The 40,529-nt window shown below is 66.7% G+C and carries 41 protein-coding genes and 1 pseudogene; 19 read left to right on the top strand and 23 right to left on the bottom strand.

Annotated elements, in window-relative coordinates; genetic code table 11:
- Positions 1 to 389 precede the first annotated feature (389 nt).
- Positions 390 to 776 (top strand): annotated as a pseudogene (locus AC5592_RS25975) (acyl-CoA dehydrogenase C-terminal domain-containing protein); the annotation flags it as partial.
- A gap of 48 nt (positions 777 to 824) precedes the next feature.
- On the opposite strand, the gene AC5592_RS25970 reads toward AC5592_RS25975, so the two are convergent.
- Entirely contained in the window at positions 825 to 1,187 is a 363-nt protein-coding gene (locus AC5592_RS25970; RefSeq protein WP_036499003.1) for a nuclear transport factor 2 family protein, read from the bottom strand.
- On the opposite strand from AC5592_RS25970, the gene AC5592_RS25965 reads away from it, so the two are divergent.
- Both AC5592_RS25965 and AC5592_RS25960 read left to right on the top strand, forming a co-directional pair.
- Positions 1,113 to 1,526, top strand: coding sequence for a DUF1214 domain-containing protein (locus tag AC5592_RS25965; protein ID WP_084507152.1), 414 nt, complete (start codon positions 1,113 to 1,115; stop codon positions 1,524 to 1,526). The genes AC5592_RS25970 and AC5592_RS25965 overlap by 75 nt on opposite strands.
- Before the next feature lie 212 nt (positions 1,527 to 1,738).
- Complete coding sequence (locus AC5592_RS25960) at positions 1,739 to 2,077, top strand: hypothetical protein (protein WP_036498921.1); 339 nt, start codon at positions 1,739 to 1,741, stop codon at positions 2,075 to 2,077.
- On the opposite strand, the gene AC5592_RS25955 is transcribed toward AC5592_RS25960, so the two are convergent.
- Genes AC5592_RS25955 through AC5592_RS25935 form a run of 5 tightly spaced genes read right to left on the bottom strand, consistent with a single transcriptional unit; the run spans position 2,022 to position 7,596 of the window.
- Entirely contained in the window at positions 2,022 to 3,464 is a 1,443-nt protein-coding gene (locus AC5592_RS25955) for a flavin monoamine oxidase family protein (protein ID WP_063065702.1), read from the bottom strand. The two genes, AC5592_RS25960 and AC5592_RS25955, sit on opposite strands and share 56 nt — an antisense overlap.
- Before the next feature lie 44 nt (positions 3,465 to 3,508).
- Positions 3,509 to 4,210, bottom strand: a complete 702-nt coding sequence (locus AC5592_RS25950) for a hypothetical protein (protein ID WP_063065701.1) — start codon at positions 4,208 to 4,210, stop codon at positions 3,509 to 3,511.
- A 49-nt stretch (positions 4,211 to 4,259) separates the two neighbouring features.
- Positions 4,260 to 5,558, bottom strand: coding sequence for an NAD(P)/FAD-dependent oxidoreductase (locus AC5592_RS25945; RefSeq protein WP_063065708.1), 1,299 nt, complete (start codon positions 5,556 to 5,558; stop codon positions 4,260 to 4,262).
- 5 nt (positions 5,559 to 5,563) lie between these two features.
- Positions 5,564 to 5,938: a hotdog domain-containing protein gene (locus tag AC5592_RS25940; RefSeq protein ID WP_036498913.1), complete on the bottom strand. Its 375-nt coding sequence runs from the start codon at positions 5,936 to 5,938 to the stop codon at positions 5,564 to 5,566.
- Complete coding sequence (locus AC5592_RS25935) at positions 5,935 to 7,596, bottom strand: flavin-containing monooxygenase (RefSeq protein WP_063065700.1); 1,662 nt, start codon at positions 7,594 to 7,596, stop codon at positions 5,935 to 5,937. The genes AC5592_RS25940 and AC5592_RS25935 overlap by 4 nt, the downstream gene beginning before the upstream one ends.
- 1,007 nt (positions 7,597 to 8,603) lie before the next feature.
- On the opposite strand from AC5592_RS25935, the gene AC5592_RS25930 reads away from it, so the two are divergent.
- Entirely contained in the window at positions 8,604 to 9,344 is a 741-nt protein-coding gene (locus AC5592_RS25930; RefSeq protein WP_063065698.1) for a DUF8020 domain-containing protein, read from the top strand.
- Positions 9,345 to 9,448: 104 nt separating this feature from the next.
- On the opposite strand, the gene AC5592_RS25925 is transcribed toward AC5592_RS25930, so the two are convergent.
- From AC5592_RS25925 to AC5592_RS25900, 6 genes are all read right to left on the bottom strand, one after another.
- On the bottom strand, positions 9,449 to 11,026 hold the full coding sequence (locus AC5592_RS25925) for a long-chain fatty acid--CoA ligase (RefSeq protein ID WP_232329555.1): 1,578 nt from the start codon (positions 11,024 to 11,026) through the stop codon (positions 9,449 to 9,451).
- A gap of 134 nt (positions 11,027 to 11,160) precedes the next feature.
- Positions 11,161 to 11,862 carry a TetR/AcrR family transcriptional regulator gene (locus AC5592_RS25920; protein ID WP_157122201.1) on the bottom strand — a complete coding sequence of 234 codons (702 nt, stop codon included), beginning with the start codon at positions 11,860 to 11,862 and terminating at the stop codon, positions 11,161 to 11,163.
- A gap of 57 nt (positions 11,863 to 11,919) precedes the next feature.
- Positions 11,920 to 13,383, bottom strand: a complete 1,464-nt coding sequence (locus tag AC5592_RS25915) for an aldehyde dehydrogenase family protein (protein WP_063065695.1) — start codon at positions 13,381 to 13,383, stop codon at positions 11,920 to 11,922.
- Between the two features lie 56 nt (positions 13,384 to 13,439).
- Complete coding sequence (locus AC5592_RS25910) at positions 13,440 to 14,537, bottom strand: Zn-dependent alcohol dehydrogenase (protein WP_036498899.1); 1,098 nt, start codon at positions 14,535 to 14,537, stop codon at positions 13,440 to 13,442.
- Complete coding sequence (locus AC5592_RS25905) at positions 14,534 to 15,352, bottom strand: enoyl-CoA hydratase/isomerase family protein (RefSeq protein WP_036498896.1); 819 nt, start codon at positions 15,350 to 15,352, stop codon at positions 14,534 to 14,536. The genes AC5592_RS25910 and AC5592_RS25905 overlap by 4 nt, the downstream gene beginning before the upstream one ends.
- Entirely contained in the window at positions 15,349 to 16,971 is a 1,623-nt protein-coding gene (locus AC5592_RS25900; RefSeq protein ID WP_232329554.1) for a class I adenylate-forming enzyme family protein, read from the bottom strand. Before AC5592_RS25900 ends, AC5592_RS25905 begins: the two co-directional genes overlap by 4 nt.
- Before the next feature lie 177 nt (positions 16,972 to 17,148).
- Here AC5592_RS25900 and AC5592_RS25895 point away from each other — a divergent pair, with 177 nt between their 5' ends.
- Positions 17,149 to 17,829 (top strand): TetR/AcrR family transcriptional regulator, encoded by a 681-nt coding sequence (locus AC5592_RS25895; RefSeq protein ID WP_063065694.1) that lies wholly within the window; start codon positions 17,149 to 17,151, stop codon positions 17,827 to 17,829.
- A gap of 151 nt (positions 17,830 to 17,980) precedes the next feature.
- On the opposite strand, the gene AC5592_RS25890 is transcribed toward AC5592_RS25895, so the two are convergent.
- From AC5592_RS25890 to AC5592_RS25880, 3 genes are read right to left on the bottom strand one after another with little or no spacing between them, the layout of a single operon-like run.
- A complete protein-coding gene (locus AC5592_RS25890; protein WP_036498886.1) occupies positions 17,981 to 18,772 on the bottom strand; it encodes a gamma-glutamyl-gamma-aminobutyrate hydrolase family protein in 792 nt (263 codons plus the stop codon).
- Positions 18,769 to 20,136, bottom strand: coding sequence for a glutamine synthetase family protein (locus AC5592_RS25885; protein WP_036498884.1), 1,368 nt, complete (start codon positions 20,134 to 20,136; stop codon positions 18,769 to 18,771). The genes AC5592_RS25890 and AC5592_RS25885 overlap by 4 nt, the downstream gene beginning before the upstream one ends.
- Positions 20,129 to 20,794: a hypothetical protein gene (locus AC5592_RS25880; RefSeq protein WP_063065693.1), complete on the bottom strand. Its 666-nt coding sequence runs from the start codon at positions 20,792 to 20,794 to the stop codon at positions 20,129 to 20,131. Before AC5592_RS25880 ends, AC5592_RS25885 begins: the two co-directional genes overlap by 8 nt.
- Positions 20,795 to 20,950: 156 nt before the next feature.
- On the opposite strand from AC5592_RS25880, the gene AC5592_RS25875 reads away from it, so the two are divergent.
- From AC5592_RS25875 to AC5592_RS25860, 4 genes are all read left to right on the top strand, one after another.
- Positions 20,951 to 21,910, top strand: coding sequence for an alpha/beta hydrolase (locus AC5592_RS25875; RefSeq protein ID WP_063065692.1), 960 nt, complete (start codon positions 20,951 to 20,953; stop codon positions 21,908 to 21,910).
- Positions 21,911 to 22,395: 485 nt separating this feature from the next.
- Positions 22,396 to 23,865: an MFS transporter gene (locus AC5592_RS25870; RefSeq protein WP_063065691.1), complete on the top strand. Its 1,470-nt coding sequence runs from the start codon at positions 22,396 to 22,398 to the stop codon at positions 23,863 to 23,865.
- 34 nt (positions 23,866 to 23,899) lie between these two features.
- Positions 23,900 to 24,598 carry a hypothetical protein gene (locus AC5592_RS25865; RefSeq protein WP_063065690.1) on the top strand — a complete coding sequence of 233 codons (699 nt, stop codon included), beginning with the start codon at positions 23,900 to 23,902 and terminating at the stop codon, positions 24,596 to 24,598.
- Positions 24,599 to 24,688: 90 nt separating this feature from the next.
- Positions 24,689 to 26,035 (top strand): NAD(P)/FAD-dependent oxidoreductase, encoded by a 1,347-nt coding sequence (locus AC5592_RS25860; protein WP_036498872.1) that lies wholly within the window; start codon positions 24,689 to 24,691, stop codon positions 26,033 to 26,035.
- 144 nt (positions 26,036 to 26,179) lie between these two features.
- On the opposite strand, the gene AC5592_RS25855 is transcribed toward AC5592_RS25860, so the two are convergent.
- Entirely contained in the window at positions 26,180 to 27,307 is a 1,128-nt protein-coding gene (locus AC5592_RS25855; protein WP_063065689.1) for an NADH:flavin oxidoreductase, read from the bottom strand.
- Positions 27,308 to 27,419: 112 nt separating this feature from the next.
- Between AC5592_RS25855 and AC5592_RS25850 the strand changes: the two genes are divergently transcribed.
- Positions 27,420 to 27,845 carry a MarR family winged helix-turn-helix transcriptional regulator gene (locus AC5592_RS25850; RefSeq protein ID WP_063065688.1) on the top strand — a complete coding sequence of 142 codons (426 nt, stop codon included), beginning with the start codon at positions 27,420 to 27,422 and terminating at the stop codon, positions 27,843 to 27,845.
- Between the two features lie 367 nt (positions 27,846 to 28,212).
- Positions 28,213 to 28,704 (top strand): helix-turn-helix domain-containing protein, encoded by a 492-nt coding sequence (locus tag AC5592_RS25845; RefSeq protein ID WP_063065687.1) that lies wholly within the window; start codon positions 28,213 to 28,215, stop codon positions 28,702 to 28,704.
- 57 nt (positions 28,705 to 28,761) lie between these two features.
- On the opposite strand, the gene AC5592_RS25840 is transcribed toward AC5592_RS25845, so the two are convergent.
- Positions 28,762 to 29,079 (bottom strand): hypothetical protein, encoded by a 318-nt coding sequence (locus AC5592_RS25840; protein WP_036498860.1) that lies wholly within the window; start codon positions 29,077 to 29,079, stop codon positions 28,762 to 28,764.
- Positions 29,080 to 29,359: 280 nt separating this feature from the next.
- Here AC5592_RS25840 and tsaA point away from each other — a divergent pair, with 280 nt between their 5' ends.
- Positions 29,360 to 29,773, top strand: a complete 414-nt coding sequence (gene tsaA / locus AC5592_RS25835; RefSeq protein ID WP_063065686.1) for a tRNA (N6-threonylcarbamoyladenosine(37)-N6)-methyltransferase TrmO — start codon at positions 29,360 to 29,362, stop codon at positions 29,771 to 29,773.
- A gap of 42 nt (positions 29,774 to 29,815) precedes the next feature.
- Here tsaA and AC5592_RS25830 read toward each other — a convergent pair whose 3' ends face one another.
- The 3 genes from AC5592_RS25830 to AC5592_RS25820 all read right to left on the bottom strand — a co-directional run bounded on the left by AC5592_RS25830 (position 29,816) and on the right by AC5592_RS25820 (position 33,053).
- A complete protein-coding gene (locus AC5592_RS25830; RefSeq protein WP_063065685.1) occupies positions 29,816 to 31,177 on the bottom strand; it encodes an NAD(P)/FAD-dependent oxidoreductase in 1,362 nt (453 codons plus the stop codon).
- Positions 31,178 to 31,312: 135 nt separating this feature from the next.
- Complete coding sequence (locus AC5592_RS25825; RefSeq protein WP_063065684.1) at positions 31,313 to 31,951, bottom strand: TetR/AcrR family transcriptional regulator; 639 nt, start codon at positions 31,949 to 31,951, stop codon at positions 31,313 to 31,315.
- A gap of 139 nt (positions 31,952 to 32,090) precedes the next feature.
- Positions 32,091 to 33,053, bottom strand: a complete 963-nt coding sequence (locus tag AC5592_RS25820; RefSeq protein WP_063065683.1) for a zinc-binding dehydrogenase — start codon at positions 33,051 to 33,053, stop codon at positions 32,091 to 32,093.
- Positions 33,054 to 33,152: 99 nt separating this feature from the next.
- Between AC5592_RS25820 and AC5592_RS25815 the strand changes: the two genes are divergently transcribed.
- The gene (locus AC5592_RS25815) at positions 33,153 to 33,776 is read left to right on the top strand and encodes a TetR/AcrR family transcriptional regulator (RefSeq protein WP_232329553.1); all 624 of its coding nucleotides are present in this window, start codon (positions 33,153 to 33,155) and stop codon (positions 33,774 to 33,776) included.
- A 155-nt stretch (positions 33,777 to 33,931) separates the two neighbouring features.
- The gene (locus AC5592_RS25810; RefSeq protein ID WP_369801531.1) at positions 33,932 to 34,006 is read left to right on the top strand and encodes a 50S ribosomal protein bL37; all 75 of its coding nucleotides are present in this window, start codon (positions 33,932 to 33,934) and stop codon (positions 34,004 to 34,006) included.
- Between the two features lie 105 nt (positions 34,007 to 34,111).
- Here AC5592_RS25810 and rsrA read toward each other — a convergent pair whose 3' ends face one another.
- Together rsrA and AC5592_RS25800 are read right to left on the bottom strand one after the other, a co-directional pair.
- Positions 34,112 to 34,378, bottom strand: a complete 267-nt coding sequence (rsrA, locus tag AC5592_RS25805) for a mycothiol system anti-sigma-R factor (protein WP_036504643.1) — start codon at positions 34,376 to 34,378, stop codon at positions 34,112 to 34,114.
- 44 nt (positions 34,379 to 34,422) lie between these two features.
- Positions 34,423 to 35,055: a sigma-70 family RNA polymerase sigma factor gene (locus AC5592_RS25800; RefSeq protein ID WP_051024905.1), complete on the bottom strand. Its 633-nt coding sequence runs from the start codon at positions 35,053 to 35,055 to the stop codon at positions 34,423 to 34,425.
- Between the two features lie 464 nt (positions 35,056 to 35,519).
- Between AC5592_RS25800 and ybaK the strand changes: the two genes are divergently transcribed.
- The 4 genes from ybaK (at position 35,520) to AC5592_RS25780 (ending at position 38,831) form a co-directional block, all read left to right on the top strand.
- Positions 35,520 to 36,008, top strand: a complete 489-nt coding sequence (gene ybaK, locus AC5592_RS25795) for a Cys-tRNA(Pro) deacylase (RefSeq protein ID WP_063065705.1) — start codon at positions 35,520 to 35,522, stop codon at positions 36,006 to 36,008.
- A gap of 142 nt (positions 36,009 to 36,150) precedes the next feature.
- The gene (locus AC5592_RS25790; protein ID WP_036504507.1) at positions 36,151 to 36,651 is read left to right on the top strand and encodes a MarR family winged helix-turn-helix transcriptional regulator; all 501 of its coding nucleotides are present in this window, start codon (positions 36,151 to 36,153) and stop codon (positions 36,649 to 36,651) included.
- A gap of 77 nt (positions 36,652 to 36,728) precedes the next feature.
- A complete protein-coding gene (locus AC5592_RS25785) occupies positions 36,729 to 38,342 on the top strand; it encodes an MDR family MFS transporter (RefSeq protein WP_084507158.1) in 1,614 nt (537 codons plus the stop codon).
- 147 nt (positions 38,343 to 38,489) lie between these two features.
- On the top strand, positions 38,490 to 38,831 hold the full coding sequence (locus tag AC5592_RS25780; RefSeq protein WP_063065681.1) for a hypothetical protein: 342 nt from the start codon (positions 38,490 to 38,492) through the stop codon (positions 38,829 to 38,831).
- A 27-nt stretch (positions 38,832 to 38,858) separates the two neighbouring features.
- On the opposite strand, the gene AC5592_RS25775 is transcribed toward AC5592_RS25780, so the two are convergent.
- A complete protein-coding gene (locus tag AC5592_RS25775; protein WP_063065680.1) occupies positions 38,859 to 39,710 on the bottom strand; it encodes an SOS response-associated peptidase in 852 nt (283 codons plus the stop codon).
- 146 nt (positions 39,711 to 39,856) lie between these two features.
- Between AC5592_RS25775 and AC5592_RS25770 the strand changes: the two genes are divergently transcribed.
- Positions 39,857 to 40,529 (top strand): aldehyde dehydrogenase family protein (locus tag AC5592_RS25770; RefSeq protein ID WP_157122195.1); only part of this gene is annotated, 673 nt, incomplete at its 3' end.

Here is a 40,529-nt window from a genome sequence, read left to right as displayed (position 1 = left end):
AACGGGGACAAACGTTGGCCGCCTGCGGGGACGAACTACTGGCCGTTGACACGTGTTCTCACCGGTGATCCCGCACCAAGGCCCGCTACAAGAACTCGTCCATGGCCCGGCCCTGCGACCCGCTACCCGCCTGACAGCCGATCCCGACCTGCGCTTCCGATCTCGACCGTCGGCGAAGGAGGCCGAGTCGTGAGCCGGCACCTGTTCACCGCACTGGAATGGCAGCCCGCGCAACGCCTGCGGCTGCAGGTCGACGAATCCGGGTCCCTGGTCGTCATACCTGATTCGGGCGGTCCTGTCGCCTACAGGGACGGATACCTCTGCGCGCCCTGCCGCTGGCGCCGACGAATGAATCTCACGACCGGCGGCCGAGTCATCATGGTCGCGTGGTTATCGAAGAGGCCCGGATAATGGTCGGCACCAAAGCCATCGCGACACTGTCCACCGGATACCTCAATGCGCACGAGGTGTACAAAATCGGCCTGAACGCTGTGCGGTTCCTGCTCGCCGTCGGCGATTTACTGATGGCCTGGCGCCTCATCGTCGCCGCCGAAATCGCACTCACCGCAATCAAAGCTGGGCAGAACACCACCTTCTACGCTGGCAAGATCGCCGTAGCCTCGTTCTTCGCCAACGTCGTACTCCCCCACGTCACCGCCGAACTCGCGGTGGTATCCGGAACGGACACGACAGTGATGGACCTCGACGAACCGCCTTCTGCCCCACGGCGATTCGTGCGCTCGCCGGAACCGGGAGCGCACGAATCCGCCGACTGACCCGAGCAAGCCCCAATCGCCGATGACGATATCGTCTGCGGTGGCGGATTACTCGACCGCGGAGGCGTGAGCGGCAACGACCCGCCAACCACGCGAGTCGTCGTGCGCCCAGGTGCGGGTGTATCGCATCCTGGCCGCGAATGGTGACCCGTGCACGCTTCCCTCGACGAGGCCGAGGAACCACGTGACCCCGGTTGTCCCTTCCACCAGCACAGTCAGCTGTTCTTCCTCGAGCTTGGTCACAATCTGAGTCTTGGTGCGGTGCAGCTCGAGATCATCGGTCTTGGTGAACGTGTCGGCACCGAGCGTGAAGATCAACCGATCATCGAGTAACTCATCCAGCGCCTGGACATCCCCAGCCAGCTGCGCGTTCTGAAGTCGCCGTTCGGCATCCCGCAAATCCTTCTCCATGGTTCTCATCCTGCCAGCGGGGACGAAGACACCACCCGAAGCCGGTCACGCACGGCCGATAGTGGTCCACCAGTCGGTCACGCCGGACAATTCCTGACTCCCGATCCGATCACCCGCTACGCCATCGCCGGCGATACCCCGGACATGGTCCCCAACTCCGACCGCAGCATCGATGTCTCGATCCAGTCGCAGGAACCGCAGGACGGCAAACAGAAAGCCAACTGGCTGCCCGCTCCCGCGAATGGCAAGGCCTTCATCCTGTTCGGCCGCGCCTACCATCCCGGGCCCGCGGTGATCTCCGGCGACTTCACAATGCCGCCGGTCACCCGTAACGGATAGTGAGCAGCGGGACCGTCGACTCCGCGGTTCACGGAACGGGAGCGAAGAAGTCGATCGCAGCACCGTATGAGGTCGGCGTGTCGCGGTTGGCGCAACCCGTAATCCCATTGGAAAGATATGGGGAAGATTTGTAACTCCGTGGCGGCACGACCGGATCGGTACGACACCCCTGGAGGTCGGAAATGCGTGTTTCTCGTTCTGCCAGAACCCGTGTGCCCACAGCCTTCCTCGCCGCCACGGCGGCGGCGACCGTATGGGCGCCGACGGCCTCGGCCGAGCAGCCCGGTCCGCTGCCGGTCTACACCTGCGACATCGGCGAGCAAGGGCCCGGTATGACGGGACCCGACGGAACCAGGGCCATCACGGGGCTGAACTGCCAGCCCGACCCGGGCGCGCCCACCAGCGGGAGGATCGAGGAAGCGACGGTCATCCAGCCCAGAGACAGCGAGCTTGCCTACATCTGCAACGGCACGGTGTTCGTCCACCAGAACATCCTCAACGGTCAGTTGGAACTGACGACCGATCGTTGCCGCATCCCGGGTTCGCGGTAGCATTCGCCGAATTTCGGGCGGAGGCGCCCGGCACATGCCCAGCACAACTCGCCGCTACCGCTTTCGCCGCGCTTTCGCCGGATGTAGCCGCGTCCGCGAGCGATGGTAGGTCGAGCTGGTAGTCGCCGGCGAAATAGATGTTTCCGAAGGGCTCGCGCAACGTCGGGAGGGTGGTGCGCCGGCCCGGCGCCCAGAACGGCACGACCCGGCGGTGCCGGCGCAGAATGCCTTCTCCCAGTTTCCCTTCCAGCTCGGGCAACACGGTGAGCAGATCGTCGGTGAATCGGGAGACGATCTCCTCGTCGGGCAGATCGAGCAATGCGTCGGCCTTGCCGCCACCCGCGAAACACGCGAGCGCGCCGCCCGGTTTGCGGTCGCTGCCGGTGCGCAGCGCCGCGGCGTGGTTGAACACCGCCTGGAACGACAGCTGTGGCGTGGAGATGCCGAAGTACTTGTCCCAGCGCTGCGGACCGACCTCGTCGGTGAAGAAGCCGACGACCACGTACCGCCCGTAGGTGATGTCGTTGAACGAATTCCGATACCGCTGCGGGAGTTCCGGGATGATCCGCTCGCTGACATCGGCGGGTGCGGTCACGATCGCACGCCGGGCCCGCAGCCGGGCCGGGCGATCGCCGTCGAGGTAGTCGACGACGACGCCGTCACCGTCGTTGCGCACCGACTGCACCACCGAGTTCAGCCTGATCCGGGCACCGAGATCCTCGGTCAGCACGTCGGTCAGGGTCTGGTTGCCACCGGCGGGCAGCGAGAAGTTCGGAATCTTCTCGGGATCGGCCAGTGCCATGCCGACCGAGGTCACGAATTGGGTGGCGGCCGTCTCGTGCAGGTCGCATCCCATCCACTGCGCCGACCACGACCGGACGACGGTGTGGGCCAGCTCCGAGCGCACACCCTTCAGCAGATACGACGCCAGCTTGGCGTCGAGCCGTGTGCGGACACGTTGCGCGACACGGCTTTCCGATTCGAGGAACGGTGTGACCGCGAGGATGCGCGAACCGACGAGGGCCAGGCCGAACCGGTCCAGCATGGTCATCTTGGTGCGGAACATCAGCGCGAAGGGATTCGAGGTGTCGACCGTCCCCCCGTTGAGGTGCAGCGCGATGCTCTTACCCGCGAGCGAGCCCATCTCGATTCCGTGCCGGTCGAGGGCCTCGATCAATGTGCCTGTGCCCTCGGTGAATTGGGTGCCGACGTTGATCCAGTAGTCGCCCTGCCGGACGGTGTCGACTCGCCCGCCGGTGCGGTCGGTGGACTCGAGGACGACCATGTCGGTGTCCCGTCCGAGCGTGGTCGCGGCGGTCAATCCCGCCATCCCGGCGCCGATGACAACGACTTCCGTGGTCTCTTCCACGACATTGTGGGTCTGCATGGTGACTCCTTGTTCTGAGCTTTCGAGGGAAGATCCGAATTCGGTCAGGGTCGAGCGGTGACCGAGGCGCCGGCACCGACGGCCTGGGCATCGACGCGCTTGTTGTGCGCGTCGAAGGCGCGGTAGGCGCGGAAGTACGTGAACATCTGCAGGCCCCATGTGGACAGCGCGAAGATATAGAAGATGGTGTGCTCGGAGTCGTCGCCGGGGATGTGGACGAAGTCGTAGATCGCGGCGATCACGAACCCACAGGCCGTGGCGATCCCGGCCCACACGGCGTGACCGCGCTCGCCGATGTTCCACAGGCGCGCCACGAAGTAGATCAGGAAGATCGTGGTGAGTACGTTGACCACGATGTAGAAGATCTTGCCCGGCGTGCCGATCTGCTCGGCGAAGCTGCTGAGGACGAAGCCCACCACGGCGGCGAGGGCGAAGGCGCCGATGTCCACCGCCACCGACGGCTTGTACCGGTGGGTGACCTTCATCAGTCCCAGGACCAGGATCAGCGTGATACCGACCGACCTCGAGAAGGCGTCGAGGAAGTAGGCGAAGTGGTACATCGGGCTGTCGTGTCCGGCCTTGATGAGACCGTAGATCAGGAAGTTCGTCCCCGATGTGGCGACGATCATCCACTCGATACCGAGCAGATAGTTCTTGTGGTTGCGGATGAACTTGATCCCGCAGGTGTATCCCACGGCGATCATCCAGATGTCCGCCACCGCGAACAACAATTCTCTGATGGACATGATTTCCTCCTCGGAAGCTGACCTCGACCGACCGGCGGCGATGGCCGTTTCATTTCGTGAGCGCCGCCAGGCGGTCGGCAGCGCGATCGGCGAGCCAGGCCGCATACAGCGCGGGTCCGCTGACCAAGTTGGGCGGGAAGCGTTTACGGCCGTGCCAGATCGCGCCCAGGTCCTCGTGGATCGGCGCGCCGCAGATGTGGTCTGCCAGCAGGTGGCCCACGTATTGCGCCTGCGCGAAACCGTGCCCGTTGCAGGCCAGCGAATAGAGCACGTTGCCGGAGGCCTCCCCCGCGGCGGGAAGCCAGGTGGAGCTCATGCCGATCCAGCCGCCCCACGCGCGTTGCGGCTCGACATCACGCAGACCGGGGAACCGCTCGCGGAAGCCGCGGACGAGGTCGTCCGCAACCTTCGGGGCCGGAGTGCGCTCCGGCAGCGGGTTTCGCCCGACCTGGACGCGACGCGTGCCGAATACGATGGTGCCCCTCGGTGTTACGCGGTAGTTCTCGATGATCATGTGCAACGTGACCATCGGTGCGCGGCTGGTCCAGCCGATGGCGTCGAGCCGCTCGGGTGCGACGGGTTCGGTTTCGACCAGCGAGGTCCACACCGGGGCGGCGAGATGCTTGGGCGCGATGGACAAGCCGTTGCTGTAGGCGTTGGTGGTCAGCAGCGCCTTGCGTGCCCTGACCTTTCCCCTCGGCGTTGCGACAGTGACCCCGTCGCCGGTGTCGTCGATGTCGCGTGCCGGGGTGCGCTCGTACACGCGCACGCCCGCCGCGATCGTCGCGGCCCGCAGGCCGAGGGCGAACTTGCCCGGATTGAGCGTGCCGCCGACGCCCTCGCGGATACCGCCGAGGAAGCCCTCCGGCAGACCGGCGTCGGGGCCCTCGACGAATTCGCCGGAGGAACCGGCCGCGGCGAGCACCTTCGCGTTGCGGCGCGCATGGCGCAGCTGCCCCTTGGACACCGCGGCCATCACGATTCCGGCCTGCTGATAGTCGCAGTCGATCCGGTGGTGGTCGATCGCGTTCTCGGCGAAATGCACCGCCCGCTCGGCGTACCGGTACAGCTCGCGCAGCCGTTCCCGCTTCAACAGGAAGCCCAGCATCTCCGGGTCGGCGGCCACCGAGTTGGTGATGTACCCGGCGTTGCGGGAGGTGGCGCCCCACCCGAGGGTCTTCGCCTCGAGCAACACCACGTCGACGCCCTTCTCGGCCAGGCGCAGAGCGGCCGACATGCCGCCGCCCCCGCCGCCGATGACGACCACGTCGCACCGGATGTCACCGGTCAGCGGCCGATCGGCGGTGTCGGGTTGTTCGGCCCACCCGGTGTCGTGGATCAGCTTCATCGTCGTCACCTCGATTCGTCCGCGGGGATGACCGCGGTGCCGCGAGCGCGCACCGCGACCAGGGGTGGGTCGAGCACCTCCGCACGGCCGGTGTCATCGCAGCCGCGACAGATCACGCGCAGCTCGAAGTCGACTGTGCGACTGCGATTTCCCTTTCGCACCAAACTCGCTTCGGCCTCGACGACGTCGCCGCCCCGGACCGGGGCGAGGAACTCGACGGACGAGTAGCCGGCGAACAGCCCCTCGTGGCCGTCCAGCTCGATCGACAGATTCGTGCCGACGTCGCCGAACAGCTTCAAGGCGTAGGCGCCGTCGACGAGGTTGCCGGCGTAGTGCGCGTCGGAGAAGGCGACGTAGCGCCGATGGATTGCGCTGCTCATGCGATCTTCAGGTGGATCGGGCCGATGGTGCGGGACGGCGTTTCACCGTCGATCTCGACACCCGGGTAACCGCGCTTGGCGATCTCGGTGCACATCCGGCGGTACTTGCCCACGCCACCCACGTAGCCCATGAAGGTGTTGGGCTTGCCGTCGATGTTGGACCCGCGATACCAGGAGTCCGTGGTGGCGTACAGCGTCTGAGCGACGGTCCACTCGGTGATGTCCACCCATTCGCGCTCGGCCTCGGCGGTGGCTTCGATCGTCGTGGCCTTGGTGTCGCGGGCGTGCTCGAGGAGGTCGGCGATCCAGTCGACGGCTTGCTCGATGCTCACCACCACGTTGCTCGCCAACGCGGGGCTCAGCGGGCCGGCGACCATGAAGAAATTCGGGAAGTCGGCGGCCATGATCCCGAGATAGGAGCGGATGCCGTCGTGCCAGACGTCCTGGAGCTTCCGGCCGGAGGCTCCGGTGAGGTTGAGCCCGTACAGCGGGCCGGTGAAGGCGTCGAACCCGATGGCCAGCACGATCGCGTCCACTTCGTAGCTGCCGGCCGAGGTGACGATCGCGTTCTCGGTCATCGTCTCGATCGACTCGTCGCGCAGCGACACCAACGACACGTTCTGCCGGTTGTAGGTCTCGTAGTAGTCGGTACCGAAAACACTGCGCTTGGCGCCCAGCGGATGGTATTTCGGCACCAGCAGCTCGGCCGTGGCCGGATCCTTCACGATCTCGCGGATCTTGTCGTGGATGAACTCGGACGCGGTCCGGTTGGCCTCGGCGTCGGTGAGCAGGTCGACGAATTCGGCGCCGACGCCCAGGAAGCCACTGCGCTCATACGCCTGCTCGTAGCGCCGTCGGCGCTCCTCGTCCGAGACATCGAAGGCCCGGTCGAAGACGGGGCGATCGGGGATGCCGCCCGGCGAATGCCGGCACTCCTCACGGATCGCGGCGTAGTCCTGCTTGATGGCGGCTACCCGCTCGGGGGGCAGTTCGGCGTTGCGGGCGGGCATCACATAGTTCGGGGTGCGCTGGAACACCGTGAGGTGCTCCGCGACCTCCGCGATCAGCGGAATAGCTTGCACCCCGGACGATCCCGTGCCGATCACGGCGACACGCTTGCCGGCGAGGTCGTCGAGCGAGATATTCCATCGGCTGGTCGACACCCGCAGGCCGGTGAAGTTCTCGAGTCCCGGCACATCGAAGTCCTTCGGGGTGGACAGGCCACCCGCGCCCGAGATCAGGTATCGACTGCGGCGCGTCTCGCCGTTGTCCAGGCGCACTTCCCACAGCCGGTCGCCCTCGTTCCACGTCGCGCCGATCACGCGGGTGTTGAAGGTGAAGTATTTGCGCAGGTCGAAACGGTCGGCGACATGCTCCAGGTAGCTGAGGATCTCCGCCTGTGGCGCGAACCGCTGGCTCCACGTCCATTCCTGCTGGAGCGCCTCGTCGAACGAGTACGAGTAGTAGATGCTCTCGACGTCGCAGCGGGCACCGGGGTAGGTGTTCCAGAACCAGGTGCCGCCGACGCTGGGACCCGCCTCGAAGCCCGCGAAGGTCCACCCGGCGTTGGCGAGCCGGTAGGAGAGGTAGAGGCCGGTGAAGCCGGCACCGACGCCGATGACGTCGACGACCCCGGCATCCGAGGTGGTGGAGTTCATGGAAATTGCCGCTTTCGTCCGTAATAGTCGAATGACTCGATCAGATGACTCAGTAGCTGCCAGTAGACCAGTGGTCCCAGTCACAGTCAAGAGGCGGGCGGAAAGTAAACACTTTCGGCGCACCAGCAGGTCCGCTGGTCGAGCGACCGATAGCCAGTGTTGACCTGCGATGTTCCGTTCTCTACCCTGAAATCAATCGACCCAGTCATATGACTGAGATGTTGCTAATTCGAGGCGGGCGCCGACCGACGCAAGCTTCCGAGGTATCCGAACGCCGGCCGCCACGATCACCCGAACGGGGCCGCGGTGCGCCGCCCCGAGGCGAGGTGAACGCCCATGCATTCTGCGGCTCCTCCGCAGCGCGACCGCGATGTGCAGCTTCGAATCTGGTTGGGCGGTATGGCTTTCGACTTTCGCGCCGCCCCCACGGCTGCCGTCGCCTTCTTCACGGAATGGCGCCGGAAGCGTTGCGAGGCAATAGAGATGGTCTCCACAGCACGCTGCGATGTGAGTCTTCTGCCGCGCCTTCCCTGCGAGCAGTTGTTCCACGATCCCGCTACATGAGAGGTTTCGCGATGGGCAATCACGGTCGGATGGGCGGCACCGCGTCGTCGGTCGTCCAGCAACAGACGCGAGAAGTGCTCGACCATTTCGGAACGTGCCCCGAATGCGGTTACGCCGCACAGGCATTCATCACCGCCACGTACTACGCCGATGGCAGCGCAACTGTCGGGACACTCGGTAGATGCGGGCTTCCGTGTGGATGGTCCGGTCCCACCGAAGTACTGAAGATGACCGAACACTGGCGGTAGCGGGATTCTTCCCGATCCCTTGACACGGAATGTTACGGCCGTCACACTTCATTCACCTTAACGAATGTTCGTTAAGGTTCCGCAGGATTCATCGCACTCGTCAGGCCCTTCCTGCGGCTCCTCCTTCGACCGGCATCCCGCCATCGCGGGGCATCGAGCCGTCGTCGAAGCCATTCCCGGAGAAAGCGAAATCGCATGAAGTACACACGAATTGCCGCGTCGATCGCGAGCGGGACCGCGGTCGTCGGACTCGCGTGCGGAACGGCCCACGCCGGCTCGGATCAGCCCGGTGCCGTGCAGCCGGCCGAGCCCGGCACATCGCTGCACACCACCCTCGCACCGGGCGTCGACTACAGTGGGAACGCCGGCGACAGTTCGGTTTTCGTCACTACGCCGTTCGGATCACTGACCACCAGGGGCACCGAATTTCAGGTACTCGACCAGCAGGGCGACGTCGTCGCCGGTCAGCCACTGACCCAGGGGACGGATCCGGCGCAGTGGCCGATGGCAGCCCGGCCGCAACAGAGCGTGACGGCGAGTGACCCTGCGCCGCAACCGAACACCGACACCAATCCGGGTGCCGCGTCCGCGACGGTGACCTCCACGCCGAATCGGCAGATCGACGCGGGCGCCGACTTCAACGCGGCGTTGGGCCAAGCCGCGGTTCAATTCGGTCTCGCCACCGGTGTCGGAACGCTCGCGGGCGGTGTGGTCGGCATGGGCCTCGGATGCGTGGGCGGCGCGCTGACCGGCGGCTTCCTCGCCATTCCGACGGGGCCGATCGCGGCCCCGGCGGCGGCGCTCGGCTGCGTCATGGGCGCCTCCCTGGGCGCCGGCATCGGAGGCGTGACCGGCGCGGCGCTGCTGGGAATTCCGGTCGGCGTCGCCAGCGCGGTCCAGATGTACAACTCGCTGCACGCGGCCGGTGATATCTGAGGCCCAGCCGGCACCGACGAGCCCTGGGACACAGGGGCAGTGTCCCAGGGCTCGTCCAGAATCCGGTGTGGGTCGTATCGGGCGCGCACACGGCAGAGATGTCGCTACATAAAACGTTGCCGTAGTTCGGCTTTGCGGAATTTTCCGGTAGCGGTACGGGGAATTTCCGCCAGGAACTCGAACCTGTCAGGTATCTGCCATGTGGCGTAATGAGCCGAAAGATGGAGTCTCAGCTCGCCAGGGTCCACGGACATCCCCTCCCGGACCACGACGGCCGCCAAGGGGCGTTCTCCCCACCGTTCATCGGGTACGGCGATCACGGCGGCCTCGGCGACTGCCGGGTGGCCCATCAACAGGTTTTCCAGGTCCACGGACGAAATCCACTCACCGCCGGACTTGACCAGGTCCTTCGCGCGGTCACAGATGCGGATACACCCCTGTTCGTCGATCCGCACGATGTCCCCGGTTCGGAACCAGCTGTCGGCGGTGAAACTCTCACCGCCCCTGCCGTTGTAGTAGGCCGACGCTACCCACGGGCCGCGAATTTCCAACTCCCCCATCGCAACGTCGTCCCATTCGATCGGACGCCCTGCGTCGTCGACCGCGCGGATCTCGACCAGCGGAACGGCCGTGCCTTGCCGGGTCCGGTACTCGTACTGCGCATCCGAGCCCTGGTCATCGAGGGCGACCGGCAGGCGGCTCACCGTCCCCAGCGGCGCTGTTTCGGTCATACCCCATGCCTGGATGACACGGAGGCCGTGCCGGTCGTAGCCCTCCAGCAGCGCCCGCGACACCGCCGCCCCGCCGACAATCAGCCGATCCAAGCGGGTCAGGTCCCACCGCTGCGGTTCGGCGTCGAGGGCCGCCAGCATGCCCATCCACACGGTCGGCACTCCGGCGGTCATCGTGACTCGTTCTCCGACCAGCAGATCGAGGATGCTGTGCGGGTCCAGTTGTGCCCCCGGGAGGACCAAGCGAGCACCGATCATCGCCGCGGCGTACGGCAACCCCCACGCGTTGGCGTGAAACATGGGCACCACCGGAAGCAGCGTGTCACGGGCGGATACCCCGAGCGCGTCCGGGAGCGCGGCGGCCAGCGAGTGCAGCACCAACGCGCGATGCGAGTAGACCACCCCTTTGGGGCGTCCTGTCGTTCCGGAGGTGTAGCACATCGCGGCCGCGCTCTTCTCGTCGAGAACCGGCCAAGTCATCGGTTCCGCCCCCTCCGCCAGGCCGTGGTAGTCCCACATCCCTTGCGGCGCATCGTCATTGTGAGTCATTACGACCACATTCGTGAACCGATGCGCGTGCCGGAAACTCTCGAAGACACCCAAGAGTGTTTCGTCGACCACGAGCACCGAATCGCCGGCGTCCGCGGCGATGAAAGCGAGTTCGTCGGCATGCAGTCGCGGATTGAGGGTATGGACCACCGCGCCCATGGCCGGCACCGCCAGGTAGATCTCCAGATGCTCGACCTGGTTCCACAGCAGCGTGGCCACTCGGTCACCGGCTACGACGCCCAAGCCGGCCAGAGCTGTGGCCACCCGCCGGGCCTTCTGGGCACACGCCTGCATCGTCGTCCGGGTGAGACTGCCGTCGGGACATCGCGAGATGACATCCACGTCATGGAAGAGCTGCGCGCGCTCCACGACAGAGGTCGATGTCAGAGGGTAATCGTCCATCGTCAAGGCATTGAACATTGTTGCTTCTCAGTTCTTTTCAGGTCACAGATCGTCTTCGGCAATCCGCGGAGCAACTGCTCGGGGCACTCCGTTTATCTCGAGGCCTTCTTTCGAGCAGCGATCGAGGCTGCTCGTCAGCCGATTCGCAGCATTCCGCGGACCAGATGCCAGTAGTGCTCGGCGACATCGTCTACGGTCAGCGCGCCGTCGGGCCGGTACCAGTTCAGCACGCCGTCACAGAGTGTGGTCACCGCGAATGTGGTTGTGGTCAAGGTGGTTTCGCTCTCGATCCCGCTCACCGCTGCGATGCGGCCCCGCACCAGCTCGTAGTACGCCCGCCGGGCATCGTGCAGCAGCCGGCGCTCTTCTTCGGGGAGGAATCGCTCGGTGGCCCGCGAATTCAGCAGCAGGTCGTGGGCACGCGCCAGTTGCGCATGTTCGAGCTGGTGGGCGACGTGGCGGCCGATGGTCTCGCCGAGGCGGGCTTCGGCGTCGCCCGCCTGCCCATCAGCCGATATCCGAGCGAGGAACCCGCGCAGTGCGCGCAGCATCGCCTCGGAGAGAATGGCCTCTTTCGATCGGAAATGGCTGTAGAGTCCCGGCGGTTTGATCCCGACCGCGTCCGCGAGATCCCGCACCGTGCAGGCCTCGAAGCCGCGCTGCGCGAACAACTCCATCGCCACCTCGAGGATGCGTTCGCGAGTGCCGGATCGGCCGGGCGACGGTGTCGCGTCCGCGATACGGCGATCCATCTGTTCGACCAACGCCCCGATGCGGGCCAGGGCAGCGGCGTCTTCCGCCTCGACGGCGGCCACTGTGCCTGCTGCCGTGGCCAATTCGGGATCCCTTCGAAGCGAACGACCATTCGTTCGCTCGACTCTACCGCGCGTGGCTCAGAGCGGAAGATCCGGTGAATCGACGCCGACCACCCGGTCACCGCAGAAGACCCGCACCGACTCGGCGGGCCCGTGACCACCGATGCCCGCCGATTCCCAGAAGCTCTGTGCGGAGTCGTCGCCGAGGTCGGCGACCTTTGCGCCGTTGACCCGTACCTCGCCGGACAGAATTCGCGCGCCGACGTCGATGGCGCGATCGGTGTCGGCGCCGAAGACGTAGGCGTCCAATCCGGACGGATTCGCGTTCGCCACCCGCAACGCCTCGTCGTCGGAATCGACGGCATGCACCGACACGACGGGGCCGAACAGTTCCGCAGTGGCTTCCGATCCGTCGATACCGGTGGCGATGGTCGGAGAAAGGAAGAACCCGCCGAGTTCGGGCAGCCGAGCCGGCTGGTGAATGTGCGCGCCCTTGGCCCGGAGCTCTTCGATCCGCTGCTGCAGGGTCGCGAAGTGCGGCGCGTTCGAGATCGGGCCCAGCCCGACGCTGTCGTCCAGCGAATGACCGACCGCGATTTTCGCGATCCGCTCGGTCAGTGCTTCGACGAGGGGTTGAACCAGGCTGCGATGCGCCAGCACCTTGCCCGGTCCTTCACACCACTGCCCGTTCAGCTTGGTCATCCCCTCGAAGATGCCGTCGGCCGCGACGTCGATGTCCGCGTCGTCGAGGACCAGCGCCGGGTTGTTGCCGCCGAGCTCCAATTGGAGGACCTTGAAATCCTCGGCCGCGGCGCGCGCGATCGCCCGGCCGGCGACGGGACCGCCGGTGAAGGCCACGATCTTGACGCGCCGATCTCCGGTGATCGCGGCGCCGACATCGCCCCGGCCGTGCACGAGTTGCAATGCCCCGCTGGGCAATCCGGCTTCGACGAAGCATTCGACGATGAGCTGGGCGCTGCTCGGCGCGTGTTCCGACGGCTTCAGAATCACCGGGCATCCGGCCGCCACCGCACTCACCACCTTGGCCGCGGGAATGAAGCTGGGCCCGTTCCACGGCGTGAGGATCGCCGCGGGGCCCCACGGAACCTTGTACAGGCGGACGTCGCGGCCGCCCGCGGCAAGGGCCCGCACCCGGGGAATGGTCCGCAGATCCGAGGCTGTCGCCCTGATCCGGGCGGGCAGGAAAGCCGCCGACTTCCGGGTGTCGCGGATCGGGACTCCGCTGGTCATGGCATCGGTGCGCGCGATGTCCTCGACCCGCCCCTCGATGAGATCGGCAACGCGCTCCAGGATTTCCGCGCGCTCCTGCCCGGCAGCATCGTCCCAGCGTCCGATGCTGTAGGAACGCTCGGCATACGCGAGAGCCCGTTCGACATCACGGTCGCTGGTCGTCACGGCTCGGTGCAGCTGCTCACGCGTATTGGGGTCGACGTTCCATTCGCCCGCGATCGTGTCGCACTCGACCCAGCTGTCGGCGATGTAGTTGACCGGTTCCGGGATCGCCACGGTCGGATTCGTCATTCGATAACACCTCTACCTTCGGGATTCGGCCTGACGCAACGGCGTCCAGGCCGTCGTCACTGCTCCAGATCGACCACGACGCGGGTCACGTCGCCGGACCGCATCGCCTCGAAACCCTTGTTGATCTCGCCGAACGGGATCACCTGCGTCACCATCTCGTCGAGCAGCAACCGCCCCTGCAGATACAGCTGCGCGAGCTGCGTGATGTCGTGACGCACCTGCCCGGAGCCCATGTACGACCCGATCAGACGCTTCTCGCCGAAGAAGAAGTCCGACGCGGGCACGCTCAGTTCGGTGCCGTCCGGCGCGATGCCCACCAGGCATGCGGTACCGGTCGGCCGCAGCACCGCCAGCGCCGTGGCGGCGGTGCGGGCCGACCCCACGGCCTCGAAGGAGTAGTCGACACCGTCACCCAGCACCTTCCGGATCTCGGCGGCCACATCGTCGACGCCGCCGTTGACCACATGCGTCGCGCCGTAACCGCGCGCTGCCGCCAGCCGGGCATCGTCGAGATCGATGGCGACGACGGCGGACGCGCCGGCGAGCCTGGCGCCCTGGATGATGGCCGATCCGACTCCGCCGCATCCGACTACCGCGACCGTGCTTCCCGGCCGCACCTGCGCCCCGCGGAACACCGCCCCGACGCCGGTGATGACGCAGCACGACAGCAGGCATCCCACCTGCAGCGACACCTCGTCGGGCATCTTCACCAGCGCGTTCTCACGCATCAGGATGTGCCGCGAGAATGCGCCGATATCCCCGAGCCGCTCGACCGGCCGTCCGTCGGGCAGCCGGTAGGCGGGCCGGGGGCGGCGACGGATCTCGTCGACACGCTGACACTGTGTCGACCGGCCCGCTTCGCAATTGACGCAGCGTCCGCACGACGGCGTGAGGGCGGCCACGACCCGGTCACCCGGCCGCAGTCCGGTCACGGCCGAACCGACGGCCTCGACCACGCCCGCCACCTCATGGCCCACGACCACCGGGAGATCGGTCGGCACCGTTCCGGTCATGTAGTGCAGATCGCTGTGACACAAACCGACGTTCGAGACCGCCACCCGGACCTCGTTCGGCTCCGGATCGTCCACCTGAATCGTGGTGATCTCGAGCGGTTCGCCGATCGCGGTGAGCACCGCGGCTTCTGTGTTGATCATGACCTGTCCAATCCGTTGTGCTGATGCGCATGAGGGTGTGCGTCGTCGCGGCCCCGATCTCGCTGCCCGGACCGGAAATTCGCGACACCTGAGCTGAAAATGCCGCTCTCCCAAGACTTTCGAGCAGCGACGTCCTCGCGGGCGAAGGCCGACTCGATCTCCTCGAGCGCCGGTCGCAACAGGGCGAGATGGAGCGCGGTCGTGTTGTGTTCCGGCGTCCACTGCACCACCACATCGATCGCACGGTCGAGCAGTCGGCCGGGCGCGACGATCTCGTCGAGGAGCCCGATCCGCAACGCCTCGTCGGCGCCGATCCGCGGCGATCCGAGAACCATGCGCATCGCGTGGTTGCGCACCAGGCGGGTGAGCAGCACGCTCGACGCGTTCGAGATGGTGATCCCGCGGCCGTTCTCCGGCTGGAAGTACTCGGTCGCGGGGGTCCCGATCCGGGCATCGCAGCACAGGGTGATCTCGGAAGCGCCGCCGACGGCGATGCCGTTCACCGCCGCGAGCACGGGAACTCGGGTTTCCACGATCGCCCGGGTGATGTCGTGGAACGTCTCGAAGGCCGCCCGGAACTCCGCGTACGACGCGGGGGGTGTCTGCAGATCTTCCCCGGCGGAGAACGCACGCCCCTCCCCGGTCAGGACGATTCCGCGCACGCGGTCGCCCGTCCCGAATTCCCGGATCGCACTCGCCAGCCGCAGCCGGGTGGCGACGTTCATCGCGTTCAGCTTCTCCGGGCGGCGCAGAGTCAGGACCGCGACATTCCGTTCGATCCGGGTGTCGAGGTGATGGGTCGCGGGGGCGCTCATCCGCGCTGCCCGTTCTCGCGCAGGTCGTAGGTGATCCCGGGGTTGTCGGCGGCGCGCGCCGCGAGAGCCGGCTTCGACACTCGCTCGGACGGCGTCCGCGGAAAGTCGTCGACGAATTCGACATAGCGCGGAACTTTGAAGCGCGCCAGCTCATTACGCGCTCGCTGGATGATCCGCTCGGCGGTCGAGCGCTCGGCCGGAACGCCGGCGGTGAGCCGAATGTAGGCCTTGACCTCTTCACCGAATGTCTCGTCGGGTACGCCGAGGACCGCCGCGGAGACCACCGACCCGTCCTTTTCCAGGACGGCCTCGACTTCGGCGCTCGCGATGTTCTCCCCGCCCCGCCGAACCATGTCCTTGATCCGGCCGACGAGCTGATAGCGGCCATCGGGCCGGCGCACGGCCACATCGCCGGTGTGCAACCAGCCGTCGCGCAGCGTGCGTCCGGTGGCCTCGGCACGGTTCCAGTAGCCGACCATCATCGGCTTGCCCGAAAGGACCAGCTCGCCGGGCTCGCCATCCGGAAGGTCGGCGCCCTCCGCGTTCACCACGCGGGCCCGCTTCGTCGGTACCGGCTGTCCGAGGTTTCCGCTTCCCACATCGCCGGTGTCTTCCGGATAGCTCACCAGGTCGGCGCCCGACTCGGTCATCCCGTAGATCTCCCGCCAAGGCGCGCCCCAACGCTTTTCCAGCTGCCGATGCAGTCCCGCCGGAATTCCCGAGCACATGATCAGCCGCAGGTCGTTGTCCAGGTCGTCGGGGCTGGGCGGCTGTTTGAGCAGCAGGGTGGGCATGGCGCCGAGGACATAGGTGAAGGTGGCGCGATGACGCCGGACGTCGGCGAAGAACCCCGACGCCGAGAATCGCGGCAATACGACCAGCGGCGCGCCGATCGTCAGCGCCACAGCGGTGTTCCACTGCGGATCGATGTAGGAGAACGGCTGCGCGGTGAGCAGCACGTCGTCGGCGTGCAGACCGGCGGCCGCCGCGCAGATCCAGCCCAGCCGGACCCAGTAGTCGTGGGTCAGCATGCATGCCTTGGGAAACCCGGTTGTTCCGGAGGTGTATTGCAGGTTCGCGAGGGTGTCGCCGGCAAGCCGGACATCGGGCGCACGGTCGGGAAAATCCTCGGAGCCGTCCGCGGCGATATCGACGATGCGGACGCCGGACAGATCGTCCTCGTCCTGCGTCACTTCGCCGAGCAGGCTCAGCTTTTCGCCTTCCGAGAAGACGACGCGAGCACCCGAATCACGCAGTACGAAGGTCAGGTCGGCCCTGCGGTACGAGGAGTTCACCGGGACCGCCACCGCGCCTGCCTTCAATGTCGCCAGCCAGACCACCGGCCAGTGCACGACATTGGGCAGCATGATCGCTACGCGGTCACCGGGCGCGATGCCGTCGACCTCGATGAGCCGATGCGCCAGGCGCGACGTCCACGCGTCGATCCGGCCGAACGTCCACGACTCGTCCCCGAAGCGGAGGAACTCTCGATCCGGCGACGTCCGAGCACACGTCGACAAGAGGTCGATCAACGTGGCCGACGCCGGATCGTCCCCTATGTGGTCGCGGGCGACCGCCGGCCGACGGACCACGTCCCGGGTCGATTCGATTGCGTTCACGGTTTCTCCTTGCGATGTGATGCCGGCCATAACGTTAGCGCGATCATAGTCATTTGATCAAGCCAAATGACTCACTTCTCGCCGCACAGCCCTTTCCGAGCCACCGGAGAGCGATCATGATCGGTGATATTGTCGAGTTAGACTTGATCATTCGCCCAACTATTTCAGGAGGCAGCAGTGGCACGGATCCCTGCGGCTGAACGACGTACCGACCTCGTCAACGCGGCCATTCAGGTGATCGCGACCCACGGTGTCGACGGCGCGACCACCCGCCGCATCGCCGAACAGGCCGGCGCTCCGCTGGCGACGCTGCACTATTGCTTCGCCTCGAAGGAGCTCCTGTTCGCGGCCGTCTTCGAGCGAGTGGCCGCCGAGTACCAGGAGGTCATCGCTCGTAGCGATGTCCACGGCGACGTACCGACCACCGCCCGGGAACTCCTGCGCGGCGTGATGAGCTGGTATCTCGAGGCGGCGGCCTTCGCGGCCGCGACCATCGAGCTCATCAGCTGGGCACAACGCCAGGACGGAAACCCGGCGGGCATCGTCTACAAGCAAGCCTTCGCCGTCCTGCGTTCCATTCTCGACAAGGCGAACAGCGACGGGATGCTGCCGACCGAAGCGATCGATGAAGTCAGCTACATCGTCGCCGCGCTGTCCGACGGGTTCGCGCTGAACTGGCTCACCTTCGGCGACCGCGAGGAGGCTGCCCGGCAGGTGGCCATGAGCATCGCCGTGCTCGACGCGTGGCTGGCCACGAAACTGGTATCACCGGTCTCGGCCGCGCAGCCGACACCCGGACCCACGGTCCAGCCGAAGACCGGAATGAGCTCGTTGGTCTCCTGGGTGAATGTCGGCTGAGCGAACCGAGATTCGTCGTATCGCTCGACAACCGCCGAACCCGCATCGTTCCCGGGCAATGGATCGGGCCGGTACCGCGAGAGGCGGCACCGGCCAGAATTCCCTTGCCGCAGAACAGATCTCATCCGGCCGTGGACATACGGGCGCCTTCTTACAGGCCGTGGCCGGCGCACAGACGTTCCGCCGCTTCGTCGACGACCCAACTCAAAGCTCGGTCGTCGCGTTCCATCCACTCCGGATGCCACTGGACCCCCAGCACGGGAGCACCGGGAAGCTCGATCGCCTCGACCACGCCGTCCGCGGTCCGGCCCGTGACGACCAGACCCTCGCCACACACGTCGACAGCCTGATGATGCCACGAGTTGGTCACCGCGCGGTCCCCGAACAGCGTCTGCGCAACGGATCCGGGCGCGAACGACACCACATGATCAGGTGTACCGTCGGTGAGCGCGGCCCGCTCCGACAGATGCCGCACCGGGCCCGCCGGGAGATCCGCGATCAGCGTGCCGCCCCGCGCGACATTCAGAACCTGCAGGCCGCGGCACACTCCGAGCACCGGCGTATCGGTGTCGATGGCCGCGCGCACGAGCGCGATCTCGTACGCGTCCCGCTCCCGGTCGTGCACCATCGGATCCGATCGCGCATCGATCGCACGCACCACAGTCGGATCACCACCCCAGCAACCGGGATGAACGTCCTGACCGCCGGTGATGACCACCCCGCTCAACCACTGGCACACTGCGGCCGGGTCCGCGTCGTAGGGCAGCATCACCGGAATCCCGCCGGCCCGCGCGATCCGGTCCGAGAAGTCGGACATGAAAGCGTCGGTGAGGCGGTCCGCGTACCGGTGGTCCAACCCGTCCACCAGTCCCAGCCGGAACCGCCTGCCCGTGATGCCGATCAGCGGCCGTGCGGCGGTCGAGAAGTCACGCACCGCGGTCACGGGAACTCGAAGTAGCGTGCGGACTCCCATTCCGAGAGTTCGGCGAACGGGTCACCTCCGCCGGTGTGGAACTGCATCCACTCCCACCGGCGGGTGCCGATCCAGTAGTCGACGAACTCGTCGCCCAGCAGCTCCCGCAGAAGGGGGTCGGCGTCGAGCGCTTCGGCCGCCTTGGTGATGGTGTCGGGCAGTCGCTTGATGCCGGGCGGCATGCACCAGGCCATATCCGACACCGGATCCGGCGGCTCGATCTCGCGTTCGAGGCCGGCGATCACACCGGCCAGCACGCCCGCGGTAGCGAGATAGAGGTTCGCGTCCGCACCCGGGAGGCGGTACTCGAGCCGAGAGTAGGACGGGTGCCCGCACACCGCCCGGACGGCGGTGGTCTTGTTGCTGATGCCCCAGCTGACGGTGACCGGCGGACCACTGAGATCCACCAGCCGGCGGTAGGAAGTGATCTGCGGCAACACGATCGAGGTGTTGCCCTCCAGCGTCGCGATCAGACCACCGATGGCGTGGCGCATCGTCTCCGAAGGCCCGTCTTCGGCGTAGAACGCGTTCACGCCGTCGCGCTGCAGCGAGAGATTGATGTGCGACGCCTGCCCGTAGCCCGCGGTCGGCTTGGCCATGAACGTGACCGAGCGCCCCTGCTCGAACGCGACCTCGCGCATCACCTGACGGGTGCGCGCCCACGCATCACAGACCCCGATCGGATCGCCCGGTACCAGGTTGAGCTCCACCTGCCCGGCCGCGTCCTCGTCGCTCCAGGCCTCCCACTCGATGCCCAGCTCGTCGAGGCGCCGCGACACCGCCGTCATGTAGTCGATCCAGTCTTTCGACTTCGCGAGATGGTATGCGGTGCCGGCGGATCCGCCGAGCGGAGTGAGGTCGCGGTAGCCACGCGCCCGAGCCTCGTCGATCGACTCCGAGAACAGGGTCGTTTCGATCTCGACCGCGATGGTCGCGGTGTACCCGAGGGTCGCCAGCCGATCGACCATCTTTCGTACCAGGTTGCGCGGGCAGATCGGAACCGGTGTGCCGTCCTTCAGCCAGTAGTCGCCGATCACCGACTGCAGTCCCGGTTCCCACTCGACCAGCGTCGACATATCCGGTTTGAAGCTGACGTCGTCGAGGTGCCCACGCCAGCCCGGATAGGCGAAGCCCATGCTGGGAGCGTTGCCGAGGTCGAGTCCGAACAGCAGGTCGGCGAAATTGAATCCCGACGCCGCGCTCGCGTCGAACTTCTTCGGCGAGACATTCTTGCCGAGGAAACACCCCTCGTGATTGGTGGCCTCCAGCCGCACGGCGCGGACGTCGGAGCCGCGGACGCCGAATTCCGAAGTGGCGATGGTGATTTCAGACATCGAAACGAGCCTTCCAGGATGCGCCGATCATGACCGACAGTTGAGAGAGGGTGCCTTGAATTCCGAGGGCACCGGTGGCCAAGGTCGCGAACAGATCGTCCACACCGGAGAACACGCCGGCCAGCGTCTCCGGCGCACCGGCGATCACGTAGTGGGTCTCCCCCTCGCCGCAGACGATCTGCTCCACTCCCTCGGGCCCCTCGGTGACAGCGATGAGCATGTCCGGAACGCCCGGCACCGAGCGCGATACCGTCCAGAAGTGCTCGGCGGCCGCGCGCCAATCGGGCAGCGGCGGCGTCAGTGCGGCCGAGACGTCGGCAACCAGATCCTGATCACCCACCGGATCGCCGATCGCGGCGAACCTAGCATTCAGGTCGACGGTGAGGGTGGCATCGGGTTCGGTGAACACACCGCTGGACACCTCGACAACACCGTCGCCGAAAGCGATCGTCGCGGACTGGGGCGTGTCGTGTGAGCGGATCGCCACCGTCGCCGCGGTCCGTCGCAGCGCCGACAGCGCATGGCCGGCGCGTGCGGAATCGCGCAGTGTCCGGCCGATCAGCCGGACGATCGGCGTGGCATCGTCCTCGATCCGTATGTCGATGCCTGCGGCCGCGCCGGCGCTGGGCACCACGCGGTCGATCGTGGTTTCGGTCATCTTCGGTGTCCTTTCGACTACGCGAGATCGTGTGGCGCGCGCGGCAGCAGCAGACCTCGAGTGAGAACGCAACCGTCATAGTCAGTTGTCTGGGTCACGTGACTATGATCGTGAGGCATACGTCACTCGTTGTCAACAACTCGAAGAGGATCGCCGATGCTTACACCGACACCCGCGTACTGGGATTTGCTGGACGCGGACGCGCAGGCGGCCGCGCAAGCTATCGCGAGGGCGCTCCCGAAGCCACTCCGCGAACTGGGGCCCGCCACCGCGCGCGAACTGCTCGCGACGCGGCCGCGCGAACATCCCCTCACGGCGATCGACCAGGTTGAGAACATCGAGATATCTTCCCGCGCAGGAACTTTGAGGGCCCGGCTCTATCGGGCCACAGTCGAGTCGGACCCTCCCGCTCTGCTCTACATGCACGGCGGCGGGTTCATCCTCGGCACCCTCGACGGCGTCGACGAGCTCTGCCGGGCCATCGCGGCTCGCTCGGGTTTCGTGGTCGTCTCGCTGGAGTATCGGCTCGCACCGGAAAATCCGTATCCGGCCGCGCTCGAGGACTGTGTCGACGCATATCTGTGGCTCCGCGAGCACGCTCGCGATCTGGCGATCGACTACGACCGCATCGCGGTGGGCGGCGATTCGGCGGGCGGCGCTCTCGCAGCCGGACTCTGCCTCGCGCTTCGCGACGGCGAGCTCCCGCTGCCGATGGCGCAGGTGCTCGCGTATCCGCCGGTCGACGACTCCTTTACCGCGCCATCCTGGACGGAGTTCGCCGATGCACCGCTTCTGACCAGTGCGGATTCCAAATGGCTCATCGAGCAGTACCGGGGACCCGACTATCAGGACCGTGCCGACCCTCTTGCGGCGCCGATCCGCGCGGAGTCGCTGCACGGGCTGCCCCCCGCGTTGATCCTCACCGCGGAAGTGGACCCGATCCGCGACGACGCGGAGGCGTACGCCGCACGTCTGGATCGGACCGGCGTCGCCGTGGTGACCACGCGCTACGCGGGGGTGTTCCACGGCTTCTTCACCGAAGTGGGCGTATTCGCCAAGACCGAGCAGGCGATCGAGGACGTATGCGCTTATCTGCGCCGGCTCGTCCGTCGGTGACGCCGGAGCGGCCCGAGCCGATCCCATCGAGCGGCTGACCGGACGACCCCGTCCGCGATTCGGAGGCGTGCGCATCAGCGTGATGCGCACGCCTCCGAATCGTTGAAGCTGTTGTTATACAACATCTCCCGAATTTTTCAGAGCGCGCCCGATACCGGTCCGGCAGGCGGCACCTCGGCAACGTCGCAAGGACCGACGCGAACCGCCGGACCCAGCAGGATCGCTGCCGTTCTCCGCCAGAGCGCCACTTTCTGCCACTCGGAAGCAACGCCGATTTAATCTTGAGTCGTTCATTTGATCAACTCTTGTTGTTGCAGCTAGAAGCCTATTTACGCGTCGATCCCAGATTCTCTATTGCAAAGAGTTGGTCAAATACCTTGATCATATGACTACATACCTCCTAGTCTATGGCGCGGATCACAACTCGGCGCGGCAGCTTCCCGCGAATGCGCGGATCAGACCGCCGATTTCTATGGAGAACGACAATGACCGAAATCAATGAAACGACCGGCGCAGGCCGGGATTCGAGCGCTGGTGGCGCGCCGCCGAGAGGGGTGCTGATCGGAGTCGGCGCCCTGCTGGTCACCCTGACCAATGCGATCATCTTCGTCCTGCCGCCGCTGCTGCCGATCATTCAGGCGCAGTACGGTCTCGCCACGGTTTCCGAGACCACCTGGATCTACACCGTGCTCACCCTCGGCGGCGGGGCGGGTTTCATCCTGCTGCCACGCCTGGCCGACGTCTTCGGCGACCGCAACGCGACCGTATTCGCCGCCGGATGCCTCACGCTGGGAGCGTTCGTCCCCGCCGTCGGAGATTCCTACCCGGCCCTGCTCATCGGGGCCGCGCTCATGGGAATCGGCGGGGCCGCCCAACTGCTGCCCTTGGGATTTCTCCGGCGGAATCTGGCCGACAACGGGGTCGCGACCGCGGTCAAGGTTCTGGTCGTCGCCACCGGCCTCGGCATCGTCGTGGGCATGATCGGCGGCGGCCTGATCGTCGAATACCTGTCGCTCCGTAGCTTCTTCTGCGTCCTCACCGCCGCCTTCGCCGCGACGACGGTCATCTCGTTCGTCGTGATTCCGCACGCCCCGCCCGCGGAGCCCACCGGCCGGATCGGCGCGCTCGGAACGGTGTGGATGATCGGCTGGGTCGCGGCGCTGCTGCTCGCTTTGACCCAGGGCTTGGTCTGGGGCGCCGGGGCTCTCATTCCACTGATCGGCGGTATCGTCGCTGCCGCACTGTGGGTACGCGTCGAGCGCAAGTCGTCGGCGGCCGTCTTCGATGTCGCCATGCTGAAATCGCCGTTCGTCACCGCGGCGAGCGTGGCGATCGCGTTGTTCGCGGCAGTGAACGCGGCGTTCCTGTTGCTGCTCAGCACCTACAGCCAGATCGATCCCGATTCCCTGCAGCCCTCGGACGCGTATGGGCTCGGACTCTCCGCGCTGCAAACGGGGTTGCTGATGGTGCCCTTCGCTGTGCTGTTCCGGGTCGGAGGCCGCATCGCCGAGGGCCCGATCGCCAAGGGACACGCGTCCCGCGTCTTCGTGGTGGGAGCACTCGTCTGTGTCGCCGGCCTGGCCTGGCTGGCACTCGCCCACGACCACGCGTGGCAGAACCTCGTGGGGGCCGGCGTCATCGGGCTCGGATGCAGCATGGGATATGCCGCGGGCTTCACCGTCGTGCAGATAGCAGTTCCCGAAGAGAAGGCCGGAATGGCCGCCGGCGCAGCCGGTACCTCCATGGCTGTCGGCTTCGCCTTCGGCACCGCGTTGATCACCGGTGTTCTCAGTGCCTCGGTCGTCCACGTTCCGGGCACGGACATCACGGTCGCCGACAAGGGCTTGTACGGCACGAGCTACTGGATTTCCGCCGTCCTGGCCGCAGGTGTCCTGGCGACGGTGCTGATCTCACGCGCACGTTCTCGCCGGCGCGCCGCAGTCGCCGTGTCCTGATCCAGCTGAAGCCAGCCGAACGAATTGAGAGACAATGGAAATCAAAGAACTACTCTTCATGGTCGCCGACCTGTGGATGATCTTCGCCGGATTCTTCTACGGATGGAAATTCATCCGGCGCTACCAGAACTACCTGCTCGGCCTCGAATGGATGATCGTCGCCACGTCGGGCACCAACTTCCTCATCTGGTCCGCGATCAAGGGCAGCGAAGACGGGCTCATGTTCAAGTTTGCCTGCTTCCTGGACGCGTTCTCCCGATCGGTCGGCATCACGCTGATCCTCGTCATGGGCTTGATGCGCGTCACACACCGGTACAAGCCCACGCTCGCCACCGACATCGGCGTCTTCGTGCTCGCCACCATCGCCGGCCTGTACTTTCAGCAGTTCCACGCCCACTTCGCGCTGGGACCGGCCACCTACTACGTGGTCGTCAACGTTGCGACGTCGCTGTTCCTCATCTACTTCGCGGGCCGACTGTGGGCGGTCGGCGAGAAGGTGAAGACCGTCGGAACTCTCGCGGCCACCGCCGCCGGATTCGCCATCGCCATCACCTACGACTTCTTCCCGATCCCCGGTGACGACGAGCTCCGCACGATCTTCTACACCGCCGCGCTGGCCACCTGGGGCACGCAATTGTGGATGTACTTCCTCGGATACCGCGCCCTGCACAACCACAACGAAGCGGCTGACGCGCGGCCGGCTCGGCGGGAACAGAGCGCTGCCGGGGCCTGAGAGGGCCGCATTTCAACGGCACGCCATCACCGGCCGCAGGCCCGGCGATGGCGTGCCGCCGTCACCACCCATGCGAAAAGGATCATCGAAATGAACACCGACAACGTCGAATACACCACCTTCACCGGCTGGATCGACCCACCCAGCGACGTCCGCCCGGCGTTGGAAGACGACATCACCTGTGAGGTCGCAGTCGTCGGCGGCGGCCTGAGCGGTATGTCGACGGCGTTGCGGCTGGCCGAGCGCGGTCGAGACGTCGTGCTGCTGGAGGCCGAATTCTGTGGGCACGGCGCCAGTTCCCGCAATGCGGGACAGCTGGCGGGTGCCCCCGGCGGAGACATTCAGCTGTTGAATCTCCTCTACCGGAAGAAGCTGCCCAGCATCGTGCAATTCGCCGATCATGCCGAGCATCACGTCGAAGATCTGATCAAGACGCACGACATCGACTGTGAGTACGAATCGACAGGCAATGTCGGCGTGGCGGTCTCGCGGGGACAGCTGGGCCGCGCGCGGCGCGTCGCCGAGATTCTGCAGCGGGCCGGTGCGAAAGCCGAGTTCGGCACGAGTGCGGAGCTGGGCATTCCTCGTGGATTTCTCGGTGGGATGCGCGAGGCCATCGGCGGAATGATGAATCCGGGCAAGTTCACCATGGGCGTGCGCCGTGCCGTCTTCTCCTCCGGCGCGCGAGTTTTCGAACAGACCCGGGTCACCGACGTCACGCGGGAAGCCGGGCACGTCGTCATCCGCACACCCGGCGGTGTGGTGCATGCCGACACCGTCGTCCTCGCGACGAACGCATACGGCGGCGAGCTGGCGATCACTCCCAAGAATCTGTCCGTGCCCATCTGGGTCATCGAGGTGGAGACCGAGCCGATCGACCCCGCGCGTCTGGCCGCCCTCGGGTGGACCAGCCGCGCCGGCCTGTTCACCCAGCACAACTTCATGGAGAACTATCGGCTGACGTCGCGCAACACCATCGTGTTCGGCGTTCGACGGATCGAACGAGGAAAACAAGGCCCGTTGCCCACGAAGCAGCCGGATCCGGGGCTCGTCGCCGAACTCGCCCACGCCTTCGCGACACGATTCCCGGCCCTGGCCGACGTGTCGGTCGCTCGTGCGTGGGGCGGCTGGATCGCGATCACTTCCTCGTGGCTGCCGCTCGCCGGTCGAATCGACGACAACGTCTTCTACTCGATCGCCTGCAACGGCCACGGGTTGGCCCAGGCCCCCTACCTGGGATCGTTGATTGCGGACATGATCGTCGACGGAAAACCCCACGAGGATCTGCAGGCGCTGTGGCAGCAGAAGCCGAAGTTCCCTCGCCCGATGATGATGGGCCCGTTGGGTTTACGCACCATCTGGGCCGTCGATCGGTTCAACGATCTGGTCAACGGGAGCCGACGTAACGCCCGGCGTGGGTCGGCGCCGGTGAGCTGAGCGAGAACGCGTAGGGTCCGGGACTCGTCAGCCGGGGCATTCACCGGCCTTCTGTGCGATGCGTACCCCGGATCAGTCGGCTCACACCGACGCGACGTAGCCCGGCGGTGGGCCGATTCCGGTCAGGGCCCTCCAGGTCCGCTGCTAGCTCAGCGTTTTCAGCGCCGCGGCATCGTAGGCCTTCAGCTCATCGATCCGGCCGCTCAAGACCTTGGCCGCCCATTCCGGGTCCTGCAGGAGGGCGCGGCCGACGGCGACCAGGTCGAACTCGTCACGCTCGAAGCGGTCGAGGAGGTTGTCGAGGCTGCCGAGTTCGGCGCCTCTGCCCGTGAAGGCGTGGAGGAAGTCGCCGTCCAGGCCGACCGAGCCGACGGTGATGGTGGGCTTGCCGGTGAGCTTCTTGGTCCAACCGGCGAGGTTCAGGTCCGAGCCGTCGAACTCCGGGAGCCAGTAGCGGCGGGTGGAGGCATGGAAGGCGTCGACACCGGCAGCGGCGAGCGGCGCAAGGATGGCGTCGAGCTCCTGCGGGGTCTCGGCGAGCCGCGCGCTGTAGGCCTCCTGCTTCCACTGCGAGAAGCGGAAGATCACCGGGAAATCGGGCGATACGGCCGCGCGGACCGCGGCCACGATCTCGGCCGCGAACCTGGTGCGCGCCACCGGATCTCCACCGTAGGCGTCGGTACGGCGGTTCGTGTGCGCCCACAGGAACTGATCGACGAGATAGCCGTGGGCGCCGTGCAGTTCGACGCCGTCGAAACCGATCCGCTCGGCGTCCGCGGCGGCCTCGGCGAACGCGGCGATGACGTCGTCGAGATCGCGCTGCGTCATCGCTTCACCGGTTGGCTCGGTGCCGTCGACACGGATACCGGAGGGGCCCATGGCCGGGGCATCGGGGTAAGGCTGTTCGCCGCGATTGCGGACCATGCCGATATGCCACAGCTGCGGCACGATCGTGCCGCCGGCGGCGTGCACGTCCGCGGCGACCTTCGCCCAGCCCGCCAACTGCTCCGCACCGTGGAATCGCGGAACCCGATCACTCTGACCGGCCGACTCGTGGCCGACGTAGGTCCCCTCGGTGACGATGAGACCGACACCGGCGGCGGCGCGGCGCGCATAGTAGGACCGCACGTCGTCACCGGGGATGCCGCCCGGGGAGAACATGCGCGTCATCGGCGCCATCACGATGCGATTGGGGACGGTCAGGCCGTTCAGCGAAACGGGCCGGGACAGGATTTCCGCTGCGCGGGAGGTGTCGGACACGGTGACGGTCACTGGGTACTCCTCGTAGAAACTTGACAACTTTGATGGTTGATAACCTCAAGCATTACCCACGGTAGGGGTGAATAGTTGAGATGGTCAAGTTTCAGGACGTAGGATGAATTGCATGGCCGAGGTTCCGCGCATCGACACCGCCCAGCTCATGGAGCTGCTTTCGGTGTCGCTGGGCGTCTACTACAGCGAATTCACGGTCGCAGCGGCGAGTGAGAACCTCACGGCGAGTCAGGGCAAGACATTGACGGTGCTGCGCCGGGGCCCCGCCGCGATGCGCACCCTGGCCGAGACCCTGGCGTGTGATGCGTCCAACGTCACCGGGATCATCGACCGGCTGGCGAAGCGGGGTCTCGTGCGACGGGAGGCCAGCGCAACCGACCGCCGCGTCACCAATCTGGTCATCACCCCCGAGGGCGAGCGTGCCGTCGACGCGATCCGCGCGAAAATGCATCAGACCCGAGAAGGCCTGAGCAGACTCGGCGACGAGGACCGTGATCGTCTGCACACACTCCTGGAACGGGTCTTCGTCCAACCCTGACGCTCGACGAGGGCTCGGCCGGGACAGCGCCGAATCCCTTGCAGGACAGCTACTTCGGAAGCCATTGTCGCCGCGGCGGCAATCATCGGATTGTTCGGCGGTATCCACTACACCCGCCATGGCGGCGCCCTCGACGAGATCGCCGGATTCTCGGTCACATCGCCACGCTCGTGTCGCCAGAATGCGCCGCGAACTTGCCAGAAATCGGATGCGTTGGCGGCTAACGTTTTTCGTGCGTCCAGGGCGGTCGTGGCAGGTGAACGCGGATCCGCATGTAGGAGGGGAGATCCGCGCTCAGGCCGGACCCACCGTGCCCGACTTGATAGTTTGACGTCGTTCTGCGGCTGGGCGCGAAAGGGAATCTCTGGTGGATTCGGAGTATCGGTGGGAGGAGGAATCGTCGGCGACCGCCGAGACGCCCGCCGAGCGGATCGAGTCCTGGCACCATTACCTGCGGAGCCGACAGGGGTCGGTGGGATTGGCGTTCGGCGACACCGTCGTGCACTACCGCAGAACCGGACGAGATGTGCGGGGCGACGGCGACGACAGCTACCGGTTGCTGCTGCCACTACGCGGGGAATTCAAGTTCGCGCAGGGTGACGCCGCGGAGGTCGTCGCTCCCGGCAGGCTGGCGTTCTTCCATTGGGGATCACCGCTGGTGATGCGTCAGGACGAGCCACTGCTGCGCACGATTCGCCTCGAGCGTGCGCGCCGGCGCCTGTCGTCACCCCTGCCGGTGGACATGGACACGGTCGCCCACCAGACCGGGTTCACCACGATACGCCGCTTCCGCGAAGCCTTTCAGCGCCGGTACGGCCGGAGTCCGGAGCAGATGCGCGCCGAACTCTACGGGCCGTAGCGGATTCCGCCGGCGAGCCGGCTGCCGGCGAACGAAAACGTCGGGCGCACTTGGCGTTTACGCCTGGATGACCTCGACGCGCACCAATGCGTTCGGCGAGTCGCAACTGGCCCACGACTGGTTCTGACCGTACTGCACCGGGCCGTACTTCCAGTAGGTGAACGGAACGGGCCACGCGACGCAGGTGAGCTTCACTTGCTGCCAGGTAGGCAGCTCGCAATTGGCCATCCCGCCGGTGTTGAAGATGTTGTAGACGTGACAGTTCGCCTGCCACACCGGTACATCGGCGTTGGCCACACCACCGCCGACAAGCGCGGCGGCAGCGGTCGCCCCGGTAATGACCGCACTGGCCGCGAGTCGCTTCGCGAAAATCATGTCGAAACCTCCTGAGCAGTTGTGCATGAAAGATCGCTGGAGATTCGCGGACGTTACGCCCGTCGGTGCGCGCGACCGATGAACATGGCAGCGGGATTTGGCCGTTGGTCGACCTACTCCCGCCGCCGGAGGCGCTCTCGGCGCGATCGCCAGAAGTTGACCCACAGCGTTTTCCAACGCGTGGTGCTTCATCCCGAGCCGCCGGATCGCATCGTGATCCCGTTCGGCGGAAAGCGGCGATCACCCAGCAGGATTCGGCGGGCGGTTTCACACTGGTGCGGTGACCGACTACCTGCTGCGCCCGATCGGCTCCGTCGAATCCGAGCTCACGGACCGCGCTACCGCACCGCGCCAGCCCGACGAGGGCGCCCCACCGGCCTGGGTGGTGCTCGACGACCGTTACGCCGAAGCGCTGGAAGGCCTCGCGCCGGGTATGGACCTGGTGCTGCTGACCTGGCTCGACCGCGCCGACCGGGAGACTCTGGCGGTCCACCCCCGAGGTGACACGAGCCGACCCCTCAACGGTGTCTTCAGCACGCGGGCACCACACCGTCCCAACCCGATCGGGCTGCACGAGGTCCGGATCCTGTCCATCGGCGGCACCCGGATCCGCGTCGCGCACCTGGAAGCCTTCGACGGGACTCCGGTTCTCGACATCAAGCCCGTTCTGGCCGCGTCCGCGGCTGACCGGTGAGATGAGGGCGATCGCCGGCCGGCCCCTGGCGGGGTGCCGCGGTCAGTCGTTGTCGCAGAGGGCTTTCAAGGTGCGCGGGACTTCTTCGGCCGGCAGATAGCATCCGGTCTGCTCGAAACCGCCGATGGTGTGGGTGGTGTAGTCGCCGTAGCCGATGCGCAGGAAGTCGTCGCCGCTGAGGCCGTGCACGGTCCAGTCGAAGGCCACCCGAGCGCGGGCGACCAGCGTGCGCAGAGCCATCAGGTGATAGCCGCGCGTGACGAATTGTGCTGGGATACCGCGCAATCCGATCTTCAGCGGGCGCGCCACCGCGTCGGCGCCGCCGAGGTCGACCACCATGCCGAGGTCCTGATGCCGGTACGGCGTGGGCCGTCCGCCACGCAGCGCGGTCACCAGATTCCTACCGAGGTGGCGGCCCTGGCGCATGGCGTGCTGCGCGGTGGGAGCGCACAGCGTGCCCGCATCGGCGGTCAGGTCGGGAACCGCCGCCGCATCGCCACAGGCCCACACACCGGTGAGGCCCGGCACGGTGAAATCGGCCTCGGCGACAATGCGGCCCTTCGTCGTCGCCGCGCCCAGATGTCCGGCGAGGGGGCTGGGGACGACACCTGCGGTCCACAACACCGTCCGCGTCGGGATGAAGCGGCCGTTGGTGAGCTGAACACCATGGGCGGTAACCTCTTTCGCCGCCGCGCCGGTGATGAGTTCGATGCCGCGGTCGGCCAGATTCCGCTTGGCCTGTTCTCCGAGTCGCTGTCCGAGTTCGGGCATGATCCGGTCGCCGTGTGTGACCAGATGCCAGCGCACCATGCCGGATTCCAGCTTCGGGAAATACCGGCGCGCGGCGGCCCGGGTGACCTTGTTGAGCACGGCCGCGGTCTCGGTGCCGGCGTATCCAGCGCCGATGGTGACGAAGTTCAGGCGCTCCCGGTCTTCCTCCTCACCGCCGCGCACCGCCGCGATGTCCAACTGCTGCAGGACGTGGTCACGCAGGAACATGGCCTCGGCGAGCGTCTTCATCCCGAATCCGTACTCGTCGAGGCCGGGCACGTCGAGGACGCGGGTGATGCTGCCCGGAACGAGCACCAGATGGTCGTAGTCGAGGGCACTTTCGGTGCCGGCGGATCCGCGCACCACGACCTGCCGGGTATCCGGATGCACCCCGATCGCCATGCCCGGAACAACCTCGGTGCGGCGCAGCACCCGCCGCAGCGACACCGTGATCGACCGCGGATTCAGCACACCCGAGGCGACCTGCGGCAGCAGCGGCAGATACAGCAGCCCCGCATCCGGTGTGACGAGTTGGATGAACGCTTCGTCGGGGCCGAGATGACGCTCCAGGTAACGGGCACATTCGACGCCGGAGAAACCACCGCCGATGATCACGATCTTCGCGGGACTCACGAATTCACTCTACTGATCGCACAGAAGACGCAGGTCCGAGTTCATCGGCCGGGCCGAGGCCGTGGTCGTGACGGCGAAAGACGAATCGGCTCAACACATCACCGGCGACAATCGATCGCCGGGGCGGTTCGCCCGCTACGCCGTGGCGTCCGGGACCGGGCGGGCCGGGGGCTGCGGCGCCAGCTGAACACCGGCCAGACCGGTCCAGCACAGGCTGGCGGTCGTGGCGACGGCCTCGTGTTTGGGCAGGGGTTTGCCGGTCGCGACCCAGTCCCGCGCACACGACTGAGCGATCGCGACCAACTCGGCCGTGATCAGCCAGCCGTGTTCCGCGCGCGGCAGCGGATGCGGCGCCAGCGCCCGGGCGAGCGTCTCGATACAGATGGTGGCGGCCTGGTGCGCGATGCGCTGCGCCGACGGTTCGTCGGCCACGGCGGCGCCGGCCAGCAGGGCGGCACTGCGTGGCCGGATGTCGGCGAAGTCGAACACCGCCGCTACCGAGGCCTCCACGATCGATCGCATGCCCTCGGCGGGTTCGAGTGCGGCGGTGAGCGTCTCCTCCAGTTCCTGCATCGCCTCGTGCAGCACGGCCAGATACAGTTCCAGCTTGCTCGAGAACGACTTGTACAGGACGGGCTTGCTGATTCCGGCCCGGCAGGCGATCTCCTCCATGCCCGCGGCCCGATACCCGCACGCGGCGAACAAACCGGCCGCCGCGGCCAGGATCACCCGCCGGCGTTGCTGCCTGGCCTGCGTCATCTGTCTGTCCACCACCTGGCACCTCCTGCGCCCACGGTACCGACGCCCCGGTTCGGCACAACCGCGACCCGCACGATCACGCCGGTTTCGCCCTCTTACGCCTCGAGGAGCCCGTCACTCGAGGGCGCGCGAAGCAACACCCGCCCCGGCGCGCCTACGGAGCGAGGACTATTCGCCCGAACACTTCGCCCGCGTCCATCTTCCGGTGCGCGAGAACGGCATCGTCCAACGGGAGTATCTCGTGGACCACCGTGCGGAGTTCGCCGCGCCCGGCGGCGGCGAACTGTTGCGCGCGGACGGCGCGGCGGTCGGATTCGGAGACGGTGTCCGCGCTGAAAGTGGCGAAGGACAACGACTTTCGGAACGCGGTCATCATCTGCATACCGAAGTCCGCCGGTGGGTGGCCACCCACGATCCCGACCGCCACCATGCGGCCGTTCGGATTCAGACGGGCGAAGAACGAGGGCAGGTCCGCACCGGCTACGACATCGACGATGACGTCGTAGCCCGCCGGAGCGTCCGCACCTCCCTTTCCCGAGCGGTCCAGGACGTGGGTCGCGCCGAGTTCGCGCAAACGGTCGCCACGGTCCGCCGACGAGGTCGTCACCGCCACCGCGCCGGCCGCGCCGCGGGCAGCGAGTTGAACGGCCGTGACCCCGATACTGCCGGCCGCACCCCGGACCAGGACCGACTCACCGGGAGAGAAACGAGCGTGGGCCAGGGCGAAATGGGCGACCACTCCGGAACTCCCGAGCGTCACGGCATCGACCGAGGACAGGTCCGGCGGCAGCGGGAGGACGTCCTCGACCCGGGCGCTCGCCTGTTCGGCATACCCGCCGCCGAAGCCGGTGAAGGCCCACACCCGCCGGCCGATCCACGATGTGTCCACACCGTCGCCGGCCGCGGTGACGGTGCCCGCCACTTCACTGCCGGGAACGTGGCCGGCTTCGAACCCGTCGCCGCCGATCGTGCCTCTGCGAATCACGGCGTCCACCCCGCCGACGCCGATCGCCTCGGTGGTGATCAGCACCTGTCCGGCGGCCGGCGTCGGCGCAGGGAGATCGACCACGGCCAGTCCCTCGGCGGGTCCGAATGTCTGGATGACTACTGCCTTCACTCGTCTTTCCTCGCTTCGAGCGATTCCGGACCGGTCGAGCCGTCCGGGCTGTGCTCGACGCTAACGGACGCCCCCGTCCGTTTAGCTAAAGTGAGAGTGGTGCCCGACGATTTGCCTCAACCCCTGCGCTCCGATGCCCGCGACAACCGCGAACGCATCCTGGAAGCGGCTCGCGCCCTGTTCGCGACCGAGGGCTTGGACGTGCCGATGCGCGAGGTCGCCCGCCGCGCGGGAGTCGGCCCGGCCACGCTGTATCGGCGCTTCCCGACCAAGCAGATCCTGGCCACCGAGGCGTTCGCGGAACAGATGCACGCCTGCCGGGCCGTGGTGGACGAGGGACTCGCGGAGCCGGACGCGTGGCGAGGCTTCTGCCTCGTGATCGAGAAGCTCTTCGCACTGCACGCTCGCAGCCGAGGCTTCACCGAAGCCTTCACGGCCACCTTTCCGCACGCGCTGGATTTCACCGCCGAACGCGAATACGCACTGAAAGCCGTTGCCACACTGGCACATCGAGCGAAGGACGTCGGCCGGCTGCGGCCCGACTTCGTCGTCGACGACCTGATCCTCATGCTCCTGGCCAACCGAGGCATTCACATCGGCTCGCCGGCCGCCCGGGTCGCCGCCTCGCGCCGCTTCGCCGCCTTCGTGATCCGAGCCTTCGCCACCACCGCCGACACCACGCCACTCCCCCCTGTCGCGCGCGTAGCACCCGCGGTCATCTGACGCCCGCCGATACCGGCGGTGGCGCGGGTCACTGCTTTCCGGCCGCTCACCGGCCGATTGCCGGGCGGGCGCGCGGCGCATGTAACCTTTCCTCCCAGGAACTCGCACCTGAGGCGGGTTCACCCCAGCCTGGTGTGGTCAGAAGGGAGATACCGATGGGTAAGCGTGGGCGTAAGAAGCGCAGCCGCCGTAAGAATGCGGCCAACCACGGCAAGCGGCCCAACTCCTGAGCCGTCGCGCCGTGCGCCCCGGGACCGCCCAGCGGACTCGGTGCACTGCTGAAAACGACAATGCGGCACGCCATCATGGATGGCGTGCCGCATTCGTTCGTGCGGTCAGGACTCGCGTTCGACCCGGGTTTCGGTGATGGTGATCGACCGCCGGATGTCGAGAGTGAGCCGCTCGCGCAGGGATTCGGGGGCACGATCCCCACCGCATTTGCGACTCAGCAGGCGCTTGAGCTTCTCTTCCAGACCGTATGCCTCGATACACGGCGAGCAATGGTCCATGTGGTGCTGCAATCGCGCCCGCGTGGCCTCGTCGCATTCGCCGTCGAGAATCAGCCAGACGTCGGTGAGTACCGCCGAACAGTCCAGTTCCATCTCGTCCCCGGCACCCCGATCGTCGTGCTCGTGCCCACTCGTGCTCACTGGGTTACCTCCTGACGCGCCCCGTTGCCCGTTCGGTTCCGATCGAAACCCCGCTCGTGCGCGACATCGGCCAACAGCCCCTTGAGCTGTTTGCGCCCGCGGTGCAGCCGGGACATGACGGTGCCGATCGGGGTCCCCATGATGTCGGCAATCTCCTTGTAGGGGAAGCCCTCCACATCGGCGTAGTACACCGCCATCCGGAATTCCTCCGGCAGCGACTGCAGTGCCGCCTTGATGTCGTCGTCGGGCAGCGCCTCCAACGCCTCCATCTCCGCCGAGCGCAGACCGGTGGAGGTGTGCTCGGCCGTGGCGGCGAGCTGCCAGTCGGTGATCTCGTCGGTGGGGTACTGCGCGGGCTGGCGCTGCTTCTTGCGATAGGAGTTGATGTAGGTGTTGGTGAGGATCCGGTACAGCCAGGCCCGCAGGTTGGTGCCCTCCCGGAAGGACCGGAAGCCCTGGTATGCCTTGGCGAAGGTCTCCTGCACCAGATCCTCGGCGTCGGCCGGGTTGCGGGTCATTCGCAGGGCCGCACCGTAGAGCTGATCCAGCAGCGGCAGCGCGTCACGCTCGAAACGCCGCGCGAGTTCGGCCTCGTCGGCCGTGGAGCGCACGGTCGAATCGCCGTCGATCTCCGCGTCCTCGGCGTCGCGAGCCTCGGCATCCTCGGACGCCGTGTCGTCGTCCACCGGGTCGTCGGGGATCTCGATATCTTCCGGTCGGGAACCGCCCGCGGTGTCACCGCGGGGGCGATCGGCCGCCAGTTCGTCGTCGCTCGTCACGGAAGTCCCTTCGGTCGCCGTAGCATCTGAATCTACCGCGCGCGAGGGTCGCCGATCGAACCCGGTGTCCGGGACGATGATGTCGATCAGCGGGTACGACAGCGAGTCGCCGGTCGTTACCGGGCGTTCGTCGACGAGGACGGTCACCGGCATCTCCTTCGAACTTTTCCGATCTCGAGCGGCTGCGAAGGCAGCTGCGCTGTGCTGGCGGAACAGTGCAACATGCACGACCCCGACTGTGTTCCCGCCGGACGCGTCACACCCGGCGTACATGCGATTGCCGGGTGTGAACCGGCGCCGCTAGGGTGACCGGCATGGCCGCATCGACACCCGCGATCCGGGCGCTGACCCAGGCGAAGGTGCCCCATGTGGTGCATTCCTATCCGCACGATCCGCGCAGCGAGTCCTACGGCGAGGAGGCCGTCACCGCTCTGTCGGAGCGGGTGGGTGTGACGGCCGCTCAGATCTTCAAGACGCTGGTCATCGAACTGTCGACCGGCACGCCCGCGGTCGCGGTGCTCCCGGTTCCGCAGTCACTGTCGCTGAAGGCGGCGGCCGCGGCGCTGGGCGCACCCAAGGCGGCCATGGCCGACAAGGCGAAGGCCCAGCGCATCACCGGTTACGTCCTGGGCGGCGTGTCGCCGCTCGGACAGAAGCGCGCACTGCCCACGGTGGTGGACGAATCCGCCCTGAGCTGGGATCGCATCCTCTTCAGCGCCGGCAAGCGCGGGCTCGAGATCGAACTCGACCCCGCCGAGCTGATCCGGCTGACCGGCGCGGTCACAGCGCCCGTCGTCGCCTGATTTCTCGCAGCCTGGGAGATCCGACCACGCGGATCGGAAATATTTGCATGTAACAACTAGTTGGTGTATACAAATAGTTGATTGATGCAAGTAGTTTTCGGCCGGTACGCGGTCGAGCGGGCGACAGCGGGAGGTCCGATACATGGACAGCGAGCAGGTGATCGATCAGATCGCCCAGCAGCTGATTCGGCTGGGGCGGATCCGGGAGCGGACGAACGCCCAGGTGGCGGCGACCTCGCACGGCGATGTCGACCTCTCGGCCTACCGCATCATCTTCCGCCTGCTGTGGGACGGCCCGATGCGCTCCGGCGCGCTGGCCGAGGCCATGTACTCCGACGCTTCCACGATCAGCCGCCAGGTGGCGGCCCTGGTCAAGCGGGGCCTGTTGCGCCGCGAGGCCGATCCCAGCGACGGCCGCGCCAGCGTCCTGATCGTCACCGACGCCGGCAAGGAGATGGCCGCCCAGCTGCGCGCGCGGCGCAACGAGATGATCGGCCGCATTCTGACCGACTGGAACGACCCCGACCGCGAGCAGTTCGCGGTCCTGCTGCACCGCTTCGTCGACGACTACGAAGCCGCGCGACCGGCGATACTCACCCTCCCCTCCCCCACGGAAGGCCCTGCGACGGAGAAGAATTCGTGACCACGACGACCACACCGGCCGGGGCCGGCACCACCCCGAACGCCGCGGGCTTCACCCACCGGCAGGTGCTGGTGATCATGAGCGGCCTGATCCTCGGCATGCTGCTGGCCTCACTGGACCAGACCATCGTGTCCACGGCCATCCGCACCATTTCCGACGACCTCAGCGGCTATTCGCTGCAGGCGTGGGTCACCACCGCCTACCTCATCACCGCCACCCTCAGCACGCCGCTGTACGGGAAATTGTCGGACATGTTCGGGCGCAAGCCCTTCTATCTGGCGGCGATCGCCATCTTCGTCGCCGGGTCGCTGCTGTGCACCATGGCTCAGTCGATGTACGAGCTGGCCGCCTTCCGCGCATTCCAGGGGCTGGGCGCGGGTGGGCTGATGTCGCTGGCGCTGACCATCATGGGCGATATCGTCTCGCCGCGTGAGCGCGCCCGCTATCAGGGCTACTTCCTGGCCGTCTTCGGCACCTCGAGCGTCGTGGGGCCCGTGCTGGGCGGCCTGTTCGCCGGTCAGCCGGCCATTCTGGGCATCGACGGCTGGCGCTGGGTGTTCCTGGTCAACGTCCCGATCGGACTGCTCGCCTTCGCCGTGGTCACCAAGGTCCTGCAGCTACCGCGGCGCCCGCATCCCGGTGTGCGGATCGACTGGTGGGGCGTGCTGATGCTGGCGGTCGGCATCGTCCCACTGCTGGTCGTGGCCGAGCAGGGCCGGGAATGGGGCTGGGGCAGCCCGGACGCCATCGCCTGCTATCTGATCGGCGTGGTCGGCGTTCTCGGCTTCGTCGCGGTCGAGGCGAAACTCGGCGATCTGGCCCTGATTCCGCTGCGGATGTTCAAGAATTCGACCTTCGCTCTGGGCGTGGTCATTTCGTTCGTGGTGGGCGCCGGCATGTTCGGCGGGATCTCCCTGCTGCCGCAGTATCTGCAGGTGGTGCGCGGATCGAGTCCGACGGTCGCGGGACTCCAGATGCTGCCCATGGTGCTCGGCATGATGACCGCCTCGGTCATCGCGGGTCAGACCATCTCCCGCACCGGCCGCTACCGCATCTTCCCGCTGATCGGCGCCGGCCTGCTGACGCTCGGACTGTTCCTGCTGCATCTGATCGGCGCCGACAGCCCGCTGTGGCTGGTGATGATCTTCATGGCGATCACCGGATTCGGCCTCGGCAACCTCATGCAGCCGCTCACGCTGGCATTGCAGAACGCATTGCCGCCGAAGGATATGGGCGTGTCCACCGCGGCGGCCACCTTCTTCCGGCAGATCGGCGGCACCTTGGGCGTGGCGGTCTTCCTGTCCATCCTGTTCGCACAGCTGACACCGCATATCAGCGACGAATTGCACAGTGCGGCAACGCAACCGGCCTACCAGCAGGCGGTGATCGACGGTGCGCACAGCAGCAATCCGGCCGATGCGGCGCTGTCGAAAGGCCTACTTTCCCACGATGTTTCGGCAGCGGGCCAGGTGATGAGCGACAGTTCGGTGATCCAGCAGTTGAATCCGACGCTGGCCCGCCCGTTCCAGGTCGGTTTCGCCGATTCGATGGATACGGTATTCCTCGCCGTCACGGCCATCGCCGGGATCGCGCTGCTGCTGGTGGTGTTCTGGAAGGAAGTGCCGCTACGCACGGCGGGTGGGCTGCAGGCGAGTGCGGAGCCGGATCCGGCGGCGACTCCGCGGAGGTGATCCGGCGCGGGCGGCAACACTCCGCCGGACACGCTGCGCCACACCCACGATTCCCGCCAATTACCGGAAGCTCACCTGTCTCTGTGCGTTACTGGTCGAGCAGTTCGTTCTCCCCCGATTCGTTCCGAACCGAGGATGTGATGCGAAATGATTCATCGTCCGCGCGTACGTAGCCTGCTCGCCGCGACCGCCGGCGTCGCACTGCTCACCACCCTGGGATCCGGTCTGCTGACGGCAGCGCCCGCCGGCGCTGCTCCGAGCGCGCCGGTCCCCGTCCACGATCCGAACTATCCGCTCGGCGGCGACGCCGAACATCCGGGCACGCCGGAGCAGGATCCACAGGCGGAAAAGGCCGAGAAGCTGGGCGGCCACGCCACCACCGACATCATCGAACTGGCCACCGACACCACCACGAAGATCGTCGAGATGGGCGCCGACGTCCTGAAATGCGGGCTGAATATCGCGATACCGTCCGTGAAATGTGACTAGCGGCAGGCGAACAGCGCCGGGCCGGGTTCAGATCAGGCTGATCTGCCCGGCCTGTTCGCTGCCCGCGCCCGGCACCGGATCCAGCAGCTGCGGACCGTTGTTGCGCACCGAATTCACCAGTGGCGAGACCGGCCGCGCGACGATCGACGAAATCACCTGCGGCTCAGGGGTTTCCAGTAGTTCGTGCGGCGCCGGATGGTCGGGGTCGAGCCAGGCGCCCCAGTGTTCGCGCGGCATCATCAGCGGCATCCGATCGTGGATGCGGGCCAGATCGCCCACCGCGTCGGTGGTGAGGATCGTGCAGGACATCAGCGGGGCCATATCCCGCTGTGCCGGATCCCGCCACACCGACCACAGTCCGGCCATGTACAACCGGTTCCCCTCCGCATCCGACATGTAGTACGGCTGCTTCACGGCCTTGCCGGACCCGGTGGGATGCGGTTCGGTGAGCCACTCGTACCAACCGTCCATCGGAACCAGACAGCGGCGCTTCTTCACCGAATCCCGGAACGAGGGTGCGGTGGCGGCACGGTCGGCGCGGGCATTGAACAGCGGCTTGCCCTTGGCCGGAACCCCTGGTTCGGCGGCCTTGGTCCACACCGGGATCAGACCCCAGCGCATGCGGCGAATCCGCAGGGCGGGGTCGTCGTCGGGGTGGTCGTGGTCGTGGCGGCGAACGACCGTGAGGATCTGATTCGTCGGGGCGACGTTGTAGTTGGCGCCGTCTCCGGATCTACCGCCCTTGTCACCATCACCGCCGGGCGCCGCTTTTCCTCGGGCGGAATCGCCACTCGGCGCCCCGTCGGCGGTCTCGTCGAGGGCATCGAGTTCGACCGCCAGCCGGGCCGGATTCGCCGTGGTCGCATATCTGCCGCACATATCTCCATGCTGCCATCGCGGACCGACAGAATCCGTAGGCTCGGCCTTACCCGCACAACGAGACGAATCCAACTGAAGGCGATTGACATCACATCGCGAATGTGAGAACTTTTTGCCACAACTCTCTCATTAGGGGTCGCCGCACCATGTCCACCACCGAGTCCACCGCCACCACCGCGTCGGCGCAGGCAGCCGAATCCGCTCGGCCCACCGAGCTCTCCTCACTCAATCCGGCCACGGGCGAGGTCATCGCCACGCACCCCATCGCCGACGACGAGGCGGTGCGCGCGGCCGTCACCAAGGCCCGCGCGGCCGCCGCGACCTGGGGCGGCCTCAGCTTCGCCGATCGCAAGCGAGCGCTGCTGCGCTGGTCCAGCCGCCTCGTCGCCCGTGCCGACGAATTCTGCGATCTCATCCACGCCGAAAACGGCAAACCGCGCGACGACGCGTACCTGGAATTGATGCTGGCCCTCGAACACATCGCCTGGGCCGCCAAGAACGCCGAGAAGGTCCTCAAACCGAAGAAGGTCTCACCCGGCGCCCTGATGTCGAACTTCGCGGCGTCGATCGAACAGCGGCCGCTGGGCGTGGTCGGGGTGATCGGCCCGTGGAACTACCCCGTCTACACCCCCAACGGCTCGCTCGCCTACGCGCTGGCCGCCGGCAACACCGTGGTGTTCAAGCCGAGCGAATACTCCACCGCGATCGGTAACTTCGTCGGCCAGGCCTTCGTGGACGCCAACCCCGGCCTGCCCGAGGGCGTTTTCGTCACGATCAACGGCTTCGGCGCGACCGGTGCCGCGCTGGTGCGCGCCGGGG

This window comes from Nocardia violaceofusca NBRC 14427 (genome assembly GCF_963869435.1).
Lineage (GTDB): Bacteria > Actinomycetota > Actinomycetes > Mycobacteriales > Mycobacteriaceae > Nocardia > Nocardia aobensis.
Note: the sequence above shows the minus strand (reverse complement) of the source record. Positions and strands in the feature narration are given on the sequence as shown.

Bases quoted from the DNA above. Each gene is read 5' to 3' on its own strand.
- AC5592_RS25970 (WP_036499003.1), bottom strand. From the start codon at position 1,187: ATGGAGAAGGATTTGCGGGATGCCGAACGGCGACTTCAGAACGCGCAG.
- ybaK (WP_063065705.1), top strand. From the start codon at position 35,520: ATGGCCGCATCGACACCCGCGATCCGGGCGCTGACCCAGGCGAAGGTG.
- AC5592_RS25780 (WP_063065681.1), top strand. From the start codon at position 38,490: ATGATTCATCGTCCGCGCGTACGTAGCCTGCTCGCCGCGACCGCCGGC.
- AC5592_RS25840 (WP_036498860.1), bottom strand. From the start codon at position 29,079: ATGATTTTCGCGAAGCGACTCGCGGCCAGTGCGGTCATTACCGGGGCG.
- AC5592_RS25905 (WP_036498896.1), bottom strand. From the start codon at position 15,352: ATGAGCGCCCCCGCGACCCATCACCTCGACACCCGGATCGAACGGAAT.
- AC5592_RS25910 (WP_036498899.1), bottom strand. From the start codon at position 14,537: ATGATCAACACAGAAGCCGCGGTGCTCACCGCGATCGGCGAACCGCTC.
- AC5592_RS25880 (WP_063065693.1), bottom strand. From the start codon at position 20,794: ATGACCGAAACCACGATCGACCGCGTGGTGCCCAGCGCCGGCGCGGCC.
- AC5592_RS25945 (WP_063065708.1), bottom strand. From the start codon at position 5,558: ATGAAGCTGATCCACGACACCGGGTGGGCCGAACAACCCGACACCGCC.
- AC5592_RS25925 (WP_232329555.1), bottom strand. From the start codon at position 11,026: ATGGACGATTACCCTCTGACATCGACCTCTGTCGTGGAGCGCGCGCAG.
- AC5592_RS25850 (WP_063065688.1), top strand. From the start codon at position 27,420: ATGGCCGAGGTTCCGCGCATCGACACCGCCCAGCTCATGGAGCTGCTT.
- AC5592_RS25870 (WP_063065691.1), top strand. From the start codon at position 22,396: ATGACCGAAATCAATGAAACGACCGGCGCAGGCCGGGATTCGAGCGCT.
- AC5592_RS25785 (WP_084507158.1), top strand. From the start codon at position 36,729: ATGAGCGGCCTGATCCTCGGCATGCTGCTGGCCTCACTGGACCAGACC.
- AC5592_RS25885 (WP_036498884.1), bottom strand. From the start codon at position 20,136: ATGTCTGAAATCACCATCGCCACTTCGGAATTCGGCGTCCGCGGCTCC.
- AC5592_RS25940 (WP_036498913.1), bottom strand. From the start codon at position 5,938: ATGAGCAGCGCAATCCATCGGCGCTACGTCGCCTTCTCCGACGCGCAC.
- AC5592_RS25865 (WP_063065690.1), top strand. From the start codon at position 23,900: ATGGAAATCAAAGAACTACTCTTCATGGTCGCCGACCTGTGGATGATC.
- AC5592_RS25915 (WP_063065695.1), bottom strand. From the start codon at position 13,383: ATGACGAATCCGACCGTGGCGATCCCGGAACCGGTCAACTACATCGCC.
- AC5592_RS25775 (WP_063065680.1), bottom strand. From the start codon at position 39,710: ATGTGCGGCAGATATGCGACCACGGCGAATCCGGCCCGGCTGGCGGTC.
- AC5592_RS25790 (WP_036504507.1), top strand. From the start codon at position 36,151: ATGGACAGCGAGCAGGTGATCGATCAGATCGCCCAGCAGCTGATTCGG.
- AC5592_RS25955 (WP_063065702.1), bottom strand. From the start codon at position 3,464: ATGCAGACCCACAATGTCGTGGAAGAGACCACGGAAGTCGTTGTCATC.
- AC5592_RS25875 (WP_063065692.1), top strand. From the start codon at position 20,951: ATGCTTACACCGACACCCGCGTACTGGGATTTGCTGGACGCGGACGCG.
- AC5592_RS25950 (WP_063065701.1), bottom strand. From the start codon at position 4,210: ATGTCCATCAGAGAATTGTTGTTCGCGGTGGCGGACATCTGGATGATC.
- AC5592_RS25935 (WP_063065700.1), bottom strand. From the start codon at position 7,596: ATGAACTCCACCACCTCGGATGCCGGGGTCGTCGACGTCATCGGCGTC.
- rsrA (WP_036504643.1), bottom strand. From the start codon at position 34,378: ATGGAACTGGACTGTTCGGCGGTACTCACCGACGTCTGGCTGATTCTC.
- AC5592_RS25930 (WP_063065698.1), top strand. From the start codon at position 8,604: ATGAAGTACACACGAATTGCCGCGTCGATCGCGAGCGGGACCGCGGTC.
- AC5592_RS25860 (WP_036498872.1), top strand. From the start codon at position 24,689: ATGAACACCGACAACGTCGAATACACCACCTTCACCGGCTGGATCGAC.